Annotated in this window: 52 protein-coding genes and 1 tRNA gene (1 of these 53 only partly in view); 30 read left to right on the top strand and 23 right to left on the bottom strand. The window is 63.1% G+C overall.

What is annotated here, in order from left to right; all coding sequences use genetic code 11:
• Positions 1-107 carry the final stretch of a hypothetical protein gene (locus ACTIGF_RS13400; RefSeq protein ID WP_439637349.1) on the top strand. Its footprint begins 313 nt before the window's first position, so the window shows 107 of its 420 coding nt (coding positions 314-420); the start codon falls outside the window, past its left edge; the stop codon is at positions 105-107.
• Positions 104-679: a periplasmic heavy metal sensor gene (locus ACTIGF_RS13395; RefSeq protein ID WP_439637348.1), complete on the top strand. Its 576-nt coding sequence runs from the start codon at positions 104-106 to the stop codon at positions 677-679. Before ACTIGF_RS13400 ends, ACTIGF_RS13395 begins: the two co-directional genes overlap by 4 nt.
• A 25-nt stretch (positions 680-704) precedes the next feature.
• On the opposite strand, the gene ACTIGF_RS13390 is transcribed toward ACTIGF_RS13395, so the two are convergent.
• The 3 genes from ACTIGF_RS13390 to ACTIGF_RS13380 all read right to left on the bottom strand — a co-directional run bounded on the left by ACTIGF_RS13390 (position 705) and on the right by ACTIGF_RS13380 (position 4,495).
• The gene (locus ACTIGF_RS13390; RefSeq protein ID WP_439637726.1) at positions 705-3,224 is read right to left on the bottom strand and encodes an ATP-binding protein; all 2,520 of its coding nucleotides are present in this window, start codon (positions 3,222-3,224) and stop codon (positions 705-707) included.
• A gap of 76 nt (positions 3,225-3,300) precedes the next feature.
• Positions 3,301-3,873, bottom strand: coding sequence for a response regulator (locus ACTIGF_RS13385; protein WP_439637347.1), 573 nt, complete (start codon positions 3,871-3,873; stop codon positions 3,301-3,303).
• A 73-nt stretch (positions 3,874-3,946) separates the two neighbouring features.
• Positions 3,947-4,495: a hypothetical protein gene (locus ACTIGF_RS13380; protein ID WP_439637346.1), complete on the bottom strand. Its 549-nt coding sequence runs from the start codon at positions 4,493-4,495 to the stop codon at positions 3,947-3,949.
• 149 nt (positions 4,496-4,644) lie between these two features.
• On the opposite strand from ACTIGF_RS13380, the gene ACTIGF_RS13375 reads away from it, so the two are divergent.
• Together ACTIGF_RS13375 and pyrC are read left to right on the top strand one after the other, a co-directional pair.
• Positions 4,645-7,251, top strand: a complete 2,607-nt coding sequence (locus tag ACTIGF_RS13375; RefSeq protein ID WP_439637345.1) for a cation-translocating P-type ATPase — start codon at positions 4,645-4,647, stop codon at positions 7,249-7,251.
• Positions 7,252-7,291: 40 nt separating this feature from the next.
• Positions 7,292-8,335 (top strand): dihydroorotase, encoded by a 1,044-nt coding sequence (pyrC, locus tag ACTIGF_RS13370; protein WP_439637344.1) that lies wholly within the window; start codon positions 7,292-7,294, stop codon positions 8,333-8,335.
• A 3-nt stretch (positions 8,336-8,338) separates the two neighbouring features.
• Here pyrC and ACTIGF_RS13365 read toward each other — a convergent pair whose 3' ends face one another.
• The 3 genes from ACTIGF_RS13365 to ACTIGF_RS13355 form a co-directional block, all read right to left on the bottom strand.
• Positions 8,339-8,893 carry a hypothetical protein gene (locus ACTIGF_RS13365; protein ID WP_439637343.1) on the bottom strand — a complete coding sequence of 185 codons (555 nt, stop codon included), beginning with the start codon at positions 8,891-8,893 and terminating at the stop codon, positions 8,339-8,341.
• A gap of 120 nt (positions 8,894-9,013) precedes the next feature.
• Positions 9,014-10,069: an NAD(P)-dependent alcohol dehydrogenase gene (locus ACTIGF_RS13360; protein ID WP_439637342.1), complete on the bottom strand. Its 1,056-nt coding sequence runs from the start codon at positions 10,067-10,069 to the stop codon at positions 9,014-9,016.
• Between the two features lie 125 nt (positions 10,070-10,194).
• Positions 10,195-11,661: an aldehyde dehydrogenase family protein gene (locus ACTIGF_RS13355; protein ID WP_439637341.1), complete on the bottom strand. Its 1,467-nt coding sequence runs from the start codon at positions 11,659-11,661 to the stop codon at positions 10,195-10,197.
• Between the two features lie 203 nt (positions 11,662-11,864).
• Between ACTIGF_RS13355 and dusA the strand changes: the two genes are divergently transcribed.
• Positions 11,865-12,863, top strand: a complete 999-nt coding sequence (dusA, locus tag ACTIGF_RS13350) for a tRNA dihydrouridine(20/20a) synthase DusA (RefSeq protein ID WP_439637340.1) — start codon at positions 11,865-11,867, stop codon at positions 12,861-12,863.
• A gap of 86 nt (positions 12,864-12,949) precedes the next feature.
• Positions 12,950-13,768: a sulfite exporter TauE/SafE family protein gene (locus ACTIGF_RS13345; RefSeq protein WP_439637339.1), complete on the top strand. Its 819-nt coding sequence runs from the start codon at positions 12,950-12,952 to the stop codon at positions 13,766-13,768.
• Here the strand turns inward: ACTIGF_RS13345 and ACTIGF_RS13340 are convergent, their stop codons facing one another.
• A complete protein-coding gene (locus tag ACTIGF_RS13340) occupies positions 13,769-13,966 on the bottom strand; it encodes a DUF1289 domain-containing protein (RefSeq protein ID WP_439637338.1) in 198 nt (65 codons plus the stop codon).
• A 130-nt stretch (positions 13,967-14,096) separates the two neighbouring features.
• Here ACTIGF_RS13340 and ACTIGF_RS13335 point away from each other — a divergent pair, with 130 nt between their 5' ends.
• The gene (locus ACTIGF_RS13335) at positions 14,097-15,377 is read left to right on the top strand and encodes a NupC/NupG family nucleoside CNT transporter (RefSeq protein WP_439637337.1); all 1,281 of its coding nucleotides are present in this window, start codon (positions 14,097-14,099) and stop codon (positions 15,375-15,377) included.
• A gap of 86 nt (positions 15,378-15,463) precedes the next feature.
• Here ACTIGF_RS13335 and ACTIGF_RS13330 read toward each other — a convergent pair whose 3' ends face one another.
• Positions 15,464-18,514, bottom strand: a complete 3,051-nt coding sequence (locus ACTIGF_RS13330; protein ID WP_439637336.1) for a hypothetical protein — start codon at positions 18,512-18,514, stop codon at positions 15,464-15,466.
• A 122-nt stretch (positions 18,515-18,636) separates the two neighbouring features.
• Positions 18,637-19,359, bottom strand: a complete 723-nt coding sequence (locus ACTIGF_RS13325) for an acyltransferase (protein WP_439637335.1) — start codon at positions 19,357-19,359, stop codon at positions 18,637-18,639.
• A 23-nt stretch (positions 19,360-19,382) separates the two neighbouring features.
• On the opposite strand from ACTIGF_RS13325, the gene ACTIGF_RS13320 reads away from it, so the two are divergent.
• The 4 genes from ACTIGF_RS13320 to ACTIGF_RS13305 all read left to right on the top strand — a co-directional run bounded on the left by ACTIGF_RS13320 (position 19,383) and on the right by ACTIGF_RS13305 (position 23,203).
• The gene (locus ACTIGF_RS13320; protein WP_439637334.1) at positions 19,383-19,655 is read left to right on the top strand and encodes a DUF3253 domain-containing protein; all 273 of its coding nucleotides are present in this window, start codon (positions 19,383-19,385) and stop codon (positions 19,653-19,655) included.
• Positions 19,648-20,244, top strand: coding sequence for a uracil-DNA glycosylase family protein (locus ACTIGF_RS13315; protein WP_439637333.1), 597 nt, complete (start codon positions 19,648-19,650; stop codon positions 20,242-20,244). The genes ACTIGF_RS13320 and ACTIGF_RS13315 overlap by 8 nt, the downstream gene beginning before the upstream one ends.
• 161 nt (positions 20,245-20,405) lie before the next feature.
• The gene (locus tag ACTIGF_RS13310; protein ID WP_439637332.1) at positions 20,406-21,473 is read left to right on the top strand and encodes a Leu/Phe/Val dehydrogenase; all 1,068 of its coding nucleotides are present in this window, start codon (positions 20,406-20,408) and stop codon (positions 21,471-21,473) included.
• 140 nt (positions 21,474-21,613) lie between these two features.
• Positions 21,614-23,203, top strand: a complete 1,590-nt coding sequence (locus ACTIGF_RS13305; protein WP_439637331.1) for an ABC-F family ATP-binding cassette domain-containing protein — start codon at positions 21,614-21,616, stop codon at positions 23,201-23,203.
• Here ACTIGF_RS13305 and ACTIGF_RS13300 read toward each other — a convergent pair.
• From ACTIGF_RS13300 to ACTIGF_RS13290, 3 genes are read right to left on the bottom strand one after another with little or no spacing between them, the layout of a single operon-like run.
• Positions 23,178-24,272, bottom strand: a complete 1,095-nt coding sequence (locus ACTIGF_RS13300) for an ABC transporter ATP-binding protein (RefSeq protein WP_439637330.1) — start codon at positions 24,270-24,272, stop codon at positions 23,178-23,180. The genes ACTIGF_RS13305 and ACTIGF_RS13300 overlap by 26 nt on opposite strands.
• Positions 24,269-25,858 carry an ABC transporter permease gene (locus tag ACTIGF_RS13295; RefSeq protein ID WP_439637329.1) on the bottom strand — a complete coding sequence of 530 codons (1,590 nt, stop codon included), beginning with the start codon at positions 25,856-25,858 and terminating at the stop codon, positions 24,269-24,271. Before ACTIGF_RS13295 ends, ACTIGF_RS13300 begins: the two co-directional genes overlap by 4 nt.
• Positions 25,855-26,904 (bottom strand): extracellular solute-binding protein, encoded by a 1,050-nt coding sequence (locus ACTIGF_RS13290; RefSeq protein ID WP_439637328.1) that lies wholly within the window; start codon positions 26,902-26,904, stop codon positions 25,855-25,857. The genes ACTIGF_RS13295 and ACTIGF_RS13290 overlap by 4 nt, the downstream gene beginning before the upstream one ends.
• 308 nt (positions 26,905-27,212) lie before the next feature.
• Here ACTIGF_RS13290 and ACTIGF_RS13285 point away from each other — a divergent pair, with 308 nt between their 5' ends.
• Both ACTIGF_RS13285 and ACTIGF_RS13280 read left to right on the top strand, forming a co-directional pair.
• Positions 27,213-28,634 carry an MATE family efflux transporter gene (locus tag ACTIGF_RS13285; protein ID WP_439637327.1) on the top strand — a complete coding sequence of 474 codons (1,422 nt, stop codon included), beginning with the start codon at positions 27,213-27,215 and terminating at the stop codon, positions 28,632-28,634.
• The gene (locus ACTIGF_RS13280; protein WP_439637326.1) at positions 28,603-29,277 is read left to right on the top strand and encodes a DUF4386 domain-containing protein; all 675 of its coding nucleotides are present in this window, start codon (positions 28,603-28,605) and stop codon (positions 29,275-29,277) included. Before ACTIGF_RS13285 ends, ACTIGF_RS13280 begins: the two co-directional genes overlap by 32 nt.
• 58 nt (positions 29,278-29,335) lie before the next feature.
• Here ACTIGF_RS13280 and ACTIGF_RS13275 read toward each other — a convergent pair.
• Positions 29,336-29,410: transfer RNA gene (locus ACTIGF_RS13275), tRNA-Val, on the bottom strand.
• A gap of 293 nt (positions 29,411-29,703) precedes the next feature.
• Between ACTIGF_RS13275 and ACTIGF_RS13270 the strand changes: the two genes are divergently transcribed.
• Positions 29,704-29,922, top strand: coding sequence for a phosphoglycolate phosphatase (locus tag ACTIGF_RS13270; protein WP_022701867.1), 219 nt, complete (start codon positions 29,704-29,706; stop codon positions 29,920-29,922).
• Here the strand turns inward: ACTIGF_RS13270 and ACTIGF_RS13265 are convergent.
• Positions 29,919-30,614 carry an HAD hydrolase-like protein gene (locus tag ACTIGF_RS13265; protein WP_439637325.1) on the bottom strand — a complete coding sequence of 232 codons (696 nt, stop codon included), beginning with the start codon at positions 30,612-30,614 and terminating at the stop codon, positions 29,919-29,921. The two genes, ACTIGF_RS13270 and ACTIGF_RS13265, sit on opposite strands and share 4 nt — an antisense overlap.
• Positions 30,615-30,744: 130 nt before the next feature.
• On the opposite strand from ACTIGF_RS13265, the gene glmU reads away from it, so the two are divergent.
• Genes glmU through rpiA form a run of 3 tightly spaced genes read left to right on the top strand, consistent with a single transcriptional unit; the run spans position 30,745 to position 34,285 of the window.
• Positions 30,745-32,103, top strand: coding sequence for a bifunctional UDP-N-acetylglucosamine diphosphorylase/glucosamine-1-phosphate N-acetyltransferase GlmU (gene glmU, locus ACTIGF_RS13260; RefSeq protein WP_439637324.1), 1,359 nt, complete (start codon positions 30,745-30,747; stop codon positions 32,101-32,103).
• A 2-nt stretch (positions 32,104-32,105) separates the two neighbouring features.
• Positions 32,106-33,581, top strand: coding sequence for an NAD-dependent succinate-semialdehyde dehydrogenase (locus ACTIGF_RS13255; RefSeq protein ID WP_439637323.1), 1,476 nt, complete (start codon positions 32,106-32,108; stop codon positions 33,579-33,581).
• Positions 33,578-34,285: a ribose-5-phosphate isomerase RpiA gene (rpiA, locus tag ACTIGF_RS13250; RefSeq protein WP_439637322.1), complete on the top strand. Its 708-nt coding sequence runs from the start codon at positions 33,578-33,580 to the stop codon at positions 34,283-34,285. The genes ACTIGF_RS13255 and rpiA overlap by 4 nt, the downstream gene beginning before the upstream one ends.
• Before the next feature lie 3 nt (positions 34,286-34,288).
• Here the strand turns inward: rpiA and ACTIGF_RS13245 are convergent, their stop codons facing one another.
• Positions 34,289-34,915: a nitroreductase family protein gene (locus tag ACTIGF_RS13245; protein ID WP_439637321.1), complete on the bottom strand. Its 627-nt coding sequence runs from the start codon at positions 34,913-34,915 to the stop codon at positions 34,289-34,291.
• Positions 34,916-35,055: 140 nt separating this feature from the next.
• Here ACTIGF_RS13245 and ACTIGF_RS13240 point away from each other — a divergent pair, with 140 nt between their 5' ends.
• The 8 genes from ACTIGF_RS13240 (at position 35,056) to ACTIGF_RS13205 (ending at position 44,260) form a co-directional block, all read left to right on the top strand.
• Positions 35,056-35,775: a TetR/AcrR family transcriptional regulator gene (locus ACTIGF_RS13240; RefSeq protein ID WP_439637320.1), complete on the top strand. Its 720-nt coding sequence runs from the start codon at positions 35,056-35,058 to the stop codon at positions 35,773-35,775.
• A gap of 99 nt (positions 35,776-35,874) precedes the next feature.
• The gene (locus tag ACTIGF_RS13235) at positions 35,875-37,011 is read left to right on the top strand and encodes an efflux RND transporter periplasmic adaptor subunit (protein ID WP_439637319.1); all 1,137 of its coding nucleotides are present in this window, start codon (positions 35,875-35,877) and stop codon (positions 37,009-37,011) included.
• 4 nt (positions 37,012-37,015) lie between these two features.
• A complete protein-coding gene (locus ACTIGF_RS13230; RefSeq protein WP_439637318.1) occupies positions 37,016-40,120 on the top strand; it encodes an efflux RND transporter permease subunit in 3,105 nt (1,034 codons plus the stop codon).
• Positions 40,117-40,725: an NUDIX domain-containing protein gene (locus ACTIGF_RS13225; protein WP_439637317.1), complete on the top strand. Its 609-nt coding sequence runs from the start codon at positions 40,117-40,119 to the stop codon at positions 40,723-40,725. Before ACTIGF_RS13230 ends, ACTIGF_RS13225 begins: the two co-directional genes overlap by 4 nt.
• Before the next feature lie 34 nt (positions 40,726-40,759).
• Complete coding sequence (gene cysE / locus ACTIGF_RS13220) at positions 40,760-41,587, top strand: serine O-acetyltransferase (RefSeq protein ID WP_273019641.1); 828 nt, start codon at positions 40,760-40,762, stop codon at positions 41,585-41,587.
• 82 nt (positions 41,588-41,669) lie between these two features.
• Positions 41,670-41,897: a DUF3126 family protein gene (locus tag ACTIGF_RS13215; protein WP_022701878.1), complete on the top strand. Its 228-nt coding sequence runs from the start codon at positions 41,670-41,672 to the stop codon at positions 41,895-41,897.
• A gap of 31 nt (positions 41,898-41,928) precedes the next feature.
• Positions 41,929-42,711: an ATP-binding cassette domain-containing protein gene (locus ACTIGF_RS13210; RefSeq protein WP_439637316.1), complete on the top strand. Its 783-nt coding sequence runs from the start codon at positions 41,929-41,931 to the stop codon at positions 42,709-42,711.
• Positions 42,704-44,260 carry an ABC transporter permease/substrate-binding protein gene (locus ACTIGF_RS13205; RefSeq protein ID WP_439637315.1) on the top strand — a complete coding sequence of 519 codons (1,557 nt, stop codon included), beginning with the start codon at positions 42,704-42,706 and terminating at the stop codon, positions 44,258-44,260. The genes ACTIGF_RS13210 and ACTIGF_RS13205 overlap by 8 nt, the downstream gene beginning before the upstream one ends.
• Positions 44,261-44,317: 57 nt before the next feature.
• On the opposite strand, the gene ACTIGF_RS13200 is transcribed toward ACTIGF_RS13205, so the two are convergent.
• A complete protein-coding gene (locus ACTIGF_RS13200; RefSeq protein WP_375549498.1) occupies positions 44,318-45,073 on the bottom strand; it encodes a PhoH family protein in 756 nt (251 codons plus the stop codon).
• A gap of 331 nt (positions 45,074-45,404) precedes the next feature.
• Here ACTIGF_RS13200 and ACTIGF_RS13195 point away from each other — a divergent pair, with 331 nt between their 5' ends.
• Positions 45,405-45,932: a gamma carbonic anhydrase family protein gene (locus ACTIGF_RS13195; protein ID WP_439637314.1), complete on the top strand. Its 528-nt coding sequence runs from the start codon at positions 45,405-45,407 to the stop codon at positions 45,930-45,932.
• Between the two features lie 64 nt (positions 45,933-45,996).
• Here the strand turns inward: ACTIGF_RS13195 and ACTIGF_RS13190 are convergent, their stop codons facing one another.
• From ACTIGF_RS13190 to ACTIGF_RS13175, 4 genes are all read right to left on the bottom strand, one after another.
• Positions 45,997-47,328 (bottom strand): OmpP1/FadL family transporter, encoded by a 1,332-nt coding sequence (locus tag ACTIGF_RS13190; RefSeq protein WP_439637313.1) that lies wholly within the window; start codon positions 47,326-47,328, stop codon positions 45,997-45,999.
• Between the two features lie 159 nt (positions 47,329-47,487).
• The gene (locus ACTIGF_RS13185) at positions 47,488-48,012 is read right to left on the bottom strand and encodes a DUF4339 domain-containing protein (RefSeq protein WP_430431848.1); all 525 of its coding nucleotides are present in this window, start codon (positions 48,010-48,012) and stop codon (positions 47,488-47,490) included.
• A 138-nt stretch (positions 48,013-48,150) separates the two neighbouring features.
• Positions 48,151-48,765, bottom strand: coding sequence for a PilZ domain-containing protein (locus ACTIGF_RS13180; RefSeq protein ID WP_439637312.1), 615 nt, complete (start codon positions 48,763-48,765; stop codon positions 48,151-48,153).
• Between the two features lie 55 nt (positions 48,766-48,820).
• The gene (locus ACTIGF_RS13175) at positions 48,821-49,381 is read right to left on the bottom strand and encodes a PAS domain-containing protein (RefSeq protein ID WP_439637311.1); all 561 of its coding nucleotides are present in this window, start codon (positions 49,379-49,381) and stop codon (positions 48,821-48,823) included.
• A gap of 196 nt (positions 49,382-49,577) precedes the next feature.
• Between ACTIGF_RS13175 and ACTIGF_RS13170 the strand changes: the two genes are divergently transcribed.
• Both ACTIGF_RS13170 and ACTIGF_RS13165 read left to right on the top strand, forming a co-directional pair.
• A complete protein-coding gene (locus tag ACTIGF_RS13170; protein ID WP_439637310.1) occupies positions 49,578-50,480 on the top strand; it encodes a hypothetical protein in 903 nt (300 codons plus the stop codon).
• 271 nt (positions 50,481-50,751) lie between these two features.
• A complete protein-coding gene (locus tag ACTIGF_RS13165) occupies positions 50,752-51,270 on the top strand; it encodes a hypothetical protein (RefSeq protein ID WP_439637309.1) in 519 nt (172 codons plus the stop codon).
• Between the two features lie 74 nt (positions 51,271-51,344).
• Here the strand turns inward: ACTIGF_RS13165 and hfaD are convergent, their stop codons facing one another.
• Genes hfaD through hfaA form a run of 3 tightly spaced genes read right to left on the bottom strand, consistent with a single transcriptional unit; the run spans position 51,345 to position 53,944 of the window.
• Entirely contained in the window at positions 51,345-52,583 is a 1,239-nt protein-coding gene (gene hfaD, locus ACTIGF_RS13160) for a holdfast anchor protein HfaD (RefSeq protein WP_439637308.1), read from the bottom strand.
• Positions 52,498-53,487: a holdfast anchoring protein HfaB gene (gene hfaB / locus ACTIGF_RS13155; RefSeq protein ID WP_439637307.1), complete on the bottom strand. Its 990-nt coding sequence runs from the start codon at positions 53,485-53,487 to the stop codon at positions 52,498-52,500. The genes hfaD and hfaB overlap by 86 nt, the downstream gene beginning before the upstream one ends.
• Positions 53,477-53,944 carry a holdfast anchoring protein HfaA gene (gene hfaA, locus ACTIGF_RS13150; protein ID WP_439637306.1) on the bottom strand — a complete coding sequence of 156 codons (468 nt, stop codon included), beginning with the start codon at positions 53,942-53,944 and terminating at the stop codon, positions 53,477-53,479. The genes hfaB and hfaA overlap by 11 nt, the downstream gene beginning before the upstream one ends.
• Before the next feature lie 84 nt (positions 53,945-54,028).
• On the opposite strand from hfaA, the gene ACTIGF_RS13145 reads away from it, so the two are divergent.
• Positions 54,029-54,742: a rhomboid family intramembrane serine protease gene (locus ACTIGF_RS13145; protein ID WP_439637305.1), complete on the top strand. Its 714-nt coding sequence runs from the start codon at positions 54,029-54,031 to the stop codon at positions 54,740-54,742.
• 84 nt (positions 54,743-54,826) lie between these two features.
• Positions 54,827-55,258 carry a CBS domain-containing protein gene (locus tag ACTIGF_RS13140; protein WP_439637304.1) on the top strand — a complete coding sequence of 144 codons (432 nt, stop codon included), beginning with the start codon at positions 54,827-54,829 and terminating at the stop codon, positions 55,256-55,258.
• Positions 55,259-55,725 lie beyond the last annotated feature (467 nt).

Raw genomic sequence — 55,725 nt, 5'->3', positions numbered from 1 at the left:
GCTGGATCGGGTCTCAGATGAACGCTCAACCCGCTGACGATGTGATTTACGCCAACGCTTTCTCTGTGCTGTCAGAGACGCAAACCCTGTTTGAGGACGCCTCATGAGCCGGATCAATATCTGGATCGCTTTGCTGCTGGTCTCTGTTCTCCTGAACGGCGTCCTGATCGGAGCGGGCGCGCATCGCTGGCTGAGCGATGACGGCGCCGGACGCGCCTCCATCCGGGCGGACGCCTCTGATGCGGCGAGCGTGCGCGGTTTTGAACCACGCAGCTTCTTCCGCGCGCTTCCCGAAGACTATCGCAGACCTGTGTTTGAACAGATGGAGGAGTCCCGCGAGGAGGTGTTCGCCCTGATGCGGGATCTGGGCGAGAAGCGCCGCGCCGTGCGCGCGGTGCTGACCGCCGAGCCGTTTGACCCGGACGCCGCCCAGCAGGCGCTGCGCGAGGCGCGAGAGGCGCGCGCCCGGCTTGAGCAACGCACAGAAGCCCTGATCCTGGACGCGGCGGCCACCCTGCCTGCGGACATTCGCCGTGCGGCGTTCGAGCGGGCTCTGACCCGGCGCGGAGACCGCGATCATGACCGGCGTCATCATGGCCGTCATGAGGATGATCGGGACGACAGGGAGCGGCGCGGGCCCGACGGGCCGCCGCCAGGCGGCAGGCCGGATCGCGATTAAGCTGCGGCTTCAGTCCTGCAGGCGCTCAGGCTTCTGCGGTGACTGTCGCATCAGCGACCGGCGCGCCTTGATCTACAGGATGCGCGGGCAGGGTGAAGGAGACCGTGGTGCCTTCCCCCAGCTTGGAATCGATGCGCAGGGCGCCGCCATGCAATTCGATCAGGGATTTCGACAAGGCCAGTCCCAGACCCGAGCCCTGATGCTTTTTGGAGTGCTGGCTCTCGATCTGCTCGAACGGACGGCCCACGCGTAACAGATCGTCTTCAGCGATGCCGATGCCGGTATCTGACACTTGCATCACCACGCCGTCCGCCGCCTGAAAGCCGCGCAGCTTCACCTTGCCGCCTTCAGGGGTGAATTTCACGGCATTGGACATCAGGTTGAGAAGGACCTGTTTGAGGGCGCGCGGATCAGCGGAGATCTCCGGCAGCTCATCGCCTTCGACGGTCAACTGAATGGATTTTTCTTCAGCGCGGGCGCGCATGATGCGGACGCATTGCTCGATGACGTCTGAAGGCAGAAGCGGTTCGGGCTGGAGCTGCATCTTGCCCGCTTCGATCTTGGACATGTCCAGAATGTCGTTGATCAGCGACAGCAGATGCTGCCCCGAGCTCAGAATGTCGCCCACATAATCCTGATAGCGTTCATGGCCCAGCGGACCGAACATCTCTCCGGCCATGATCTCGGAAAAGCCGTTAATGGCGTTGAGCGGCGTGCGCAGCTCATGGCTCATATTGGCCAGGAATTCGGACTTGGAGCGGTTCGCTTCCTCGGCCCGGATTTTCTCCTGCTCGTAATTGGCGGCCAGCTCCTGCACGCGCTCCTGGGAGCGACGCAGGTTCTCGACCGTGCGGCGCATTTCCCGGTCATTTTCCTTCAATGCGCTTTGCTGTTCCTTGAGCGCGGTGATGTCGGCGCCGACGCTGACCAGACCGCCATCGGCGGTGCGCCGCTCGGCATAGTGGATCCAGCGGCGGTCCTTCAGTTCAAGATCATAATCGTTTTCGCCATCATCAGAGGCGTGCGCCATTTTGATGGCGGGCGCGGCGGCGGCTTCGACCTGTTCATAACTGGCGCCGATGCGCAGATCGGATTCAGAAAACCCGAAAAAGTCGCGAAATTTCCGGTTCCAGAGCACCAGGCGTCCGCGTGCATCCCACAGCACGAAGCTCTCGCTCATGGATTCCAGAGCGGCGCGCAGGCGCGATTCTGCGGCCGCCACACGCGCTTGCGCGCCCTTGCGCTCGGTGATGTCGATGGCGACGCCGATGATCCGACGGGTCTGCGGCAGCAGACGTCCGCGCAATTGCAGCCAGACAGGCAAACCCGCGGCCCGCACTTCCAGGTCAACATCTTGCGCATTGGCGGCGCCGCGCAGCGCAGCGCGCACTTTGGGACGATCTTCCTTGCCCAACAGCAATAGAAGTTCGGGGCCAGACATGGACTCGCCCCGCGCGCGACCGATCAGCTGGGCGAAGGAATCCGTCAGCACGACTTCATCCGTATCGAGATCCCAATCCCAGACGCCGCAGCGTGCGCCCTCGATGGCGAGGTGAAGCCGGCCCTCGGAATCGGTCAGTTTCGCCTGCGTGTCGCCCAGCCGGCCCATCTGATTGCGCAGCACGATCGACAGGGCGATCGCTGTGCCCAGCGGCGCCAGGAACAAAAGAAGGTGGAACAGCAAGGTGCTGTTCCAGGCGCTGCGGTTGATGCCGTCCGGCCCCAGGCTCAGCGCCTGCAGCGGTGCGCCGGTGATGGCGGCGGCGCCCAGAATGCGGGCCTCGTCACCCAGTTGTGCGCCGCGCATGGCGCCGCCATTGCGCGCCATGGCCGAGACGGTGGCGGGATCGAGACCCAGCCGTTCTGCGGCGAACGGGGCGCCGTTGAACGGCGTCGCCGGGTTCAGCGCCAGCAGCCGGCCTTCGGCGTCCGTCAGCATCGCCACATCATCGCGGTTCCAGCGCGGCAGCAATTCCTGCGGCGTCAGACTGGCGACCAGAGCCCCCACCGATCCGTCAGACAGCGGCGCGGGAGCCGTGAGTACGAGCGGCGGAGTCTGCCCCGGTCTCGCTGCAAGCCCTGTGGACGCCTGCAAAGCGGCGTTCGCTGCTTCGCGCAACATGTCCGGGTCCGCAGCGCCGGCGGCGATCAGGCGTCCGTCCGGCGTGAGCAGGGCGGCGGCGTCCACCCAGGCCGCCTCGATCAGATTGTCGAGCCCTGCCTGGGCGCCGACATCAAGACTGGCCGGGCTCATCACTTCAAGCTGGGACGCGGCCATGGCCAGCGCGCCGCGCACTTCTGACAAGCGTCCTGAGACACGTTCGGCGATGAAGGCGGCGGTGCGCGCCTGAGAGGCCTCAGCCTCGGCCCGCGCAGCGGTCCACTCCTGGTGCAGCTTGACCAGGATGACGCATCCGAACACCAGGGAGAAGGCGATGACGGCCAGCGTGGTAGGCCATAACGAGCCCTTCGCTTCAGCATCAGCCGAAGCGGTGGAGCGGTCGCGTTCAGCGCCGCGCGCGGACTGTTGGCCGACACGAATCATCCCTAGCAAAGTAAGGTGTTCCGCGGGCGTTCGTCCAGCGCCGTAAATGACAGGTTAAGAGGGGCTGTCGGGCCGGTCAGGCCATCAGCTGGTCAATTGCGCTCTGATCGTTTTCATCTTCGGTTTCAGAGACATCAACGCCTTCATCGCCCTCAGGGTTTTCAGCGGCCACCGACCGGCGCTCGGGACCGTTATAATCCTCGTGCTTGCGGCGGCGGTCGGGGCCCAGATAGTTGGCTGTTTTCACAAACGGGCGAGGGTTGTTCACCACCGCCACGATCTTTTCCCACATCTGCCGGGCAGTGACGGGCTTTGCGCAGATCTCGGTGACGCCGGCGTCGCGCGCCGCCATGATGCGCGAGCGCTCGGTATGCGCGGTCAACAGGATGATCGGCACGAAGGGGTTTTTCATATCAGCGCCGCGACGGACCATCTGGATGAACTCCAGCCCATCCAGAAGCGGCATCTGATAGTCCACGATGATCAGGTCGATGGGCTCATGACGCGCAATCTCGAAGGCTTCAACGGCGTCGCGCGATTCATGGGTACGGGAAATGCCGAAACCAAGCAGCATCGAACGGACAATGCTGATCATGTGAGCATTGTCGTCGATGATCAGGGTGTTCACATTGCCCATGCGGGGCGTCATGGCCGCAGCTCCATTGGTTCAGCGCGTCTGTCTGAATCCTGTTCAGCCTAGGGCGTATGCTGTTGCTGTGTGGTTAATCCACTGACAAGTCACCTGGCTGGCTTGATTCTGGGCGAGCGTTCACGGCCCGGATCAGTTCTGCTGCAGTTTTAGCGAGCGTGATGGTCTGGCTGGAGGCGTCCGGATCATCCTGAGCCGAGCGCACAAGGCGTTCGGCAAGAGCAAATAGACTGGGCGCATGCACGATCAAGCGCGCCTGATGTTCGATCCGGCCCGGATCGCGGTCATATTCAGCGCCGGGCACGCGCCAGCCGCCCCAGTTCTGGGCGTCCGTCACCACTACGGGATAGCTGCCGGGCTGGGGATGGTGCGCGCATTCTTCGACCGATTGCCATTTATTGCGCGCGCGCATCAGCCGCCAATTGCCGACCTGGGAATCCTCGACCGCTTCTGCGCTCAGTTCATCGGTTGTGAAATCACGACCAAGCCCGCAATCATAAAGCACTTTTACGGGTTCTTCGACATCTCGCACCCAATGGGGTTTGACCTTTTCGATCACCGCCCATGTGCCAACCGGTTTGACGTAAACCCGCTGGTGTTTGTGAAACTCAGCTTTCGCCATGTCATTCTCCCTATGGGGTGAAGATGGCATGCCGGTCTCAAAACCGGGTTAAACTCCTTGGTTAATCGTCCTTGCCGCACCTGCGACTGCGACAATTGGAGCAAAAGCGGCCAGTGGCGTGGGCGCTGGCGAAATGAAACACTGGCGCCATGACCTGGCTTCAGACGGACCCTTCGCACTGCAGTTCAGAGTCGCCCGACGAGGTCGTGCGCCACTTTGGCGGCCATTCCTTACAAGGGTTGGAGGAGGCGGAAGCCCGCGAGCGTTTCACTGAAGGCGGCGGCAATGTCATCGACGTTCAGGAACGGTTTTCGCCGTTAAGAGCATTGCTGCATCAACTCATTGATCCTTTGGTGATCCTGCTGGCGATTGCGTCGGGCTTGGCCGCGCTCCTGGGCGAGGTTCTGGATGCTGTGATGATCAGCATCGTGGTGGCGCTGAATGTAGGCTTGAGTTTCTTTCAGGAATGGCGCGCCGAGCGCGCCCTGGCCGCCATAGCCGGACTGATGACGCCGCATAGCACTGTGATCCGGTCAGGGCGCCGCCAGCATATCAGTGCGCTGGAGCTGGTTCCCGGCGATCTGGTCGAGATCCGGCGCGGCGACCGGACGCCCGCAGATCTGAAACTGGTCACGGCGGAAACCCTGTTGATGGACGAGTCGCCCCTGACCGGCGAATCCCGGGGTGTGCGCAAGGCGCCGGGCGCGGACCCGGAGGGCGCGCCGGTGCATGATCGCGCCTCGATGGCGTTTGCGGGGGCTTTGGTGCTGGATGGGTATGCGACCGGTCTGGTGGTCGCAACGGGGGTGCGCACCGAGTTTGGCCGTATCGCGGCGCTGGCGGGCTCTGTGCAACGCCTGGCCACCCCGCTGCAGCGCAGGCTGGGGCGGTTGAGCGCGATGCTGGGCGGGGTGGCGATCCTGGCGGCGCTCGGCATCATGCTGATCGGGGTCGCGACCGGGCGTCCGCTGCTGGAGATGGTGTTCACCGGCGTGTCGCTGGCGGTGGCGGCGGTGCCTGAGGGCCTGCCGGCGGTTGTGGCGCTGACCCTGGCGTTGGGCGTGCGCGCCATGGCGCGGCGCAACGCCGTGGTCCGGCGGTTGAGAGCGGCGGAGACGCTGGGGTCTGCGACGGTGATTTGCACGGACAAGACCGGCACGCTGACCACGGGCGAGATGACGGTTGTGGAGACGCTCACCGCTCAAGGCCGGTGGGAGGTCGGGGCCGGCGCGCCTGATGCGCTGGCGCATGAGACGCTTTATTCCGCCGGGGTCTGCAACAATGCCGAGCTGTGTCCGGACGGCGCGGTGCAGGGCGAGCCGACAGAGCGCGCCTTGATGCTCGCCGCGCTCGAGCACACGTCTCTGAATGGCGATGGTGCGCCGGATCGTCTGGCGGAGCACCCTTTTAGCGCTGAGCGCAAACGCATGCTGGTGCAGGTGCGCGATGGCGACGCCGCGATGATCCATGTGAAGGGCGCGCCTGATTTCGTGCTGCCGCTGTGCGCGCATTTGGCGACGCAAACCGGCGTCGCCAAAATGGATGAGGCGGCGCGACGCGACTGGACCGAACGGGCGGAGGCCATGGGGCGCCGCGGCCTGCGGGTGCTCGCTATTGCGCGCAAACCCCATGGCGAGGCTGATCTGGTCGAGCATGATCTGACCTTTCAGGGGCTGGTGGGATTGATGGATCCGCCCCGGCCGCGCGCGCGCGCCGCCCTGGACGCCGCCCGCAGCGCCGGGCTTCAGGTGATCATGATCACAGGCGATGCGGCGGGTACGGCGGAAGCCATCGCCCAGGCGGTGGGATTCGCCCCCGGCCGGGTGCTCAGCGGCGCCGAGATCGACGCGCTTGATGACGCAGGCCTCGATCAGGCGCTGAAAACCGCGAATGTGCTCAGCCGCACCACGCCCGAACACAAACTCCGGGTGGTGCGTCATCTTCAGGGCGCCGGTGAGGTCGTGGCCATGACCGGCGATGGCGTGAATGACGCGCCCGCGCTCAAACAGGCGGATATCGGCGTCGCCATGGGGATCCGCGGCTCGGACGCGGCGAAGGCGGCGGCGGATCTGGTGCTGCTGGACGATGATTTCAGCACCATTGTGGATGCAGTGCGCGAAGGGCGGCGGCAGGAAGCGGCGATCCGCAACTTCACCTGTTTCCTGCTGGCCACAAATCTGGGCGAAGTCCTGGCGGTGGGACTGAACATTGCATCCGACGCGCCGCTGATCCTGACGCCCTTGCAACTCTTGTGGGTCAATCTTCTGACAGACGGTCCGATCGCTCTGGTCCTGGGCGCGGAACGCGCGGCGCCGGATTTGATGTCGCGCCCGCCGCGTCGCCCCGGGGCGCCGATGTTGGACAAGACCGCGCTGGGCGGGATCGCGGCGTTCGGAGCGGGTTCAGCGGCGACGACGCTGGCGGCGTTCCAGGCTTCTCTGCCGCTGGGAAGCGAGGCCGCGAACGCGGCGGCTTTCAGCGCGGTGGTGATCCTCAGCGCCTGCATCGTGTTCAGCTTTCGCTCCCAAACCCTGCCGCTGACGCGGTTGGGATGGCGCGGCAATGTCTGGCTGCCGGTCGCAGCGCTTGCGGCGGTTCTGATCCAGCTGGCCCTGGTGTTCGCGCCGCCCTTGCAGGCCTTGATGGGGCTGGCGCCGCCCAGCGTGCTCTCCTGGCAGATTATCGCTGGCGCGGCGCTTGTTCTGCTTCTCGTTCCCGAGACGATCAAATATCTCCTGCAGGCGCGCCGGCGCTGATGATTGCGCTTTTCGCGGCGGCGGCCTAAATCCGTGGTCCATGACCCAGAGCACGCTGACCCTTCGAAAGCCCGACGACTGGCATGTGCATTTGCGCGACGGCGCGATGCTGGACCTGGTCGCCAATTTCACCGCACGGCAGTTCGCCCGCGCGATCGTGATGCCGAACCTGACCCCGCCGGTGACGACGGTGGATCAGGCGCGCAGCTATCGCGACCGGATCAATGCGGCGGTTCCGCTCGAGCGCGGTTTCACCCCGCTGATGACGGCGTATCTGACCGACACGATTGAAGCGGACGAGATCGAGCGCGGCTTCAAGGAGGGCGTCTTCACAGCCGCCAAGCTCTACCCGCAGAACGCCACGACCAATTCCGCCCATGGCGTCAGCGATATCGCCAATATCCGACCGGTGCTCGAGCGGATGGAAAAGCTCGGCATGCCGCTATTGGTGCATGGCGAGGTGGTCAGCCCCGACATCGATATCTTTGACCGCGAAGCGGTGTTCCTGGAGACCGTACTGGGACCGCTAATCAAGGAGATGCCCGGCCTGCGCGTGGTGCTCGAGCACATCACCACCGAGCAGTCGGTCGACTTTGTGAGGGCAGGCGGGGACAACATCGCCGCCACCATCACCGCGCACCATTTGCGTATTGACCGCAATGACATGCTGGTGGGCGGCATGCGCCCGCACGCCTATTGCCTGCCGGTGGCCAAGCGTCGCCTGCACAAGCTCGCCCTGCGAAAGGCGGCGGTGTCAGGCGATCCGAAATTCTTCCTCGGCACCGACACCGCGCCGCATGAGCGCCACGCCAAGGAAAGCGCCTGCGGCTGTGCGGGGATTTTCAGCGCGCCGGTGGCGATTGAAAGCTATACGCAGACCTTTGAAGAAGAGGGCGCGCTCGACAAGCTGGAAGGCTTCGCCAGCGCGTTTGGCCCGGCCTTCTACCGTCTGCCGCTCAATGAGGGGACGATCACGCTAGAACGCCAGCCCACCGAAATCCCCGCGACGATTGACGCGGGCGACATCAAGGTCGTCCCGTTCCACGCAGGGGAAGTGATGAACTGGCGTCTGGTCGCGGGCTAGCGTCTAGCCCGGCCCGCCCGGGCCGCGGCCTCCGCCGCCCGGGCCGCCGCGTCCGCCTCGACCGCCGCTGGGGCGGCCCTGGCCTTGCTGGCCCAAGCTGACCTGCCGGATCAGCTCTTCCCGGCTCACCTGGCCGTCAGCGTTTCGATCATGGCGAACCAACTCGCTGATCCAGACGGCGGTGAATTCGTCCAGCGTGCTGACAGAATCGCCATCGGGGTCAAACGCGATGCGCCCTGGCACGCCATAGGCCATACCCAGATGCCGTTGGGAAAATCCGGTGATTTCAATGCCTGACAGAACGCCGTTCGCATCCTGATCTGAGGCTACGAACACCCGCTCTGCGCCGTCTTGCACTTCGCTAGACGTCACCACCGCGTCATGATCCATATCAAAGCTCGCCAGGACGAGGCCCGCCGGGGTCACGATGCCGCCTGAGCGGGACGGGTTGACGCCGGGGCCGGCGTCGCGGCCGCCCTGGCCGCGATCACGGGGCGGGCTGGCGCAGGCGCCGACCGCCAGCGCGGTGGCCAGAATAACAGTTGTTGCGAGTCTCATAGGGGGGCTCCATTGGGGGGACGGAAGCCCGTGATACGGGTGTGCAATTGCAAATCCGTCGCAAGAAAAACGCCGCCCCGATAAAATCGGAGCGGCGCGTTTCAGGACTGATCAGTGGAGCTAGGCGGCGGGCGCGTCGACGCTGCTCATGTCGATCACGAAGCGATAGCGCACATCGGCCTTTTCCATGCGGTCAAAGGCGGTGTTGATCTCGTCCATCTTGATCATCTCGCACTCGGGCAGGATGTTCATCCGGCCGCAGAAATCGAGCATTTCCTGGGTTTCCGCGATGCCGCCGATCAGGGATGCGGCGATGCGGCGACGGCCCATCAGCATGGGGGGCGTGGCGAACTCCTCCATCGGGCCGACCTGGCCGACGAGCGTCAGCGTGCCGTCCACGTCCAGAAGCGGGATGTAGGGGTTCACATCATGTTTGACCGGAACGGTGTCGATGATCAGGTCCAGCGAGCCGCGGGCGGCCTTCATGGCGGCCTTGTCGGTGGAGATCAGCACGGTGTCCGCGCCCAGCTCCAGCGCGTCTTTCTCCTTGCTCGGCGAGCGGCTGAGCACCGTTACGTGCGCGCCCATGGCGACGGCCAGCTTGATGGCCATATGGCCGAGCCCGCCCATGCCGACGACGCCGACCCGGCTGCCCGGACCCACATTCCAGGTGCGCAGCGGGGAATAAGTGGTGATGCCGGCGCACAAAAGCGGCGCCGCTCGCGACAGGTCGAGCCCGTCCGGCATCGCCAGCACGAACTCTTCACGCACCACGATATGCTTGGAATAGCCGCCGTGGGTGGGCTCGCCGGTGATCCGGTCTTTTGAATCATAGGTGGCGGTCATGCCGTTGCGGCAGAACTGTTCTTCGCCATGGCCGCACTGATCGCACTCCTGGCAGCTGTCGACCATGCAGCCCACGGCCACATCGTCTCCGACCTCATAGTGCTCGACATCGGGGCCGACGGCGATGACCTTGCCGACGATCTCGTGGCCGGGAACGACCGGGTAATCCACCTTGCCCCAGTCTCCACGGGCGGTGTGAAGGTCAGAATGGCAGACGCCGCAATAGGTGATCTCGATGGCGACATCATTGCCGCGCAGCTCACGGCGTTCGAAATCATAGGGCGCGAGCGGCTTGTCGGCGGAATAAGCGGCGTATCCGGTGGTTTTCACGGATGTCTCCTGAGACTGGCTTCACGATATCGTGATTCAGATGTAGGGCAGAACGCTTATATCGCAAGCGATATAAAGTAACTCCCGCCCGGCATGGGGTCTGCCCAGGGGCTGCCGGTTCAGTCTCAGAAGGGCAGGGGGCGCTCTGCATGCTGCACCGTGATCCAGTGGTCGGTGGTGAACTCCTCTATCGCCCATTCGCCATTGAAGCGGCCGAGCCCTGAGTTCTTCTCGCCTCCGAACGGCGCATTGGCGTCATCATTGACCGAATGGTCGTTGATATGGGTCATGCCCGTATCCATACGGCGGGCGAACGCCGTGGCGCGTTCGGTGTTGGCGGAATGAACGGCGCCGGACAAGCCATATTCGGTGGCGTTGGCAAGTTCCAGCGCATGGTCTTCATCGCGCGCCTTGAGGATGCCGGCGATGGGGCCGAAGATTTCGTTATACGCCAGCTCCATCTCCATGGTGACGTCCGCAAACACATGCGGCGGCACGAGCTGACCCTTGATGTCGCCTTCGACCAACGGCCGGGCGCCGTCCTTTTTCGCCTGGGCGATCTTGTCTTTCAGGCCGTCCAGCTGGCTTTCATTGATGATCGGGCCGACCGCTGTGTCAGGGTCTGACGGATCGCCGTATTTCAGGCCCCGGACCCGCTCTGCGAATGTCTCGACAAACGCGTCATACAGGCTTTCATCGACGATGATGCGGTTCACTGCGATGCAGATCTGGCCCTGGTGCAGGAATTTGCCCGCCACGGCCGAGTTCACGGCGCGGTCGAGATCAGCATCATCAAGCACGACAAAGGCGTTGTTGCCGCCCAGCTCCAGCTCCAGACGTTTCAGGTCATCGCTGGCGGCGACCTTGCTCGCGATGCCCTTGCCGACCGGGGTTGAGCCCGTGAAGGAAATCAGCTTCGGGATGGAATGCTCGACAAATGCGTCGCCGATGTCAGAGCCCTTGCCGATCACCACATTCAAAAGGCCTTTGGGCAGCCCGGCCTCTTCAAAGATTTTGGCCAGCAAGAGCCCGCCGGAGACCGGCGTGTCGGAGGCGGGTTTCAGAACCACGGCGTTGCCAAGCGCCAGCGCCGGCGCGACGGAGCGTTGCGCCAGGTGCAGCGGGAAATTCCACGGTGAGATCACGCCGACCACGCCCAGGGGCTTGCGATAGACGCGGCTTTCCTTGCCGGGAATATTGGAGGCCAGAATGCGGCCTTCCACGCGCAGCGGGAAACTCGCCGCTTCCTCGGTGATGTTGCGGGCGTTGGACCATTCCGCCTCGGCCTTGATCCTGGTGGAGCCGCTTTCCTTGATCAGCCAGTCGACGATTTCCTCGTGCCGGTCTTCAAAGATCGACACGGCCTTGCGCAAAACGGCGGTTCGTTCGGCAGGCGCTTTCCCGGCCCAGTCCTGCTGCGCCTCTCGCGCAGCGTCATAAGCGGCGTTCAGATCGTCTTCGCTGGCGGCGTCGATCTTTGTCAGCACATCGCCCGTGTACGGGTCCGTGTTCTCCATGATCTGGCCTGCGCCGCCTGTGCGCCACTCTCCAGCGATGAATTGACGGTTCAGATCGGTATAAGCGTCGGTCATGGGAAATCCTTGCAACGGGGGAGGGCGCGCTTCGCAAGGCGTCGTCTGGTGCGGCTTGGGAGCACTTGCGAAAAGAGCGCTTCGTCAGGGGTGTCAGCAAGTAACGCCTGGATGGCTTGGGAGTTTCATGCGAGCTGAGGTTTTCTGCCTCGCGTGTGGCCCTGATTTGCGATTTTGCCCGTCTCGCCTTACATCCCCCGGCCATGACAGACAGCGCAGCTCTTCTCGACCGCCGGTTCACGGTGGCGCCCATGATGGACTGGACGGACCGGCACTGCCGCGCCTTCCATCGCATCCTCACGCGCCGGGCGGTGCTCTATACCGAGATGGCGGTGGATCAGGCGCTGATCCATGGCGATGTGCCGCGCCTGATCGGCTTTGACGCCTCCGAGCATCCGGTCGCCATCCAGCTGGGCGGGTCTGATCCGGAAATTCTGGCGCGCGCGTCCAAGATCGCCGAGGGCTTTGGCTATCTCGAGATCAACCTCAATGTGGGTTGCCCGTCTGACCGGGTTCAGTCGGGCAAGTTCGGCGCCTGCCTGATGCGCGAGCCCGAACTGGTGCGAGATTGCCTGACCGCCATGCGCGAGGCCGTCTCTGTGCCCGTCAGCGTCAAGCATCGCCTCGGCGTGGATGATCAGGATCCCGAGAAGACCCTCTTTGGCTTTGTCGAGACGGTGCGCGAAAGCGGCGTGAAGACCTTTGTGGTCCATGCGCGCAAGGCCTGGCTGAAAGGGCTGAGCCCGAAGGAAAACCGCGACGTGCCGCCGCTCGATTATGATCTGGTGCGCCGGATGAAGGCCGAGCATCCCGATCTCGAAGTGCTGCTCAATGGCGGGCTGGAGAGCCTTGATCATGGCATGGCCGAGATCCACGGCACGGACGGGATCATGTTGGGGCGCGCCGCCTACCACACGCCCTGGACGCTGGCTGAAGTGGATACCCGCGTCTATGGCGCGGCGTCCGATCCATGCGCCACGCCCTTTGACGCGGTCGCGGCCTATCGCCCCTATGTGGAGGCTCAGCTTGAGCGCGGCGTGAAACTTCACGCCATCACCCGGCACATGCTGGGCCTGTTCGCAGGGCGTCCCGGCGCGCGCAAATGGCGCCAGGTGTTGTCTGAGCGCGCCAACCGGCCCGGCGCCGGGTGGGAGGTGCTGGAAGACGCGCTGGCTGCGGTGCGTCCGGCGGCGGCGGAATAAAACCCTTTCCAGCCTTTATGTTGCGGCGCGCCATGAAAGCGCGCAAAAGTGCGGCCCTCTTTCAGTTTGCTTGAAAGGCTGCCCGCATGGACGCCTCGCTCATCCCCTTCATCCTCGCCCTTCTGGCTGTCGGCGCCTTCGCCGGGCTGATTGCGGGCCTATTCGGCATTGGCGGCGGCATCATCATGGTGCCTGCGCTCTATTACGTGCTGAACGGGTTGGGGTATGACGCGCACGCCATGCACGCCGCGGTCGGCACCTCGTTGATGGTGATCGTGGCGACGTCTCTGCGCTCTGTCGCCGCCCACGCCCAGAAGGGGGCGGTGGATTTCTCTGTGCTCAAGACCTGGACGCCCTTCATCGTTATTGGCGCGCTGCTGGGCTCCGCTGTCGCGGACCTCGCTCCGGGGCGGGCGCTGACGGGGCTTTTCGGCGCAGTGGCGCTTCTGCTGTCGGCGCAATTCTTCTTCGGACGCCCGGACTGGAAGCTGGCCGACGATCTGCCGGGCCAGCCGATGAAGACGGTGCTCGGCATGACCATCGGGATTCTCTCGTCCCTGATGGGCATTGGCGGCGGCGTGTTCGGCGTCACGCTGATGACCCTGCACGGCAAGACCATTCACACGGCTGTCGCCACGGCGGCCGGCTTCGGCGTCGCCATCGGTCTTCCGGGGGCTATCGGTTTCATGATTGCAGGGCTGGATGAGCCGGGCCGGGCGCCGTTCTCGGTGGGGTATGTGAACATGGCCGCGTTCGTGACGCTCGCCGCCTCGGCCGTGTTCCTGGCGCCGGTGGGCGCCAATCTGGCGCACAGCCTGAACCCCAAACGGCTCAAGCAATTCTTCGCCGTGGGGCTTCTGGTCATGTCTTTGAACATGCTGCGTGAAGCGATCTTTGTGGGCTAGCTAGCGACCGGCCTGCCGCGAGTTTCGATACGCCGCTTCGCGCGCTTTGAGCTCGGCCTTCACAGACAAGCGCTCCTCATGGCTCATCAGGGTCCAGCGGCCCAGCTCATCCATGGTGCGAAAACAGCCCACGCAGATCGCCTGGTTCGGATCGACCACGCAGACGCGTTTACAGGGGCTCCAGATCGGGTCAGTCATGGGGCGCAAACTGGCGCGTTAAGGCTTCTGCTGCAAGCGCACTAGTGTTTCTTTAAGAAAACGGTATTTTGGCGAACCTGTGACAAACGCCCGGCGCGGCGTGAGCCGTCATTAGGGGATATCATCCGATATGATTGAAGATCTGGGTCTGCAGATGCGCAGCCTCATCGGCGTGTTCGTGTTTCTGGCGATCGCCTGGGTGTTGGGGCCGCGCAAGACGCCGCCTGTGGTGCTGATCATTGGCGGAGTGGCGGTGCAGTTCGCGATCGCCATATTGCTGTTCAGCTTTGCGCCGACGCGCGCTTTCCTGTCCTCGCTGACGACCGTTGTGGAGGTGCTGCAAGCGGCCACCACCCAAGGCACCAGCTTTGTGTTCGGTTATCTGGGCGGCGGTGAGAACCCCTATATGATCCGCGAGGGGATGGAGGGACTGACCTTCACCTTCGCCTTCCAGGCCCTGCCCATGGTGATCGTGCTGTCCGCGATCTCGGCGGTGTTGTGGCGCTGGCGCATTCTGGAATTCGCCGTGCGCGGCTTCGCCAGCCTGTTCCGCCGCATCCTCAACCTGTCCGGCGCGGCGTCGCTGGGCGCGGCTGCGAACATTTTCCTCGGGATGACGGAAAGCCCGGTGCTGATCCGTCCGCGCCTGCCGGCGATCTCGCGCTCTGACCTGTTCCTGATCATGACGGTGGGCTTTTCCACCGTCGCAGGCTCGGTGATGGCGATCTATGTCAGCCAGCTGAACGCCGTGCTTGATGACGCCGCCGGCCATATCCTGACCGCCTCGCTGATTTCCGTGCCCGCCGCCGCCGTGCTGGCGCGTCTGATGCACCCGCAGGACGAAACCGCCGAGCAGGCCGAGAAAGAACGCATCCCGGTCCAGCTCTATCACTCCACTATGGACGCCCTGACCACGGGCGTGTCTGACGGCGTGAAGCTGTTTGTGAACATTATCGCCATGCTGTTGGTGTTCACCGCCATTGTGGCGCTGGTGAACTTCATGCTGGGCGGCCTGCCGGACTTCATGGGCGAGCCGATCACCGTTCAGCGCGTTCTGGGCTTCATCTTCTCGCCGCTGGTCTGGATCGCCGGACTGCCGTGGAGCGAAGCGCAGGCGGGCGGCACCGTGATGGGCTTCAAGACGGCCCTCAACGAGATCTTCGCCTATGACGCGCTGGCTGCGAACGCCGACGTGCTCAGCCCGCGCTCGCGCCTGATCATGACCTATGCGGCGTGCGGCTTTGCGAACTTCTCTTCGGTGGGTATTCTGGTGGGCGGCCTGATCGCCGTGGCCCCGAGCCGCCGCGAGGACATTCTCCAGCTCGCTCCGCGCGCGCTGATCTCCGGCACCCTCGCCACGCTGATGACCGGCGCCGTCATCGGCGCCCTGCCGATGAGCCTCTTCAACTAGGCTGTTACGCACGCAGACACGAAAACGGCCCCGGAAACCCGGGGCCGTTTTTTGTTTGGAGTAGGGCTTGGGCCTCTGATTGGGGCTTACTGGTTGTCGAAGCCGAAATCGGTAAGGCCGCCGGTTCTGGACACGGCGAATCGACGCATCTGGACGGCGTTATCGAACTGGGCACGCTCGGCGATGATACGAAAGCGTGCATTAGCCCGTACGAAGTCCCCGCAATCTCTAAGATCAGCGGCGGTTATGATATACTCGTTCCCGTTGCTCCTCTCGGGCCTATAGGTCAGAGAGCAGTCGGTATATCCACCAGCATAGCCTTCGGCGGTGGCGTTTTCCAAGGCCACATCAATTTTCTCAGGTTGTCCCGTCACACCAACTATGCGGAAGACATTCTGCGTTCCGGCATTGTGTCCGCCGGTCCACTCAAAGGGGCCGAATTCAACACGAGCACGGTCATTGGCCATATCAAGAGGTCTACGCGTTGAAGCAGGATCATGATCAAAAGAGAAATCGGTTATGTCGCCGTCGGCGCCCAATGCAAAGCGTCGCATCATGAGACCTGAGGGAATTTGCTCAGCTTCAGCCACCACTCGAAATGATATGTCCGCCCTTCCAAAGGCGCCGCACGCTATCAGATCGGCGCTGCTTATAATGTAGTCATTGACGCCAGCGTTTGCTGCACGGATGGGCAAAGAGCAATCAGTGAAGTCTCCCTGATATCCATCCTGCAAAGCGTTATTGAGCGCCAGCTCGATCGAGCGCGGCTGGCCAGACAGGCCTGTAATTCGGAAGAGACTTTGGGTGGGCGCGTTGGCGTCTCCTGTCCATTCGAAAGGCCCCAGGACTACCTCCGCCAAACCGTCGGAGAGGCTTGTTGGTGCTCTGAGAGATACAGGAATCTGATCAAAAGCGAGATCGGAGACTGCGCCGCCCTGTGTGCGTACATATCGCCTCATGGTGGCGGCCGGCGTACCGTCAATCTTACTGACCCGAAAGCTGAGGTCAGCGCGTCCGAACTCTCCGCAAGCAGTAAGGTCTTCCTGTGTGATCAGGTACTGGTTGTAGTTCATAGAGCTTAAATTGAGAGGCAAAGTGCAATCTGTGTACTCGCCCGCAAATCCGGGTTCGGACGCGTTCTCGATTGCGACCTGAATGGATTCTGGCAAAACGCCGCGTAGACCGGCCAATCTGAAAAAGTGCTGACGGATCTGCGGGCTGGATTCTGTCCACTCAAAGGGGCCGAACTCCGCCGTGAAATTGGTATCCCGGTTGTTCAGCTGCATCCTGTCCACGCTCATGTCGGTAAGCATGCCAGACGGACTTATTCGAAAGCGTCTCAAGAGCAGCTCCTCATTGAGGTCCGCTGCGGCTGGCGTAATCTCAAATCGCAAGTCAGCGGTCTGGAAACCCCCGCAGTCCAGCAGGTCGGCGGCTGTAATCAGGTACTCGGAACCCGAGTGCCTTGCAGGGCGAATAGTGAGTTCGCAAACCTCAAAAGAGTCATAGAATTCGGAGGTCATCGCATTATTGATGGCGATGCGAATGGAGCGAGGCGGGCCGGAAGGAACACCGGTAAGCCTGAAGACCTCCTGGTCACCCGCTTGGGCGCTATTGACCCAATCAAAGGGGCCAAAAACACGGGAGTCACCGGAGTTGATCTGTATTGTATTCGGGCTAGAAAATGTAGAATGGTAGTAAGCTGTATAGTTATTGGCCCTGTCCCGAAGAACCAGTTCGACGCGATATCGTCCTGCCCTTGCATCGGGGGGAATGGGAATCACAATTTCACCTGAGGCCTGCATTTTGCCAAGTATGTTTATAGGTGAAGCTGAATACTGATTTTCGACATCAGAAGTGTCTTCATGGCGGATCGTCAGCCGGATATCTTCTAGCCCTGAGCCGCCCTCATCACTCAAATCGTATCGCACTGTCACCGGTACGATCTCGTTACTCAAATTCACCTGTTCCGGGGAAACAGTGAGGCGGTTAACTCTCGGAGGGAAGCTGTCGGAATTGGGGTTTGTAATAGTGACTGAAGCTGGAGAGACGATGCCTCGTTCATAATTGTGGGAAATATTTCTCGCCTTATCATTTGCAAAAAATTCAATGTCATAAACACCAGATCTAAAGTCATTTGGCAATTCGAGAGCTAATCGTCCTTTTGTAGATTGAACTCCTTCAAAATCATGAATTAGTATAGGAAAGGCCGAAATGGTGTCGCCCCGTCGAAATAGTCGGATAACCATTGAATTCAGACCCGAAGGGCCAACATCCTCGAGGTCATATTCGAAAACCAGCTGGTCATTCGACCCTGTCATGGTCAGATTTTCGGTATTCACAGTGACGTAATTCACGATCGGGGCGTCGCGGTCCTCATTGCTGTTCAAAATGGTTACCTGTGAAGGCGTTGAAGGCGCGAGATCATTGAAGTAGGCGTAATTTCCTAATCGGTCTCTGAGTTGGAGATAGGGTTGGTAATCACCCTCCCAAATGTGTTCCGGGATTTCAAAGCTGATCTCTCCTTCAGCATGCCTTTCATAATTGAACTGGATTGGGCCGCTATAAATTGTCGGCTCGAAGGCGCGCCAGCCAACTGGACGCAAGCTTATCGACAACACTTCAAGTCCGATGCCTGCATCTGAGACGTCATACTGGGCCGTGATGCGCCTCTCCCCGGCATCCATATCGACAGTCTCTGGAGAGAGCGTCAGGGAATTGAGGACGGGGGGTGTTGTGTCTACAGCGGTTGGGCTGAAAACGGACTGCTGACGATTAAGACGGTCGGTGTGAGAGGGACTGATGGCCGAACTTGCCGCATTCCAAGTGTCAGCAATACTCCACAGCTCGTCTGCGATAAGGGTGCAGTCCTGATCATGGCTGGCTTCACACTGTTCAAATCTGCGCTCGAAATCGTGTCGTATGTCGATGTAGCGATCAGTGGTTAAGCCATGTTCCACAGCCAGTGAGTCAGTTTCGTTGGGCGCGCGTAGAACATGAGCGGCCACAGTATCAAAATGACTCAGAGCGCGCTGTGCAGACAAATCAGCATCTGTTGCAAGCTGTGCGTTGGCTGCAACGGACCAGAAGCTTGCTAGTAAAGCGTATGGCAATGATGCCAGTTTGAACCCGCTCATGTTTCCCCTCAAAGTGAATAGTGATTGTATTTTCTCTCTTGTAAGGGGAAGATGGGAAAAGTCTATCGTGTTTATATGATCTTAATCATTGACATGTGAGGGCCTGCAAAACAGGTGCGCTCCTAATCCCCCCGCCTTGGAAAGAACTTGCTCCTGAGCCAGCCCAGCGTGGAATTGCCGGAAAGCTGCTCGCGATAGGCGGCTTTCATGAAGCGGTCGAGGCCGTCGGCGTCACCCAGCATCTCCATGCGCGTCTTGAACGGGCCGTCGGGGTCGAGCGTCTTGAGGGGTTTGGCGGGCGCGCCGGCGACCACGGTGTTGGCGGGCACGTCCCTGGTGACCACAGAGCGCGCTCCGATGACGGCGTTGTCGCCGATGGTCACGCCCTTGCCTACGAACGCGCCGTCGCCGATCCAGACATTCCGACCGATGATCACCGGGGCGCTGGGCGGTCGCGGGGTGATGCGGTCGTACAGCCCATGCCAGTCGCTGTCGGTGATGGTGACGGAATTGGCCAGCAAGGCGCCGTCGCCGATCTCGATTTTCTGGGCGGCCAGGATGCGGATATTGCCGGCGAAGAAACAGCAATCTCCGATCCTGATTTCACCGGGTGCATCCTGGGGCGACCAGACGGTGAAGCTGACGGGCTGGTCGCTGCGGCTGACGATATGGATGGCCCGGCCGGCATGGACGTTGGGGCCGAAGACTTCCACATTCCACGGGCGCACCACCTTGGCGTGGGTCCCCAGGCTCTCGAAATGCGGCTCCAGAAAGCGCCGGACCCACCAGTTTTCATACTGCTCCCAAAGATCGTGCATCCAGTAAGGGCGGTGGTCATGACGCATGGTTTTGGAGTATCCAGCAAAGAATGAGCGAAGACGTTATCGAAACCGCGATTCTGTCCCTGGTCGAGGCGCGAGGGCCGGAAAAGAGCATCTGCCCGTCCGAGGCGGCCCGCGAAGTCTTTCCCGAAGACTTCCAGAAACGCATGCGCCATGTGCGCAATGCGGCGATCCATCTGGCCCGTCAGGGCAAGGTGGTGATCCTGCGCAAGGGCAAACCGGTCGATCCTGAAAACTTCAAGGGCGTCTACCGTCTGGCCAAGGCGCCCGACGCGCCGGCGCCTGAAAGCGATGGCTGAGGATTTCGACCAGCTGAAGGCGCAGATTCGCGCCTGCCGGGTCTGCCAGCCCCACCTTGATCATCCTGTGCGCCCTGTGGTGCGCGGAGAGGCGAGCGCGGTCATCCGCATCATCGGACAGGCGCCGGGCACGCGGGTTCAGCTGAGCGGCATGCCCTTCACCGATCCCAGCGGTGATCGTTTGAGGGATTGGATGGGGGTGAGCGAGGCCGAGTTCTATGACGAACGCGCCATCGCCATCACGCCCATGGGCTTCTGTTTTCCCGGCCTGGACGCCAAGGGCGGCGACAAGCCGCCGCGCCGTGAATGTCCGCCGCTCTGGCAGGATCGGGCGAGCATGGCGTTACCCCATGTGAAGCTGACCTTGCTGGTCGGCGCGCATGCCCAGCGCTGGCATCTGGGCTCGGGCGCGGCGAAAACCCTGACTGAAACTGTAAAGCAGTGGCGACTGCACTTGCCAGATTATGTTGCGCTGCCGCATCCCAGCTGGAGAAACACCGGGTGGTTGAAACGTAACCCATGGTTTGAGAACGAGGTTTTGCCTGAGCTAAAAGCTCGCGTCCGCAAAATGCTGAACAGCATAAATTGACCGTACATTTACCCAAGTAAAACGGGTACTTGCACTGGGTTGTCTCAAAGAGTATCGAGGCGGCGCACACGCTGGCCAAAGGCTGTTTGCGACCGCCGACGAAGCGGCGCCGCCCCGCCAGCGGATTTTATTCGTATCGCGACAGGAAGGACTCCCCGCTCATGAGCCTGTTCGAGCACAAAGCGTTTGATAATCACGAGAAAGTTCTGTTCGCCACTGATCCGGCGACCGGGCTGAAGGCTATCCTGGCGGTGCACTCCACCGCACGCGGCCCGGCCGTGGGCGGTTGCCGCATGTGGTCTTATCCGTCCTCTGCCGAGGCGGTGACCGACGTGCTGCGCCTGTCACAAGGCATGAGCTACAAGAACATCATGGCGGACCTGCCCATTGGCGGCGGCAAATCCGTGATCATGCGCCCTGAAGGAGATTTCGACCGCCAGGCGCTGTTTGAAGCCTTCGGCCGTGCGCTGGAAAGCCTCAATGGCCAGTACATCTCCGCTGAAGATGTGGGCGTGTCGCCGGACGACATGGTCGCGGCGCGCCGCACCACCCGCCATGTTGTGGGCCTGCCTGACGGCACGGGCGATCCGTCGCCTGTCACCGCCAAGGGCGTGTTCATGGGCATTCAGGCCGCCGCGGCTCGCGGTCTGGGCTCTGAAGACCTCAATGGCGTGAAGATCGCCGTGCAAGGCGCGACCGGCCATGTGGGCGCGTATCTGTGCCGTCATCTGGCCGAAGCCGGCGCCGAACTGCATCTCGCCGACATCCGCGCCGCCGAACTGCATGCACTCGCCAAGGAGTTGGGCGCGACCGTGGTTGAAGACCCCAACGCCATCTATGACGTGGATGCGGACATCTTCACCCCGTGTGCTCTGGGCGCGATCATCAACCCTGAGACCATTGACCGCCTGAAGGTCAAAGTGGTCGCCGGCGCCGCCAACAATCAGCTGGAAACCCGCGACATGGGCGCCGAGCTGCAAAAGCGCGGCATCTTCTACGCCCCCGATTACGTCATCAACGCCGGCGGCATCATCAATGTGATGGGTGAGCTGGACGCGCGCTTTGACGCCAAATGGGTTGAAGGCAAGCTGGTCACCCTGAAAGCCACGCTGGGCGAAATCATGGACACCGCTTCGCGTGAAGCGCGTCCGGCGAACATTGTCGCTGACGAACTGGCGCGCCAGCGTCTCGCGGACGCCGCCGAGCAGAAAGCGCTCGCGGCCGAATAAGCGCGCTCTCTGTCCTGAAAGACACTTGAATTGTGAAGCGGCGGCCTGTACTCAGGCCGCCGTTTTTGCATTGAAGGACTTGAGGCCCATGAAGCTCCAGACCCGTTCCGCCCCTCGCGCAACCTTGTCTGGAGTCCGTCATGTCCGCCTTGTTATCTGCAAACTCACTTACGCTTCGCACCCCTGATCATCACGTCCTGCTAGAGGACTTCACCCTCAGTTTCGGCTGTGAGGTCACCGGCGTGGTCGGCCCGAACGGGGCTGGGAAATCCACCTTGCTCAAGACGCTTGCCGGCGCGCTGACCCCTGCAGGCGGTCAGGTGCTTGCTCATGGCCGGGTCGGCTGGCTTGAACAGTCAGGTCCGGACGCCGACGGTGATCTGGCGACAGGCCTTGGCGTCACCGAAGACCTGGCCCGTCTGTCCCGCATTCTGGCGGGCGAGGGGGATGAGGCGGATTTCGCCCAAGCCGACTGGGCGCTGGAAGCGCGTGTGGCGGCGGCTCTGGACACAGTGGGGCTTGGCGGCAAGCCGCTCGACGCGCCGCTCTCATCGCTCTCAGGCGGCCAACGCGCGCGACTGGCTTTGGCGCGGGCGATGCTGGACGCGCCGGACATTCTGATGATGGACGAACCCACCAACAATCTCGACGCTGACGGCCGGGACGCGGTGGGGCGGATGATGGCGGACTGGTCGGGCGGGATGGTGATCGTCAGCCATGATCGCGCGCTCTTGGAGCGTGTGGACAGGATCATAGCCCTTGAAGGGCCGGGCTGGTCGGTGTTTGGCGGCGGCTGGTCGGCTTATGTCGCTCATCGCGATGCGGCGCGCGCGCGGGCGGAGGCCGAATATGATCGCGCTGAAGCGGACGCGCGTCAGATCAAACGCGCCGCCATGGAGGCGCAGGCGCGACTGGAGCGCCGCGCGCGATCGGGGAAAAGCCAGCGCGCCGACGGCAGCAACGCCAAGGTCTTGCTCGACGCCATGAAAGCGCGCAGCGAAAGCACGGCGGCGCGGCTGGCCGGCGTGCGGGACAAACGGGTTTCGGACGCCGAGGCGAAGCTGGAGGCGGTCCGCGACCAGCGTCACCGCAGCCCGAAACTCAATATCCGGGCTCAGGGCGCGGACAGTCCGTCGGGGCGCACGGTTCTGGCGTTTGACGCTGTGAGCTTCAGCTATGGCGAGACACAGGTGATCAACCAGCTCAGCTTTGCGCTGACCGGCGGTCTACGCTTGGCGCTGTCGGGTCCCAACGGGGCGGGCAAGACGACGGTGTTGAAACTGGCGCAGGGGCTGTTGACGCCGCGCTCTGGCGAGATCCGGCGGACGACGGGGCGGATCGCCCGGCTCGACCAGACGGTGAGTGATCTCGATCCGTGCCTGAGCGTGGTCGAGGCGCTATGCGCCCGTGACCCAAACCTATCGGTCAACGCGGCCTACGCCGCGCTGGCGCAGTTTGATTTGCGTAATTCTGAAGCTGACAAACCCGTATCGGTTCTGAGCGGCGGGGAAAGGCTGCGCGCTGGCCTGGCGGGTGTTCTGGGCGGTGAACCGCCCGAGCTGATCTTGCTCGATGAGCCCACCAATCATCTCGATATCGAGGCTGTTGAGGCGTTGGAAGACGCGCTGAACGGCTTTGGCGGCGCGATTCTGGCGGTCAGCCATGACCAGGCGTTTCTGGACGCGATCAATCTTGATCAGACGCTCAGTCTTGATCAGGCTCGGCTTTGACCGGATGGGCGAAGGCGGGCTCGACGCTGAGCCGCACGGCGTCGCCGACCCGGTGGTTTTCCTTCAGGCTGGCGCGGGCCTCCAGCATCTGACCGGTTTCAAGCCGACAGATCAGGCGCGCATAGCCTGAACTGACCCGGCGCTGGGTGATCATCGCCAGGGCGCCGTCAGCATCCGCCCGGCCAAGTTTCACCCCTTCCGGTCGGACCAGCAGCAGGGCTGTGTCGCCGTCAGTGAACTCTTGCGCGGGATAGGCGCCCAACACCGTATGCGCGGCGCCGTCATGTATGTCCGCTTCAAACACGCCCACATCGCCCAAGAGTCGCGCCGCGGTCAGCGAGTTGGGCTTCATGTACAGCGTGTCCGGCGCGCCGGTCTGGATGATCCGGCCTTCATTCATCAGGGCGATGGAATCAGCCAGCTCCAGCGCTTCTTCCGCGTCATGGGTGACGATCAGGGTCGCCGCTTCCGACTGGCGCAGCACATCGGCTGTGGCGCCGCGCAGTTCAGAGCGCAGACGGCGGTCGAGCCCAGAGAACGGCTCGTCCAGCAACATCACATCGGGCTTGATCGCCAGCGCGCGCGCCAGCGCCACGCGCTGCTGCTCGCCGCCCGACAGCTCATGGGGATAGGCTTTGGCGCGATGAGCCAGCTCCACCGCTTCAAGGCGGGTGAGGGCGATCTGGCGGCGCTCGGCCTTCGAGCCCTCGCGCAGACCGAACGCCACATTGTCGAGCGCGGTCAGATGCGGAAACAGGGCATAATCCTGAAACACCACGCCGCAGCGCCGGTCTTCAGGCGGTTTGTGAAGGCCGGGCGCGCTCCACAAATGGTTTTCAAACCGGATTTCACCGGAATCCAGCGGCTCCAGACCGGCGATGGCGCGCAACAGCGTTGATTTGCCGGAGCCTGACGGTCCCAACAGCGCCGTCACCCGCCCGCAGGTCAAGGTCAACTCCACCCCGTCCACGGCGGGCCGGCCCGGGGCGAACCGCACCAGGGCGCCGGAGACTTCCAGCAGGCGATCATCAAGTTTGACGGGGGTCATGTCAGGCGGGCTCACAGTCATCGGGCGGCTTCCTGCCGGGTGATGCGGCGGGCGATCCAGATCATGGGCGGCAAGGCGATCAAAGTGATCAATAGCGCAGGCAGGGCCGCTTCGCCCAGCCGTTCGTCAGAGGCGTAATTGTTCGCGATCACCGCCAGCGTGTCATAATTGAACGGACGCAGGATCATGGTGGCGGGCAATTCCTTGAGCACCTCCACGAACACCAGAAGCGCTGCAAGGAGCGATCCGGACATCACCAGCGGGCGATGCACGCGCCAGGCCGTCTCGCCCGGCCCCGCGCCCAAAGTGCGTGCGGCCATGTCCAGCGTCGGAGTAACCCGTTGCAAGGCGCTTTCAGACGGCCCGATCGCGGCGGCGGCGAAGCGCGATTGGTAGGCGAAGACCAGGGCGATCACCCCGCCAGAGACAAGGATCGGAAATTGCGCGCCGGTCATCGCTGTCCACGCGCCGTCGAGACCCGATTGCAGCCCGCCCAGAAGCACCAGCACGCCCAGCGCCGCGACGGATCCGGGTACGGCGTAGCCCAGGCCCGCCAGACGCGCCGCAGCGACGGCGGCGGGCTTGCGGCTGCGCAAGGCGTAAGCGCACGCCAGCCCAAGCACCGCAGCCGCCAGTCCGGAGATGAGGGCGAGGGTCAGCGAATGGGTCGCCGCCTGGATCAGGTCGCGCGCGACCGGCGCGTGCAAGGCGCGATAGCCCAGACGCGCCAGGGGAATGATCAGGCCAATGAGGACCGGGCTCAGGCAAGCCAGTATGGCCAGTGCGGCCCGCGCCGGGTCGAGATCCATCCGCCGGGGCGGACGGCGTCGGCCCGAGGCGCTGGTCTGGCGGGCGCGCTGGCGCTGGCTGCGCTCAAGCGCGAACAGGACAAAGGCGATCATCACCAGAATTAGCGCCAGACGCGCGGCGTCGGCGATGGCGCCTTCGCCCGCCCAGGCGCGGATCAGGCCCACTGACAATGTCGGCGCGCCCAGATGGACGACAGCGCCATAGTCAGCGAGGCTTTCCATCACCACCAGCGCCAGTCCGGCGGCGATGGCGGGGCGAGCCATGGGAATGGCGGCGCGTACAAACGCCTCGCGCGGCTTGGCGCCCAGCGTGCGGGCGGCTTCATAGGCGTCGGCGGACTGACCCGCGAAGGCCTCGCGCGCCAGAAGATAGACATAAGGGTAGAGTGCGAAGCCGAAGATCAGCCCGGCGCCAACGGGACCGCGCACCGTGGGCAGCCAGTCTGCCGGGCCGCCCGGCTGGGTCAGGTCATACCAGGCATAGGCCGACGCATAGGCGGGGGCGGCCAGCGGCAGAGCCAAAAGCCATTCAAACACCGAGCGCGCAAAGAACCGGTAACGCGCCACCAGCCAGGCCAGCGGCACGCCGATCAGGCCGGCGCTGAGCGCGGCCACGCTGGTGACCAGCGCTGTATGGCCCAGATAGGCGGGCAGGCGGGTGCGCGCGATATGCGCCATGTAATCGGTCCAGGGCCCGAAAACGCCAAGCGCCGCAACCGCCAGAAGCGGTGCGGCGCAGATCAGAGCGGCGACAAGGGCGGGCCTGACCGGATTGAACTGGGCGCGGCGTGCGATCACGGCCAGCCGACGCGATCGAAAATGCGTTGGGCTTCGCCAGCGTTCTCGCCCAGCGCGTCCACATTCACATCATCTGACGTGTAAGACCCGAAGGCGTCCAGAACGTCGTTGTCATAGGCGATCCCGGCGATCACCGGATACTCGTTGGTCAGCTCGGCGAACGCGCGCTGGGAGTCTTCAGACAGCAGGAATTCGAGAAACGCGATCGCGTTTTCACGATGCGGCGCATTGGCGGCCAGACCAGCGCCGGACACGTTCACATGGGCGCCGCCCTCGCCAAGATCAGCGAAGATGACGCCGATCTGGTCCGCGATCTCCTGATCGCCCGGATTTTCAGAGCGCATGAAGCGCGCCAGATAGTAATGGTTGATGATGGCCACATCGCATTCGCGCGCGGCGACGGCGCGGATCTGGTCGGTGTCGCCGCCCTGGGGCGGACGCGCCATATTGCTGACCACGCCTTCAGCCCAGGCTTCAGCGGCCTCTGCGCCTTGCTGGGCGACCATGGAGGCGAGAAGCGACTGGTTATAGACATTGTTGGACGAGCGCACGCAGACCCGGCCCGCCCATTCAGGCGCGGTCAGATCGCTGAAATTCGTGATCAGGGACGGATCCACACGATCTTTCGCATAGGCGATGACCCGAACGCGTTTGGCGAAGCCGAACCAGTCGCCATCGGGCTGGCGCAGATTGGAAGGCACCGCTTGCAAGGTGTCTGCAAGTTCGGGGGCGGGCTGGAACAGACCCGCTTCATCGGCGCGCCAGAGTCGGCCTGCATCGACCGTGATCACCACGTCAGCCTGAGAGCGGTCGCCATCGGCGCGCACGCGCTCGATCAGCAAATCTCCTGGCGCTTCAATGACGTTGACCGCAATGCCGGTCTGCTCCGTGAAGGCGGCGTACACCTGGTCGTCCGACGCATAATGGCGGGCCGTGTAGATGTTGACGACATCGCTGTCAGACGATCCTGACGGGCTGCAGGCGCCGAGCGCCGCCAGGCTGACCAGTCCGGCGAAAAGGCTTGAGCAGGCTGCGGCGAGTTTCATGGCGTGTCCTTGGTGCTGCGATCAGGCGATATAGCCGCCTGTCAGGTCCGGGGAAGCCTTTCACTGCCATTTCTGAGAACGTCTCGCAAGTGCGGCTGCCAGCCGCAGCCTCGATTTGTTTCTCATTGACGCGGTGCGGGCTGAGTTTTAATCCACGCGTCGGCTGCAGACGCCCGCTGTCCGAGCGACACGTTCCTGTGTCGGGTGAAGATCTGCTTTCTGTCGATACGCACCGCTTTCTTTCGCCGTCTCGCGAAATGGCAATTCGGACCCCATTGATCTGTGAGACTGCTTGAGGAGTAGGACTTGTGTCGACTCAACGACCCCATAGCGTGTTTCTGACGGGCGCCATCCCGTCCCTGTATCTCAATACCGCCGGTCCGATCATCGTCCTGATGATGATGAGCGGCTTTCTGAACGTCACCGACGCCTGGTTCCTGGGCGTATATGCCGGTGAACAGGCCCTGGCGGCGGTCACCGTCAGCTTCCCCCTTTTCATGTTGCTTAGCGCTCTGGGCATGCTCGTGGCGTCAGGCATGTCCAGCCTGCTCGCGCGTGCGCTCGGACGTGGCGATCAGAGCGAGGCGGAAAGCATCTTCGCCTCGACGCATGCCCTGTCGCTGAGCATCGCCGGAGGGCTGATCGTTCTTTTCTTACTGGCCGGCGGTCCTGTTCTGACCCGGCTGTCACTGGGGGACGCCGCGCTCGCCGCCGAAGCCGCGCGCTATATTGGCGTTCTTGTCTGGGGCGCGCCGGTCGCGCTGATCCTGTCGGTTCAGGCCGATGGTTTGCGCAATGAAGGGCATGCGGGCTTCATGGCGCTGGCCGGGCTAGGGGTGACGCTTGCGAACATCGCGTTCAATGCGGTTTTGATCATCGGCTTTGATATGGGCGCAGCGGGCGCCGCCATTGGCACCGTGATGGCCCAGGCTTGCTCTATGGCCGTTATTCTGGTCTGGCGGATGCGTCATGCCGGATTGATGTCGCCGCCTGTCAGCGCCTGGCTCAAAACACGTCGGGACTGGGTGCAGATTCTGGTTCTGGGGGCGCCGTCCGCCCTGGGCTTGTTCGGGGTTGCGCTCGGCTCCTTGACGGTTTTGAGCGTGCTGCAACTGAGCGACGTCGAAGACTATCAGGCCAGTGTCGCCGCCTATGGCGTAGCGACACGTGTGGTGACCTTCGCCATTCTGCCGGTGATCGGGCTTTCGCAGGCCGTGCAGACCATCACCGGCATTAATCACGGCGCAGGACAGACACGCCGTGTGCGCGACTCGCTCCGCTTCGCGCTACTCGCAGCGCTTTGTTATGGCGCTCTGGTTGAAGCGAGCGTTCAGGTGTTCGCGGACCAGATCGGAGGCTGGTTTGTGAGCGGGGACGGGCTGGCGCCTCAGATCGCCTTCATCCTGCGTCGCCTGATGGCGTTGTTCGTGCTGATCGCGCCGCTTTCCTTGCTCAGCTTGTATTTCCAGGCGCAAGGCGATGCCCTGAGGGCGGCGGTCCTGGGCCTGGCCAAGCCGTATGCCCTGTTCATTCCGCTTGTGGTCGTCCTGGGTCTCGCATTTGGACCGAACGCAATCTGGTGGGCGTCTCCTATCGCGGATCTTGGAGTGCTGGCGCTGTCGGTGTTCATGCTCGCGACAGCAGGCTCCCCGATGGAGGCGCGATCCTCTACGCTCAGCGCTGATGCAGGAGGATCTGATGACGTCAGGGACACATCCGGCGAACCCTGAGTTCGCCTTCCGCCCGACCGCGCGCTTTGCGGGCGCCCTCTATCTCGCCATCATTGTGCTGGGACTGGTCAGCGAGGTTGTCCTGCGCGGACCGGTTCTGGCGGGCGGACTGGACGGGCTGAGCGTCGCCTCGGCGCTGCCGCTCAGGCAAAGTCTGGCGGCGGACACGCTGATGGTGATGGCCGATCTGGGGGTGGCGGTGCTGCTCTACCGGTTGTTGAAGCCCTATGGGAAAAGCCTGGCGCTTGCGGCTCTCTTGTTTCGCTCAGCCCAGGCCATGGTCATCAGCGCCAATCTGCTCTTCCAGGTGCGCGCCGTGCAGTTGCTCGAGGCAGGCGCGTCCGCACCCGAGGTGATCGGCGTGCTGGGCGTTCAGGCGATCGGGTATGATCTCGGGCTCGCCTTTTTCGGGGTGAATTGTCTTCTGACGGCGCTTTTGCTGATCCGGGCCCGTGCGCTGCCGGTCTGGCTGTCAGGACTGATCGGCGTGTCTGGGCTCGTCTATCTGACCGGAACCGGGCTGCGTCTTCTGGCGCCTGAGGCCTATGACGGCTTCGCCTTGGCCTATCTGGTTCCGGTTGCGGGGGAGAGTCTGTTTGCGCTTTATCTGCTGATTGCAGGCGGGCGCTGGGTCAGGCCCTGAGCCGAAAAGCAAAAACCCCGGCTCGGTTGAGCCGGGGTTCGCGCCTCTTCAGGCATATTGGTGGGCGATACAAGGATCGAACTTGTGACCCCTTCGGTGTGAACGAAGTGCTCTACCGCTGAGCTAATCGCCCTCAAGAGGCGCGGGTTTTATGCCGGGGACTCAATAGGGTCAAGCGGGCGGGCGCAGGAAACGCAGACTTGATGCAGAACGGGCGCAGTCGGGCTTCTGCTAAGTGACAGAAATTCCTCGGTTGCATAATTTTTTTTCGAAAAAATGGCCCGTCATACTTTCGTCAAGAAGAAATATCACTTATAGACCCGCGTCTCGCTGCAAGGCTGTCTCGGTCTGCAGCTAACAAATCCAAATGATAATGAACCCTACGCACGCGAGCTGCTGCGCGTGTTTGAAGGAGGTTTCTCCCCCATGGCCACCAACGACTTCTGCACCCGTGAAGGTGCGCTCCGCCTCAAAGAACGTATCGAAGCATACTGGAAAGAGCGCGGCTACGATGTGAACATCGAACTGACCGAGGCTGGCTTCATGCCGGCCATGCGTTCGGCGCGCACCGATGTGCGTTCCAACATGGTCAACGGCATGCCGCGTCCGGCGAACGACCGTTCCTCCGAGCGCCGCAGCGCCTAAGCGCCTTTACGTGTGACGATCAGCTCGGCCAACAGGTCAGGCAACACGCCATATGTGTCAAAAAGCCGGTCCGCACCCAGGGTGCGGGCCGGCTTTTCGCTATAACCGCCTTCGAAAATCACGGACCCCGCGCCCGCCGCTTTCGCCGCCAGCGCATCAGGTTCTGAATCCCCCACCAGAACGCACGCATGGTCGATGGGCTCTCCGCCCACGGCGACGATCAGATGTGAGGCGTCAGGCTTCTTCGCCGGCGCGTCTTCCGGTCCGATCACCCGTTCGAATCGGCTCCGCATGTTCAAAGCGTCCAGCAAGGGAATCGCGAGCTGAGTGGGCTTGTTGGTGCAGACCGACAAACGCGCCCCGGCCGCCGTCAGCGAATCAAGCACCGCCTCGACCCCCTCAAACGGGCGTGAGTGCCGGGCGATGTCGGCTCGATAGGCGTCCATGAAAACGTCGAGCCGGTCTTCCACCAGGTCTTCATGGGGCTCGGCGCGTCCCTCGCGGACGAAGGCGCGGCGGATGAGCGCCCGGGCGCCGCGTCCGACCATGGCGCGGACGGCCTCGACCGGCACCGGGTCAAAGCCCAGTGGAACGACGCTTTCATTGAGCGCTCGCACCAGATCGGGCGCCGTGTCCACCAGCGTGCCGTCAAGGTCAAAGGCGATCCGGGCGCCGTTCAAAGAGGTGTGCATGGGCTCTCACATTGGGTTTCAGATGCATCAGCGAATGTGACGCGTCTGTGCGGTCGCGTCTTGCAGCTTGATAGGCTATAGCGCTCAGGCGTGAAAAGCGCTGCAGATTCCTCACTACGGAGCCCGGCTCATGTCCTCTCGCCCCCGCGCCGCAATCATCCTCGCCGCCGGTCATGGCAAGCGTATGAAATCGGCGATGGCCAAGCCGCTCCACGCCATTGCCGGCCGCTCCATGCTCGACTGGTCGCTGGCGCTGGCGGACGCGGTGAAGGCGGACCGGAAAGTGGTGGTCTGGGGCGCGCATGCGCCGGAGGTGAAAACCCAGGCCGAAGCGGCGGGCGCAGAGACCGCTATGCAGGACCCGCCCCAGGGCACGGGGCATGCTGTCCAGCAGGCGCAAGACGCGCTGTCCGGCTTTGAGGGCGATGTGATCGTGCTCTACGCCGACACCCCGCTGATCCAGCCCGAAACCGTTGAGCGCGTGTTTGACGCGCTTGGAGAGGGTGCGGCGGTGTCGGTTCTGGGGTTCGAGCCGGAAACGCCGGGCGGCTATGGCCGTCTGATCGAGAACGCCAAGGGCGGGCTTGAGGCGATTGTCGAGGCCAAGGACGCCAGCGCAGACGAGCTGAAGGTGCGCCTGTGCAATTCCGGCGTTCTGGCCATGCCCGCCGAACTCATGTTTGAGCTGTTGGGCGAAGTGACCAATGAGAACGCCAGCGGCGAATATTACCTTACAGATCTTGTGGGGCTGGCGCGCGGACGCGGCCTGCCCGCAAAAGCGGTGAAGGCGGATGCGGACGAAGTGCTGGGCGTGAACTCGCGCGTGGATCTCGCCGACGCTGAAGCCGCGTTTCAGGCGCGCGCCCGACACAGCGCGATGGTGGAGGGGGTGACCCTGATCGCGCCCGAGACCGTCTTCTTCAGCCATGACACACGGATTGAAAACGATGTGGTGATCGAACCCCATGTGGTGTTCGGGCCGGGCGTGGTCGTGAAATCCGGCGCCCGCATTCGCGCCTATTCCCACCTGGAAGGCGCTGAAGTCCATGGCGGCTGCGAAGTCGGCCCCTACGCCCGCCTGCGTCCGGGCGCGATGCTGAAAACCGGCGCCAAGGTCGGTAATTTCGTTGAAGTGAAAAAAGCGGTGCTGGGGGAGGGCGCAAAAGCGAACCACCTCTCCTATATCGGGGATGCGACAGTCGGCGCGAAAGCCAATATCGGCGCGGGCACGATCACGTGTAATTATGACGGCTTCCTCAAGCATCAGACGGTGATCGGGACCGGCGCGTTTATCGGCTCCAACTCGTCACTGGTGGCGCCCGTCACCATTGGCGACGGCGCCATGACCGGATCGGGCAGCGTGATCACCGATAGCGTGCCCGAAGATGCGCTGGCGGTGTCACGCGCCAAGCAGATGAACAAAGAGGGCTGGGCGGCGCGCTTCAGACGCGCCATGTCCGCCAAAAAAGACAAGATCAAGAAGGGATAGCCATGACCGAGCTTCTAGACCGCCTCAAGGACAAGGCTCTGTTCAAGACCCAGTCCTTCATTAACGGCGCCTGGGTCGAGGGCAAGCCCTGGATCGAGGTGACCAGCCCGTCAAATCGGGCCGTGCTGGCGCAAATGTCCGATGTAGGCGCCAAGGGCGCTGAAGACGCCATCGACGCCGCCGCCGAAGCCTTCAAGACCTGGAAGAACACGTCGGTGTTTGAGCGGGCGGCGCTGGTGAAGAAATGGCACGACCTGATCATCGAGCACGCTGACGATCTGGGCCAGCTGATCACGGCTGAGATGGGCAAACCCTTCCCCGAAGCGCGCGGCGAAGTGGTGTATGGCGCAGGGTTTGTGGATTGGTCGGCTGAAGAGGCCAAGCGGTCCCATGGCGAGACCATCCAGACGCCGTTCCCCGGTTCACGCGGCTGGACGATCCATCAACCCATCGGCGTCGTCGCCTGCATCACGCCGTGGAATTTCCCCTCCGCCATGATCACCCGCAAATGCGCCCCGGCGCTGGCGGCGGGCTGCACGGTGGTGGTCAAACCCGCGCCGGAAACGCCGCTGTCTGCGCTGGCGCTGGCGGAGCTGGCGAAACGCGCAGGGATTCCGGACGGCGTCTTTAACGTGATCACCGGCGACGCCCCTGCCATCGGCGATGTCTTCACCCAGTCCGACACGGTGCGCATGGTCGGCTTCACCGGCTCCACCCCGGTGGGCAAGCTGCTGATGAAGCAAGCGTCGAGCACCGTGAAGCGCGTGGCGCTGGAGCTGGGCGGCAACGCGCCTTTCCTGATCATGGATGATGCGGACATCGAAAAAGCGGCGGACGGCGTCATCGCGTCAAAATTCCGCGCGTCTGGCCAGACCTGCGTGTCGGCGAACCGGATCATCGCTCACGCCCCTATCGCGGATAAATTGATCGCGGCGCTGAAAGAGCGCATCTCGGCTATCAAGGTGGGCGACGGGCTAACCGAAGGCGTCACCGTCGGCCCGCTGATCCATGACGAGGCGGTGGCCCGCGTGGACAAGCTGGTTGAGAACGCGCGCGAGCGCGGCGCCGTCATCCATACAGGCGGCAAGTCGCTGGCGGATGAGCTGGGCGGGTCTTTCTATGCGCCGACCCTGATTGAGGGCGGCACGGATTTCGAGCTGGAGCTGGCGTGTTTTGAGATCTTCGGTCCGGTCTGCGCAGTGTATCGCGTGGAGACCGAGGACGAGATGATCGAGTTGGCCAATTCAACGCCCTACGGCCTCGCCGCCTATCTCTACACACGCGATGTGGGCCGGGTGCATCGCATCTCCGAAGCGCTTGATTTCGGCATGATCGGGGTGAACGCCCCGATGGTCGGCTCGCCCGCCACACCGTTCGGCGGCGTCAAGGAATCCGGCATCGGCCGCGAGGGCGGCAAATGGGGCGTTGAAGAATTCACCGAGCTGAAATTCGTGCTGCTGTCAGGAGTGGATCAATGAGCGCGGTCGAAGACAAAACCCGGGCCGCCGAAGCCGCGCTTGAATTCATCGAGGACGGCATGACGCTGGGCCTTGGCTCCGGCTCGACCGCAGACATCTTTGTGCGATTGCTGGGCGCGGCGCTGGAAAGCGGCTCGCTGAACAATATTAAAGGCGTGCCCACGTCTGAAAACACCGCACGGGTCGCGCGTGAGGCCGGCGTGCCGCTGATCGAAGTGGACCAGGCCGACAAGATCGACGTCACAGTGGACGGCGCCGACGAGGTGGATGGACGCTTCCGGCTGATCAAGGGCGGCGGCGGATGCTTGCTGCGCGAAAAGATTATCGCTCACGCCTCGGACCTGATGGTGGTCGTGGTGGATGAAACCAAGCTGGTGGAGACTCTGGGCGCGTTCGCCCTGCCGGTGGAGGTGGATCCGTTCGGGTTCACCATCACCGCCAAGAAAGTCTATGACGCGCTGACGGCGGCCGGCGTGGTGCGTCCGGACGTGAAACTGCGTTGCCGCGGTGATGGCAATGACCCGTTCGTCACAGATGGCGGCCATTACATTCTCGATTGCGCCTGCAAGGCGCTGGCGGATCCCGAACAGGTCGCGGCGCGCCTGAACGCCATTCCCGGCGTGGTCGAGCACGGCCTGTTCATCAACCTCGCTCGCGCCGTCATCGTCGGTGAGGATGACGGCGCGCGGGTGCTGGAGCTTTAGGGCTCACCCTTCCCAGCGACTGACGCGTGGGGCTTTGCGAGGGCGCTCGACAGCGTCGACCTGGGGCGTGCCGACATAGATGAAACCCGCCACGCGTTCACCGGGCTGCAGGCCGAGCGCGGCTTTCATGGGTTTGTCGTAGGCGTACCATTCGCTCAGCCATTGCGCGCCGAAGCCCATGGCGCCCGCGGCGATCAGCAGGTTCTGACATGCCGCGCCCGCGGACAGGATCTGCTCCCATTCGGGAATTTTGTGAGTCTCGTCCGTGTCTGACACCACGGCGATGACCACAGGCGCGCGTTCAAAGCGCGTGCGCTCTAGCTCCAGTCTTTCGGCTGGCGCATCCGGTTCGATCTCGCGAAAGCGCGCTTCGAGTTTCTTGCTGAATATGGTTCGCGCTTCGCCTTCAAACACGATGAACCGCCAGGGGAAAAGCTTGCCGTGATCAGGCGTGCGCGCGCCGATCCGGATCAGCGTCTCGATCTGGTCTGCGCTGGGGCCGGGCTCGCCCATATCCTTGGCGAGGGTCGAGCGTCGTCGCGCCAGACGGGTCAGCATCTCCGCGTTCGGAGCGGGGGCGGTCAGGCTGTCGCCGGGATTGGGGAAGTCGGGGGAGGGGAAAGACGCCATTATCTGCCTTCGGATCGTAAGTGAATTTTGACCGTATACGTGAAACGCCGCTATACGTTGTAGCCTAGCACGTCCGGATCAAGTCGGCGCCTGCCCGCTGCAGGCTTGGACCGGTCGGGCGAACGATGAAAGTTGGGGATTTGACAATCAACGCCGTTAGTGAAGACGCGCTCAGCCCGGCGGAACGCCGCCGCCGCAAAGTGCGCGATGCGATCATCCATGCCGCCGAAACGATCTTTACCGAAGAGGGAGAGGCGGGGCTGTCCATGCGCCGCATCGCAGAGCGCATCGATTACTCGCCGGCGGCGCTCTACAAGTATTTCGATTCCAAGGAAGCCCTGTTCCGCGAGATCCGTGAAAGCTTTTTCGAGCGTCTGCATGACCGGATGAAAGCGGTGAGCGAAGTGGTGGATGACGGCCCCATGCTGGGGACCGCCTGCATCCGCGCCTATGTTGAGACAGGGCTCGAACAGCCCGGTCATTACAAGCTGGCCTTTTCGTCCTTTCCCGATATCGACGACCATCCCGAAGAAACATTCGCCTACGCCGCGGCGGAGTTTCTTGATCAGATGATCAAGCAGGGCATGGATCAGGGCTGGTTCCGTGCGGTGGATCTCAAGCTGGCGGCGAAATCGGTCTGGGCGTCAGCTCATGGTCTGACCCAGCTGGCGGTGGCGATCCCGCAGTTTCCATGCTCATTGCCCGTCTTCAGTGATGAAGAGCGTGCGCCAGATGAACTGACCGATGACTATGTTCGGGCCGAGCTGGACCGTTTGATCCGTTTTCACGGTGACATGATCCTACGCGGCCTTGGGACGACCCGGCTTGTGGACCGCCTCGACGCCGGGGAATGCTTTTAGAAAAAAAGTTTGCGAAAACCGCGCAAGTGAACGTCGTTCGCTTTTCAAACGCTGTTCGACGACCTATATGCTTCATGGCATAGTACAGGAATAACGGTGATGACGCGCGTGAAATCGGGTTCCGGCAAGGGTTTCGCGCTGACCGTCGCCGCCATTGCGGTGTTTGTCGTTGTCGCCGTGATCGGTGTCAGCGCTTTGCGCGGCGCCGGCGCCAGTTCAGAGGATGAGGGGCGGCAGGTTGAAACAATTCCTGTCGCCGCCACGCCTGTTCATTATGAAGACCAGACCCGGATCAAGGCCTATTTTCCCGGCCTGATCACAGCGCGACGCCAAAGCGCGCTGGGTTTTCCCGCTGGCGGACAAATCGCCGAAATTCTTGTTGATGTGGGTGATAGCGTCGAGATGGGGCAGCCGTTGGCGCGACTTGATACGCGCGCCTTGAATGCTCAGCTGCAGGCGGCCCGCGCGGACATCCGCGTGGCCCAGGCGCAATCAGATCTGGCTGACGTGACGCTGAGCCGCCAGCAAAGCCTGGTCGAGCGAGGCCATGTGTCCGGCCAGTCCCTGGATGAAGCGCAAGCGTCCTATGACGCCGCTCTGGCGCGCATTCAATCGGCGCAGGCGGTTCGCGATACCCTGGACGTTCAGATCGAGCTGGCGACTCTGACTGCGCCGTTTGCAGGCGTCATTACGGACCGCAGGTTTGATGAAGGCGCTTCGGTCGGCGCAGGCGCGCCTGTTCTGACCCTTGTGGAGAGCGCTGCGCTGGAGCTGCGCGTCGGTTTGCCGTTTGAAGATGCGTCCCGATTGAGCGTGGGCGAGGCTTATGAAGTTGAACTCAATTCAGGTGAGCGCCTGTCTGTGACCCTGCGGGCGATCACCCAGGTGATCGAGACGCGAGAACGCACGGTCAGCGCCGTCTTTGACGTTCCGGTCAGCGCACCCGTCTCAAGCGGGAGCGTCGCGCGCCTGATGCTGGATCATACGCTGTCCGAGCGGGGGTTCTGGGCGTCCGCCGGGGCTCTGACAGAAGGCCGCCGCGGGATGTGGTCCATCTATGCGCTCGCGCCCTCGGGTGATCATTTCGTCCTCGAGCCGCTTCCGGTGGAAGTCCTCCATTCGGAGGGAGACCAGGTCTATCTGCGCGGCGCGGTTGAAGACGGCCAGCACGTTCTGACCACTGGCGTACACAGGGTTGCTCCGGGCCAGCCCGTTCGGCCCGTGAGCGAGAGCTGAGCTGATGGCCACCTTGTTCTTCCGGCTGCCGCGGCTGACCTTGTTGGCGATTTTCCTCACCCTTGCGGCGGGACTGGCGGCGCTGGGGGTGATGGGGCGCCAGGAAGACCCCTCTCTGACCGAACGCTTCGGCGTGGTGGTCGCGAGCTTTCCCGGCGCAGACGCCGAGCGCATGGAAGCGTTGATCGTTGAACCGATCGAAGCGGCGCTGATGGAGCTTGTGGAGCTGGATGAAGTGGACTCCACCATCCGCTCCAATATCGCGCTCATCAATGTGGATGTGCGAGAAGACCTCAGCCCCGCCATGGTGGAGCAGGCCTGGACGAAAGTCCGTGACCAGGTCTCCGCCGTCGAAGCCAGCCTGCCTGACGGCGTCCTGCCCCTTCGGGTGGAGCGCCAGTATATGGGGGCTGCGACGCTGGTGGTGTCCCTGAGCTGGCCTGAAGGCTCGGAAGCCGGGCTTGGCGTCCTGTCGCGCCTGGCGGAAGATTTGGCGGACCGCATTCGCAGCGTGCCCGGCACTGATGAAACCGATATTTTTGGCGCTCCCGAAGAAGAAGTGCGCGTCACGCTGGATCCTGAAGCGGCGGCGGCGCTGGGCGTCACGGCCGCCGATATCGCCGGCGTTTTGGCGCGATCGGATTCAAAAGCGCCGGCAGGCCGCATGGCGGGACCGGCGCTGGATGTGAATGTGGATGTGGCCGGCGCGTTCGAGACGCTCGACCGGGTGCGAGACGTACCTGTGGCGCAAGGCGCGCAGGGCTTTTTGCGCCTGTCCGACATCGCCAATGTGGAACGCACCCTGCGCACCCCCAACGCCAGTGAAAGCTATCTCAACGGACGGCGAACGATCCTCGTCGCGGGGTATCTTGAGCCGGAGCTTCAGGTCGACGCCTGGGATGCGCGCGCCCAAGCGGTTGTGACGGAGTTCGCCGCCGCCAATCCCGGCGTCGAGGTCGAGATCCTGATGGCCCAGTCCGAATATGTGGTGGACCGGTTATCCGGGCTGGCGCGCAATCTGGGCTTCTCGGCTCTGATCGTGTTCGTCGTGTTGTTCTTCATGATGGGCTGGCGCAGCGCCTTCATCGTCGGATCCGCCCTGCCGCTCACCGTGCTGCTGGTGATGGTGCTGATCAATTTCTACGGCGAGCCCTTGCACCAGATGTCGGTGACGGGCCTCGTTGTCGCACTGGGGTTGTTGATCGATAACGCCATTGTTGTGGTGGATGATTATCGCTTGCTCCGCGCCCGCGGGCTTGAGCGATTGGAGGCGGTGGACAAGGCGGTCAAGACGCTGTTCGGGCCGCTGCTGGCGTCGACGCTGACGACGATTTTCGCTTTCGGTCCCATCGCCCTGATGCCGGGGACGGCGGGCGAGTTCATCTCCATGATCGGCATTTCGGTGATTTTCGCCGTGGCCGCGAGCTTCATTCTGGCCTTCACGGTCATTCTGGCCATGGCCGCCTGGTTTGACGATGGCCGCGCCGGAGAAGAGAACGCGCCCTTCTGGCGCGACGGCCTGCGCGCCCGCCCGCTGTCCAAAGCGTATCGCGGCGTTCTGAACGCGGTGATCGCGCAGCCCTGGCTCGGCGTGGCTTTGGGGCTGGTCTTTCCCATCGCCGGGTTCGCCGCCGCCAGCACGTTGCCGGGACAGTTCTTTCCGCCGACCGAGCGTGACATGTTCCAGGTGCGGCTGGTCCTGCCGCCCGCCAGTTCGATCGACCTCACCCGGGACCGGGTGATGGAGGCGACCGATCTCATCCTGTCTTATGACGGGGTGGAGGATGTGGTCTGGGTGCTCGGCGAAGCCAGCCCCCGTGTTTACTACAACATGTTCGGATCCGAGGAGGGGCGGCCGAACTTCGCCCAGGGCTTTGTCCGCGCGACCGACGCCCGGACCTCGCGCCGCGTGGTGCAGACGCTTCAGGCTCAGGTGCGCGAGCAGTTTCCCAATGACCAATTTCTCGCCTTGCCGTTTGAGCAAGGACCGCCCGCGCCAGCGCCCATCGTCATTGGCGTCATCGGTCCGGATCTGGCGGTGCTCGATCAGCTGGGAGATGACATCCGGCGCATTCTGGGCTCGACGCCGGGCGTGACCTACACCCAGGCGGAGCTGGCGCTGGGCGAGCCCATTGTGCGCCTGAATGTCGATGAAGCGGCCGCCAGCCTGTTCGGCGTTCGGCTCGGGGATCTGGCGGACCGCGTCCGGGCCGATATTGACGGCGTGGTCGGGGGATCGGTGCTGGAGGGCGTGGAAGAATTGCCTGTCCGGGTCATCGCGCCGCAAGACCGGCGCGCCTCAGCGGCGTTGATCTCCGCTGTTCCAGTGCCGACCGCAGACGGGTCCGGCCGTGCGACTCCTGTGGGCGCGTTCGGCGATGTGTCTCTTGAGCCGGAGACCTCTGTGATCACGCGGACGGATGGCGAGCGCGTCAATGAGATCTACGGCTATCTGTCCCCGTATGTGCTGCCCGCGTCCACGCTCGCGGATTTCCAGGCGCGCTATGAGGCGCAAGGTCAGCCCTTGCCGCCGGGATACCGGCTTGTTCTGGGCGGGGAAGCGGAAAACCAGGGCGAGGCGATGGCCAATCTGATGTCCACCGCCATTCCGTTGCTGATCCTGATGGTCGCCGCCGTGGTGCTGGCGTTCAACTCCTTCCGCTATGCGGGGGTGATCTTTTGCGTCGGTTTCCTGTCTGTGGGGCTCGCCATGTTCGGCGTGTGGATGTTCGGCACGCCGCTGGGCTTTAACGCCATTGTCGGGTCTTTGGGGCTGGTGGGACTGGCGATCAACGGCTCCATCGTGGTGCTCTCGGCTTTGAAGGCCAACGCCAAGGCCCGCCAGGGAGATGCTGACGCCGTGCGGGAGACGGTGGTGGACGCCACCCGGCATATCATCGCAACGACGCTGACCACGATCGGCGGGTTCGCGCCCTTGCTGATCCAGGGCGACGCCTTCTGGCTGCCGTTCGCGGCGGCCGTCGCGGGCGGCGTCGCGGGGTCCGCGCTTTTGGCGTTGATCTTCGCGCCGGCGGCGTTCGTGCTGCTGTCCCGGTTTGAACCTGATGCCGAACCCGACACCGAGATACTGTTGGAGCCCGCGTCATGACAGAGCGCAAGCGTGGGCCCTGGACGATCCTCAAAGAACGTCTTGGCTATCAGAATCCCTGGATGCGGGTCCGAGAGTTTGATGTGCTGCGTCCCGATGGCGCGCCAGGGCTTTATGGCGTTGTCGAGCCCAGCAACGCCGCCATCGGCGTGCTGCCTGTCTTTGAGAATGGCGATACGGTGTTGGTGGGCCAGTACCGCTTCGCGCTTGACGCCTATTCGTGGGAATTGCCCGAGGGCGGCGGGGCCGAGGGGACGCCGCCGCTTGACGCGGCGAAGCGTGAGCTGGCGGAAGAAACCGGTCTCAGCGCGTCGCACTGGTGCGAGCTGATTGAGTTTGATGTGTCAAATTCGATCACAAATGAGCGCGCCCACAGCTTTATCGCCTGGGGGCTTGAAGCGGGCGCGCCGGACCGTGAAGGCAGCGAGGCGGACATGCAGATGCGGCGTCTGCCCTTGCGCGAAGCGTTGTCCATGGCCACTTCTGGCGCTATTCGGGACGGGTTCACCCTGATCATGCTGATGACTGCGGTTGAAAAGGCCCGTCTTGGCGCTCTTGACCCTGACCTCTCCCGGTCCATCCTGTCCGGGCTTGATGAAGCCTGAGACGCCAGCCTTGCGACCCTCACAGGAGCCGCCCATGACCATAGCGCAAACCCAGACTTTCGCGGAGACGCCTCTGGCTGGCTCTGTCTGGAACCGGCTGCGCCTGGAAGCCGCTTCGGCTGCGGCGGAAGAGCCGATGCTGGCGAGTTTCCTGAACGCGGCGATCCTGCGTCATGACGGCCTGACCGAAGCGCTGGCGCACCGGGTTGCAGCCAAGATGAGCGATTCCCAGCTCGACGCCCTGCAGGTCCATGATGTGGCCAAGGCGGCGCTGGAAGCCGAGCACGACCTGGTCGAGCAGGCGGCCGCCGACATGCTGGCGGTGGATGAGCGCGATCCGGCTTGCCGGTCGCTGCTGCAGCCTTTCTTGTACTTCAAGGGGTTCCATTCGCTGCTCTGCTACCGCATCGCACACCGTCTCTGGCGGGAAGGGCGGGATACGCTGGCGTTTCATATGCAAAGCCGGATGTCTGAACGCTTTGGCGTCGATGTGCACCCCGCCGCCCAGCTTGGCCGGGGCATCATGATCGACCACGCCACCTCTGTGGTGATCGGGGAGACGGCGGTGGTGGGCGATAACGTCTCGATCCTGCACGAAGTGACCCTGGGCGGTACGGGCGCGGATAGCGGCGACCGTCACCCCAAGATCGGCAATGGCGTCCTGATCGGCGCCGGCGCCAAGGTGCTCGGCAATATCGCCGTCGGCGCGGAAGCGCGGATTGCAGCCGGCTCGGTCGTCTTGTCGGACGTGCCGTCGCGCTGCACCGTGGCGGGCGTCCCCGCCAAGCCCGTGGGCGGGCGATGCGCAGAGCCGTCGCGCACCATGGACCAGACCTTCCCCGCCAACGGCGACGACAGTTAGTCCTGCGCCCTTTGTGTTGCCCTGAGCGGGGAGAACGCTAGGGTGCGCCAGACTCATCGATCAATGAACAAGAGGTAGTGCCGTGTCCGCGCCCGTTTTTACCGCTGCTGAAGCGAAAAAAGTCGAAACCTTTCTGCGCAGCAAGCTGAACCCGAAACTGGCGGTCCGCCTGCGCCAGCGCGCGGACGAATGCGCGGAAATCTACATCGAATCCGAATTGCTCGGCGTCGTGTCCAAGAATGTCGAAGAGGGCGAAACCTCTTACTCGTTCGAGATCGTCATCCTCGACATCGACCTTGAAGGTATCTGATCAGTCGCTCTGACTGGCGATATCACCTCCCGTGATCCTGAGCGTCGACCAGCTTGAAAAGACCTATCGCGGCGGCGTGAAAGCCGTCCGCGATGTCAGCTTCGACGTGGATGCGGGAGAGCTGGTGGCCCTGGTCGGCGAATCCGGCTGCGGCAAGACCACGACGCTCAAATGCATCAATCGCCTGCTGGAGCCGAGCGCCGGTCGGGTCTTCGTTGAAGACGAGGATGCGGCCGGACTTGATCCAGTGAGCTTGCGGCGCCGGATCGGCTGGGTGATGCAGGGCGACGGCCTGTTTCCCCATATGAGCGTGGGCGACAATGTCGCCGTCACGCTCAGGCTGCTCGACTGGGCGCCTGAACAGATCTCACACAGAGTGGACGACGTGCTGGAGCTGGTTCGGCTGGACCCGGCGCAGTTCCGCGATCGGCGTCCTGGCACGCTGTCGGGCGGTCAACGCCAGCGAGTCGGCGTCGCGCGCGCTTTGGCGGCGGGCTCCAACCTCGTCTTGATGGACGAACCCTTCGGCGCTCTGGACCCTATCACGCGTGACGCCTTGCGCCGTGACTTCATCGACCTGCAGCGGCGGATGGAATTTGCAGCGGTCATGGTGACCCATGACATGGCCGAAGCGCTGTTGATGGCGGACAGGATCGCGGTCATGCATGACGGCGAAATCGTCCAGTCCGGCACGCCGCGGGCGCTGCTGAACGCGCCCGGCCACGCTATTGTCAGGACCATGCTGGAAAGCCCGCTTCATGAAGCGGACGCCGTACAGGCCCTGAAGTCTGCGGCGGAGCGCGATGATGTTTGAGACTCTGCCCGACCTGATTGACAATCTGCCTGCCTATCTGGGCGGCCATATGCGCCTGTCGGTCGCTGCGATCCTGACGGCGCTGATCGTGTCCTTGCCGCTGGGAATCGTCGCCGCGCGCAATCCCGTCATCGCCCGTCCGGCGCTGGGCGTGGCGAGCGTGCTTCAAACCATTCCCGCGCTCGCCTTGCTGGCGCTGATGGTGCCTGTGCTGGGCGGAATGATCGGGTTCCTGCCCGCTTTCATAGCACTGACGCTGTATGGCGTGCTGCCGATCTTGCGCAACACCATTGTCGGGCTTCAGGGCGTGGACGTCACAGTGCGCGAAGCGGCGCGGGGCGTCGGAATGTCGCCGGCGCAAAGCCTGATGCAGGTCGAACTGCCGCTGGCGGCGCCCGCCATCATTGCGGGAATACGCACCGCGACGGTCTGGGTTGTGGGCGCGGCGACCTTGGCGACGCCGGTAGGGGCGACCAGCCTGGGTAATTACATCTTCTCCGGCCTGCAGACGCGCACCTGGGCGGCGGTCATTTTCGGCTGTCTGTGCTCGGCGGGGTTGGCCTTGCTGCTGGACCAGCTGATCGCGGCCATCGAACGCGCGCTGAAATCGGGTGAGCGTCGCGGCGCCATCGGGGCGGCGCTCGCGACGGTGCTGATTCCGGCTTTGGTCCTCGGCGCCGCCAGCGTCATCAATACCCGCCCCGGAGATGGAGCGGACGCAGAGATGGCGCGCGCTGAAAGCGGGCTCAGCGACCAGCCTGTGGTGGTGGGCGCGAAAAGCTTCACCGAGCAATACATCCTCGCCGAAGTCATCGAATCCCGGCTCCGCGCGGCGGGCGCCCAGACGGAACGCCGTGACAATCTGGGATCCACAGTGGTGTTTGACGCGCTGCGCTCGGGCGAGATCGACGTCTATGTGGACTATACCGGCACGCTCTGGGCCAACGCCATGGGCGAGGATGCGCCGATTGGCCGGCATCTGATGAACGCAGCGGTGACAAGCTGGCTGTATGACAACGCGGGGATCGTCTCGCTGGGGCGGCTCGGTTTTGAGAACGCCTATGGATTCGCTGTCACCCGCACGTTTGCAGACGCGAATGAACTTGAAACGATCTCAGATCTGGCCCGCCTGACATCGCTATCGATCGGGGCCGACCCCGAATTTTTCGCGCGCCCTGAATGGGAGCGCACCCGTAACCTGTACGGGCTGGCGGAGGGCGTCGAGCAGCGCAGCATGGATTCCACCTTCATGTATGACGCGGTTCAAAGCGGGGCGGTCGACGTGATCACCGCCTATACCTCTGACGGACGCGTGCTGGCGTATGACCTGGTCGTGCTTGAGGATCCGCTTGGCGCGTTGCCGCCTTATGACGCTGTGATCCTGCTATCAGCAGACGCGGCGCAAAGACCGGCCGTCGCCCGCGCACTGGCTCCGCTTTTGGGCGCGATCGATGCGGATCTGATGCGGCAGGCCAATGCCGTTGTGGAAGTCGAGCGCCGGTCTGTGAGCGAGGCCGCGCAGCTGATCCTTGACGCTGTTGAGCCCTGAACGCGAAACGGCCCCGCGCCGGAGCGCGAGGCCGTTCATTGGGTTCCGGGTTTGCTCTTACAGAACGGTCAGCATGCTGGCGACCAGCGGGTGACGGACAATGTCTTCCTGCTGGAGCCGGATGATGCCGATATTATCAACCTCTTCGAGCTTGTCGGCGATGGTGGCGAGCCCTGACATCTCGGGCAAAAGATCGGTTTGCGCCGGGTCGCCGGTGACCACCATGGTGGAGTTCCATCCAAGGCGGGTCAGCAGCATTTTCAGCTGCGCGTAGGTGCAGTTCTGCGCCTCGTCGACCACCACGAAGGCGTTGTTGAGGGTGCGGCCGCGCATATAGCCGATCGGGGCGATCTCGATCAGGCCTTCCGCCATCAGCGCTTTCAGGCGTTTGGGGCTCAGCCGGTCCGCCAGCGCGTCATAAAGCGGACGCAGATAGGGCGCGAGTTTCTCTTCCATGGCGCCGGGCAGGAAGCCGATCGATTCGCCTGCTTCCACAGCAGGACGCGACAGGACGATGCGGCCCACTTCGCCGTTTTCCAGCGCTTCCACGCCCTTGGCGACGGCGAGATAGGTCTTGCCCGTCCCCGCCGGGCCAAGCGCCATCACCAGATTGTGGGAATCAATGGATTCCATGAGCTCGGCCTGGTTTTTCGAGCGCGGCTTGACGTTCTTGGTATAGCTCTGGTCGCGCATGGGCTCCTTGTCATCAGGGGACCAGCTGGTGCCTGGGAAGAGCGAGCGAACTTTCTCTTCCTCATAGGCGTCAGCATTGAATTGTCCGGCTTGGCGGCGTTTGGTGGCTCGTCTGCCCATGTCAGGCCCTCCAGAAGACAAGAAAAAACCCCTCACGCGGCAGCGGAGGGGTCATCAAAGCGGTGGAGATGGAGGTTGAGGACACAGACGATTCCGACGCGCTCGGCGGCGGGGTCATCTGAGCTTGCGGTGGCGCGTACGCCATGGCGACCTCCTTCACACATCCGGCGCCTTGCGGCGCGTGCGAAGCGAATCGAAACCTTGATCTCGAATCGCATGCACAGTGTGATGTTGGACGCCTAACGAAGTATGAGTCCATAGGTCTCATCGCCGACATAAATATGTTTTCAGACCGTAATATATTGCGGCGCAACACCTGGGGAGGCCCTAAATGGCCCTGTACAGCCTGGACGATGTAAGCCCGGAAATCAGCGATGACGGCGCCTGGGTCGCCCCCGATGCGGCGTTGATCGGCCGTGTAAAACTCTTACCCCGTGCGTCAGTCTGGTTCGGCGCCGTGCTGCGCGGCGACAATGAGCTGATCACCATCGGCGAGGAGTCCAATGTGCAGGACGGTTCGGTCATGCACACCGATATGGGCTTCCCGCTGACCCTGGGTAAAGGCGTCACCGTGGGCCACAAGGCCATGCTGCATGGCTGTACGGTGGGCGATTACTCGCTGATCGGCATCGGCGCGACGATTCTCAACGGCGCCAAGATTGGCAAGAATTGCATTATCGGCGCTCATGCCCTGATCACCGAAGGCAAGGAAATCCCGGACGGCTCGGTCGTGATGGGCGCGCCGGGCAAGGTGGTGAAAGAAATCGGGGAAGGGGTGGCTGAAATGCTCAAAGCCAGCGCCGATCATTACGCCGATAACGCGGCGCGCTACGCCAAAGGGCTGAAATCCGTCGGATAGCCGGAATCAAAACGGCGCCGCAGGTCATCCCGCGGCGCCGTTTTCAAGATTGATTGGCTTGACCCTAGCGGCGCCAGGTCAGGGACAGGCCGACAATATCGGCGACATTGTCATACTCGCCGATCACGCGATCACCCGTGGACCCCACATGATTGATCGGGGCGTCGTCAAACATCAGATGTTGATAGCCGGCGTCGAGCTGCAGGGCGTCCGTCAGCTGATAGGAGGCGCCGAGCGCCACAATGGTGCGATCTGAATCGGGCACGCGCGTGGTGCGGTGCTCGGATTCGGTCGGGCTTTCGTCATAGGCCAGGCCCGCACGCAGGGTCAGACGGGTATTATAGCGATACTCGCCGCCGACGGCGTAGCGCGCCACGCCGTCATAGCCCAGGGTTTCGCCGGCTGCCGGTTGGGCGGGGTTGTCAAACTCCACCACCAGACGCTCGAAATCCCAGAAGGTGTAGGCCACGGACGCGTTCACAGAGAGCTGGTCATTGACCTGGTGCGCCACGCTGACCGCCAGTTCCGCCGGCAGGTTCAGCTCAGCCGAGCCTGGCGTGTCGGTGAAGGCGGGTTGGAAGAGGGCGGCGTTCGCCGGCGCGCCGAAATCGGCTTCGCCTTCCAGATTGTGATCCACTTTGGAGCGGTAGGAGACGCCGATGCGGGTGGACTCGGTCAGGTCATAGAGCGCGCCGACATTCCAGCCGAACGCCCAGTCATCGCCGGTGACCCGCAAATAGCCTTCCGGACGCCCCGGAAGAAAACCGGTCGCCGTACATTGCGCTGCGCTCAGCTGGCCGAGGCAGACCGCGCTGAAGTCGATATGGTTGGCCAGCGTCGCTTCGGAGTATTGCGCGGATACGCCAAACCCCAGCGACAGACGGTCTGTGACCTGAACGCCGAGGGAGGGGTTGATCTCAGCGACTTTCAGCGCGCTTTTCACGCTTTGAAAGCGGGTGACGGAATCCTGATTGTATTCGGTCGCCAGACCGAAGGGGGCGGTGACGCCCAGACCCAGCACGACCCGGTCATTGAGGCGGCGGGAGAGATAGAAATTGGGGATGACGGCGTCGTTGAACAGATCATTCTCTTCGGTGCCGCCCAGCGGACGCCCCAGCACATCCACAGATCCGGCGTTGGTGAAATCACCCTGACCGATAATGGCGTGCGCGCCGACCTGAACCTGCAAGCCGTCCAGACGCGCGAGGCCTGCGGGGTTTGACCAGATTGTGGAGGGATCGTCAGCCAGCGCCGCATAGCCGGCGTCCGCCATGCCCAGGTCCCGAACCGAATACTCAGACAGCTTGAAGCCGCCTGCGAGGGCCGGGGAAGCGGCGGTGAGGGCGAGGCCGGCGGCCAGCCCCAGGCGTGTGACGAATTGGGGAGTGCGAAGCATGAATAATCCTGTGTAATGCTTGTCTGTGTGCGAGCTTCTCAGAGCCCTTTGCGACACAGATGTGCATTCGCAGCATTCATGACAACGTATAAAAACAGACCCGTGACAGCGATGTGATGTCTCAGGCGCAGCCTTGCAGCAATTGCAGCAATGACAGGATTAGTCCCGGCGACCCCAGAGATCGCGGATGCGTTGATCGGCGTTACGGCCCAGATTGAACCAGGCGCTGCGATCGCGTGACGCGTCCACCACGAGCAGTTTGTCATCGCGCGCCAGGAGATGGCTCAGCTCATTGCGCAAATGCGCTGCGCTTGCGGCGCCGCGCAGCAACCAGACGCCAGGGGTGATCGCTTCCACATCCCCGAAATCTTTGAGCGCGGCTTCAAACCCGCCGCGGCTGTCAGAGTTGAGATCGGCGACGATGACGAAATTTGACGTGCGGGCGTCACTGGGCGCGGGGCGTCGTTCGCCCGGCGCGCGTCGGGCTTCATCCAGCCAGGCTTTGAGCTGCGGCACGTCGCGGGCATCACGAAACTCGCCATCGCGTTGTTCTGATACGGTGGAATGCGCCGCCACGCGGCCTTCGCCAACGAAGGCGCGCATTTGCGCTCCGGTGTAAGGCCCGTAAACACGGCCTTCCACTTTCACAAACCAGGACATGGCGATTCCGTCGTCGCGCGGCATCAATAATTCTCCCGGCCAAAAGGCCCTATTGCCTGAGGCGTCACCCTCTATCAGGCAAGAAACGGGCCGTTCCCCTCGGTATATGGTGTCTCAGGATGACGCTGTCATGCGTCATCTGTGAAAAACCATCCGGAGCCCTCAACTCCGGTCGGCAGGAGGATCGAACGCTACTGCGAAGCCATTGTCCAGCCATCGTGCGACATGACCTTGCATATCGCCCACTCGGACAGCCTCTCCCAGGCGTGGGCGTTCAAGGCAGGCGAAGGCGGCGCCGCTGATGGAGACGTCGATCACATCCGCCTGGATCACCACGCCGTCACGCAAGCGAATCTTCGCCCGGCCGCGGCCAGGTTTGCGGGGGGCGGTGCGGTCTTCGTCCAGCCCCAAGCGTTGCATATTGAAACGCCAGGTGATGGCGTCGGCCAGCCGGTCACGCTTGCGCTGGGAGCCTTGCAGCCGGACGATGAAGCCGGAACGCCCTGCGCGCAGAACTTCGCCCTCAAGCCGCCCCAGCCCGTCAAACAGCAAGACGACGCGTTCGCCCTTTTCAGGCGGGGTTTTGCTGGAGATGCGGGCGCCGCCCGGAGACACGTCGACAAGCGTGCAGGTGAATTCCCCTGCGCTGGGCGACAGACCACGTCCGTTCAGGGACAGGCGCACACGTCGATGACGGCGGCGCTCTTCAGCGCCGCGCGCGGCAATCTTGATTTTCCGGCGGTCCAGCCGGGCGCTCAAATCAACCGGTCGCGTCATATCACCCTCGACTCACACATGAGGCTAGGGCGGGCACACTTAATATTTCGCTAGTTTAGCTGTCGTTCGCCACGCGCAGGCCTACCGCTTCAAAACTGGGTGCGGTGAAGGCGGAAAAATGCGGATCCGGGCATTGCGCCGGATGCAGGGCTTGCAGGCGATGTCTTACAATGGGGCGGCTATTGGCGGGACGCGGGGTCAAAGGCTGATAGAGGCCCAGCACGCGATCGAGCCATCCTTCGGGGCCCTTCAGCGGCAATAATGCGATCTCGACCGAGGTTTGCTCGCTATCAAGACTGACAGCTTCAGTCACAAGACTGGCGGGCGCCGGGGTCGACAGCGCGCCTTCGAGCAAGGCCGAGACATGCGCCCGGTCATGGCCCTGCCAGAGCGACAGGAAGTTCTGATCGCGGAATTCGCGCTGATGCATCCGGCATAGACCGGTTCCCGCCAGGCGGAACACATGGTGGCCCTGATCCATTCGGCGCAACAAGAACAGGTTCGCCAGCAACGATCCCAGATCTTCCGGAGCGATATCAGCGCGTTGCGGCGCAGATTCGCCGCATCGGCGGGCTTCCCAATAGGCCAGCAATGTCTTTGTGTTGGGGTGCTTCACGCGCCGTCCCTCTTCTTTGGTCTTCCCGGCGTCCCTCTTCCGAACCTTGAAAAGGCGCGGCGCCGAACTTGGCGAGACAGTTTGCAAGGGGCTTGCCAAACCCCTGAGACAGGCGGTTTTTCCATGTTGATAAGCGCGGCGCCTGTATTCGGCCTCGGTCTTGCAGGTCGAGGGGGGAATGAGAACGGAGACCGCCATGCGCGTTTCAACACGATACGCTTCCGCACTGGCCGCCCTGGCGGCGGGCCTTCTGGCGTCCGCGGCGATGACTGCGCCGGCGCTGGCTGTGACCCTGACCGGCTCTGGCGCCGGCGACCCGTGCTGCGCCCCGCCGCCTCCGCCGCCTCCATGTTGCACGCATCCGGGCGGCCCGGTGATCGGCGCGCCCAGCATCAATATCGGCGCACCCAGCGTTCATGTGGGCGGAACCACCGTCAATGTGGGCGGAGTGACCGTAAACAACTCCGTCAACGTGAATGTCAGCGCCACAGCCAGTGCTGGGGCGACGGCGACGTCGTCTGCAGGGGCCGGCGCGACCATCTATTACGGCGGCGGTGGATATTATGGCCGCGGCACCGCGCCGGCGGCGAGCATGGTTTCAGGCCTGCGCCTGGCCGGTGAAAGCGAATACGAGAGCTATGAAGAAGAGCGCTCGCGCTGGGTCGAGGAATGGCGGCTGGTCCGCGCCTATTGCATGGACGACAGCGGCAATCCGCATCCCGCGTCGCGTCCGGACCCAGATGAGCGCGTGACGCCCGACTTTGACGGCGAGATATTCCGCTGCGTCGCGGGCACCGCGCTTCAGGCGACTTTGGGATGGCGCGAGGATGGCGAAGACCGTTTCGACGGCGTCTCCATCCAGTGTCAGAAAGGCGAGGCCTTGCGCTACGGCAGAGGCGGCGAGCTGTTCTGCGCGCCGCAAGAGCATCGTCGCAATTGTAATGAGCGCTCGCTTCTGCGCCTGCATGGTCCGGGCGTGAAGCTGATCCGGTATCGCTATGAAGAGCATTACACCGAGACTGTCGAGCGCCGCAGCGAACGCTATGAGCGCAGCTCGATGACCCTGATGCTAGATGGCGGCGTCGGCGGCTATCACTAAGTCTCCGGTCTTTGTGACAGACAAACCCCGAAGGTTCAGCCTTCGGGGTTTTTTGTGCCTGCGACGCGGAATTGGCTGTGATCAGAATCCGCTCTGGAAGTTCAGTTTGACCTGGGCGAGGGCGGTCGTCCGATTGCACGGGCTTTTTGGCGTAAAATGCATCATGGGACTGACGCACAATGAGTCATCTGGCTGGGTATATTTCAGTTTCTGAGCAATTGAGCATTTGATACGCTTGAGTGACCAACTTTCACATGAGGGGGCTATTGAAATGAAAGTGATCGCCAGCGTTCTCGTACTGACCGTTTTGAGCACCGCCGCATCGGCGCAAGAGTGGGGGCACTGGTCCGCGGATGAGGGCCGGAACCCGATCACTGACGTTTACACCGCGACCTTGTCTATCACCCAGGAGGGTGAAACTCCGGCGTCTTTTGAATGGATGTGCGCAGTCACGCCTGTTGAAGACAGCGGTGACAGCCGGGTCGATTTTGGCCTGGTGATCGGTGAGGGGCTTCCCCAGCGTCCGCAGCAGAACCAGACGCCGATTCACTACCGGGTGGATTCAGGTGAAGCCCGGACAGTCTACGCCAGTCAGAGTCTCAATGGCCGCTATCTTCTGGTGGGGCCGGATCGCGCTGCGCAGATGTTCCATGAAATGACGGCTGCAAACGAGCAGATCGTCTTCACAATCAACCATCTCGATTACTACACGCTGCCTGTGCACAGCCTGGGCGAGGCGGCTGCACGGTTCGCCCCACGCTGTCCGACAATTGCTCCAGAGCCATACTGAAGACCCAAGGCGCAAGAAAATGGCCGCCTCTAACGTGAGGCGGCCAGTCAGTTGGGTGGGTATTTTTGTTTGGCTTAGTTGCTGCGGGTCTGTGTCGCGAAAGTCGCCGCATTGCCCACGGCGGTCGCAGAGCTTGTGACCGTGCGCACCTGGCCGTTGTGCACCGTGACGGCGCTGGCGGTGACGGCGCCGGAATTGATCTGGTTGATCTCGCCGGTCACGCCCACCGGGCAGCTGGCGCAAACATAGGCCGATTGCGCGTTGCCGATGGCGGTGGCGTTCAGAACAGAGCCCAGGCCTGCGCCCGAACCGCCATCATATCCGCCCACCATGGACACATTGGCGATCACATCGCCGGAATTGGTTTGCTGAACGCCGGTATAGGTGTTCGCGCCGATGGTGGAGGTCAGGACCGAGTTGCCTACGGCGTTGGCGGAGCCTGTCGCATAACCATTGGCGAATTCGCCCGCCAGAATGACGGTGTCAGACCGCACATCCCCGGAATTGGACTGAACGCCGCCCACCTGGCTGTCGCCATAATCGTTCTGGAAGGTTGCGGTGTTGCCCGCCGCTTGCGACGCCGCCGTGACGCCATAATCCGCATTGCCGATCTCGGCATGGGCGGTCGACGTCGTTGACCCCGACTGGGACTGATCCAGCGTCAGCACCGAATCCTCATCCTCGGCGGTGGAGAGCAGGCTATTGCCCGCTGCGACCGCGCCGACGACGCTGGTTTCGATCTCGGCGCCTGCGGCTTCCACGCGCGCTTCGGCGCTTGAGTCCGACGCGCTTGCCTGGCGAATCGACAGGGTCTGACCGCCTTCCGCACTGGTCTGGATCGCATTGACGGCGCTCGAGGCGGTTTGCACGGTGTGAGCGGCATAGTCAGAGATGCGCAGGCGTGACAGCGCGCTGACCTGTCCGGCTTGGGCGGTTTGCTCAAGATCCATCGCCAGGGCGCCATCCTCGACACCCGCCGTCAGGGCGTTGCCCTGAGCGGTGGCGGTGCTGATGACGCTGGCCCACACCCCGTTCGCGCTCAGAAGCGAGCTGGCGCTGACTGAGCCGTCGAGGTTTTGCACGCCAGAGATTTCGCTATCGCCAGAGAGCGCGCCCGTACCGGAATTGCCCTGAGCCACAGCCGTGGAGATCATGTCCCGCACGCCGTCCGCACTCTGATTGTCTTCACTTGAGACAGGGCCGGTCTGGTCCTGATCGAGCTCGACCTTATTGATAGGTTCCGCGAAGCTGGCTGCGGATATCAGAGTCGCGGCGCTGGTGCCCGCGATTAACACTCGTGCGAGCCTGGACATAAGGAGCCTCCGTGGGGGCGTAAGCGGTGTTCAGCTGAACGCCGCCGGTAATGTTGGACGGGCCGATCGGGTCGTTGAAGGAGCAGACCTGCTCTGGCGCGACCTGGTAAAGCTGGGAGGAAATCTCCAGCACGGCGCGCTCGACGACCGAACGCACGGCGAGCTGGATCGGCTCGAGCGAGCGACCGCCGGCCGAGGCGTCCAGCACCACATCGCCAAAGAAGGCGAAGACGCCGGCGGACAATTCGCGGCCGATGATCTGTTTCTGGTAGGAGACGACGTCGACCACTTCCAGCGTCCGCGAATCGATGAGGCGCAGGTCGAGGCCCACATTCATCACATACATGCGGCGCGAGAAGACGCCCGACGGGCTGGAATCCACGCTGTCGCCCGCCAGAATATCCTGCCCGTTCGAGCGGATATTGGCGTTCAGCTCGGTGATGCCGCCCACAAGATAATAGTCAGAGCCGGGAATCGAGCCGGCGTAGATCTGGCGATAGCCGTCCTGCTCGGCGGCGTCGCCGATCAGTTGATTGTTGGCGTAGCGCAGTTCGAGCTCGGCGACCGACGTGTCAAAACGCTCCACAAGCCGGGCGCCCGCTTTCGCAAAGGCGCTGATCGCCATCAGGGACGCGCCCTGGGTGACGCGGGTGCCGCCTTCAGGGTTCATCTGGCCGGTATAGTCCGCGATCCGCCCCACAGCGACGCGCGGCGCGGCCTGGCCATGCTGGCGCGCATAGCCGGACAAGCAGACCAGCGCATCGGAATAAGGCGTCGGGTTCGGGGTCACCGGCGCGCTGCCGGTGGGCGTGGCGTACAGCCCGTCAGACCCCGGTGTCGAGGTGGCGCAGGCTGTCAGCGACAGGGCCGAGACGGCTACGGCGAGGAGACGCTTAACGATCATTGGCGGACGCTCCTTGCGTGGTCTGGTTTTCGGCGGTCGCGGCTACCGCGCCCGCATTGGCGGTGATGTCGCCGGTATTGGTCTGGCGGTTGTTGACAACCACGGTGTTGTAATTGCCGTTCACCACCACATTGAGCTGGTTGCCGATGGCGCTGGCGCCGGCGGAGGCGAACAGGCCTGACTGGCTTTGCGTGTTGAGGGCTACGCCGGCCGAGCTCTGCGCGAAGGCGCTGGTCTGGGCCGAGACGCCGACGCCGGTCTGGATGACGCCGTTCAGCACGACCCGGTTGCCGCCGCGACGGGCGCCGACATAGGCTTGGTTTTCCGCGCCATAGGCCTGACCATAGGGCCGCGTCCAATCGGACGGATTGGGAGCGGTAGACTGCGCCAGGGCGGCGGAGGCTGCGAAAATCACGGCGCCGGAAGCGCAGAGCCAGACTTTAAGCTGACGGGTCATGCCTTAAGTGTCCTCTTTGAAGACGGTTTGCGTTTCAGGCTGCAATGGCCGTGCCAGACTGATCGCCTGCCAGGGAAATTCGCCATGAGCGCCATGCCTCCGCCGCACTCTTCAGAGGATCCGTCCGGGGCTGACCCGAATCTGGATCCCGCTCCCAGGCCTCGCGAACCGTTCTTCAACGGGTTGCCGGGCGTCGTCCTGGTGCTGGGGGCGGTGATGCTGGGCGTTCAGATCGCCGATTCGATGGCGGCCGGGCAGGGCGGGCTCGCCCATGGTCTGATCTATTGGGCGGGAACATTGCGAACCGGCGCGACCGCAGAGGCCTTTCCCCCGTCGCCGGGATTCGGTCTGAGCCCTTATGTGCTGCACGTCTTTGTCCATTTCGGCTGGGCGCACCTCTTGATCAATCTGGGCGCGCTCGCGGCGTTCGGTGCGGTGTCACGCGCTCCCTTCGGGCCGGGTTTGCGGGGCGATCTGGGATTTCTGGCGTTCTTCTTCGCCTGCGCGATTGGCGGCGCGGTGCTCCATCAGCTCACACATATGAACGCGCCCTCCATGATGGCGGGGTCTTCAACCGCGATCTCGGGATTGCTGGCGGCTGCAGGCTGGGTGAGGGGCGGACGCGCCGGCATGCTGCGACTCGCCGTGCCCTGGCTCTTGATCAATCTGGTGATCGCCGCAGCGGGGCTGGTCTTGCCCATCCCGCTCGCCTGGGCGGGGCATGTGGGCGGGCTTGTGGTCGGTATGGCGGCCTATCCGGTCTTCGTCCGCTATTTGAGGGTCCGCCCGGCCCTGTGAAAATCGCGTACGGTCAAGCACAGCGTTTGAAGGGCGAACGCTCTTCTGATTATACTCTTATGACAAGAAGTCAGGGAGGTCGCCATGACCGCTGCGCGTATACTGGACGACAAGGGGGCGACGGTCTTCACCATCCGCCCGACGCAGAGTTTGCAAGACGCCGCTGCAGCGCTCACCCAATACAAGGTGGGCGCCGTGATCGTGACGGGCGCGGACCAGGAGCCGGTGGGCGTCTTCTCTGAGCGTGATCTCGCCCGCTCCATCGCCCAGTCAGGCGCGTCAGCGCTCCTTGAGCCTGTCAGCTCGGTGATGAGCACGGGGCTGATCACCGCCGGCCCGTCTGACGATATCGACACGCTATTGTCCCTGATGACCGACAAGCGCGTGCGCCATATCATCATCATGCAGGGCGCTGACATGCTGGGCGTGGTCTCGATCGGCGATGTGGTCAAACGCAAGATCGCACAGACCGAAGCGGAGGCCGAGAGCCTCAAGGCCTATATAGAAGGGGCCTGATCAGGCGCGCCGTCTTGTGGGTTTTGGCCTTGGCGCATCATCACGCGGCAGGGGCGGCGCATGAGCTGAAAGGCGGAGTGTCGCCGCGTCTGCACAAAGATGCACAAAAACCGCTCACAAGGGTTGCGCCCATCGGGAGGCGGGGATACACCCCACGACCTCGGCGGCGGGCACACGACCTCGCAGCCGGCCAGTGAAAATCTTCTGAAGATTGATCTTGCCGGCCGCAGCGAACTGGCCCATACTGCTGAGCCTCTCCGAAAGGAAGGAGTTCAAAAACCGGCGAAGCCGCTTCGCTGGAACCGATGCTTTCGTGTCGTTTTCAGCTGGCCTAACCGACTGCGGAACTTCTGAGATTTGGAGTTGACCGGGTAGTTTGGTTCTTATAGAAACCGCGCTCCTTGGTCGGCCCTCGGGTTTGGTGTTTCGGCGCTGCGAAGAGGGGTTGACGGAAGGTTTGGGTTTCA

The sequence above is a fragment of the Oceanicaulis sp. genome (assembly GCF_051859625.1).
Classification (GTDB): Bacteria; Pseudomonadota; Alphaproteobacteria; order Caulobacterales; family Maricaulaceae; genus Oceanicaulis.
This window is presented reverse-complemented; position numbering and strand designations above follow the sequence as displayed.

Bases quoted from the DNA above. Each gene is read 5' to 3' on its own strand.
- ACTIGF_RS13395 (WP_439637348.1), top strand. From the start codon at position 104: ATGAGCCGGATCAATATCTGGATCGCTTTGCTGCTGGTCTCTGTTCTC.
- ACTIGF_RS13390 (WP_439637726.1), bottom strand. From the start codon at position 3,224: ATGATTCGTGTCGGCCAACAGTCCGCGCGCGGCGCTGAACGCGACCGC.
- ACTIGF_RS13385 (WP_439637347.1), bottom strand. From the start codon at position 3,873: ATGACGCCCCGCATGGGCAATGTGAACACCCTGATCATCGACGACAAT.
- ACTIGF_RS13380 (WP_439637346.1), bottom strand. From the start codon at position 4,495: ATGGCGAAAGCTGAGTTTCACAAACACCAGCGGGTTTACGTCAAACCG.
- ACTIGF_RS13375 (WP_439637345.1), top strand. From the start codon at position 4,645: ATGACCTGGCTTCAGACGGACCCTTCGCACTGCAGTTCAGAGTCGCCC.
- pyrC (WP_439637344.1), top strand. From the start codon at position 7,292: ATGACCCAGAGCACGCTGACCCTTCGAAAGCCCGACGACTGGCATGTG.
- ACTIGF_RS13365 (WP_439637343.1), bottom strand. From the start codon at position 8,893: ATGAGACTCGCAACAACTGTTATTCTGGCCACCGCGCTGGCGGTCGGC.
- ACTIGF_RS13355 (WP_439637341.1), bottom strand. From the start codon at position 11,661: ATGACCGACGCTTATACCGATCTGAACCGTCAATTCATCGCTGGAGAG.
- dusA (WP_439637340.1), top strand. From the start codon at position 11,865: ATGACAGACAGCGCAGCTCTTCTCGACCGCCGGTTCACGGTGGCGCCC.
- ACTIGF_RS13345 (WP_439637339.1), top strand. From the start codon at position 12,950: ATGGACGCCTCGCTCATCCCCTTCATCCTCGCCCTTCTGGCTGTCGGC.
- ACTIGF_RS13340 (WP_439637338.1), bottom strand. From the start codon at position 13,966: ATGACTGACCCGATCTGGAGCCCCTGTAAACGCGTCTGCGTGGTCGAT.
- ACTIGF_RS13335 (WP_439637337.1), top strand. From the start codon at position 14,097: ATGATTGAAGATCTGGGTCTGCAGATGCGCAGCCTCATCGGCGTGTTC.
- ACTIGF_RS13330 (WP_439637336.1), bottom strand. From the start codon at position 18,514: ATGAGCGGGTTCAAACTGGCATCATTGCCATACGCTTTACTAGCAAGC.
- ACTIGF_RS13325 (WP_439637335.1), bottom strand. From the start codon at position 19,359: ATGCGTCATGACCACCGCCCTTACTGGATGCACGATCTTTGGGAGCAG.
- ACTIGF_RS13320 (WP_439637334.1), top strand. From the start codon at position 19,383: ATGAGCGAAGACGTTATCGAAACCGCGATTCTGTCCCTGGTCGAGGCG.
- ACTIGF_RS13315 (WP_439637333.1), top strand. From the start codon at position 19,648: ATGGCTGAGGATTTCGACCAGCTGAAGGCGCAGATTCGCGCCTGCCGG.
- ACTIGF_RS13310 (WP_439637332.1), top strand. From the start codon at position 20,406: ATGAGCCTGTTCGAGCACAAAGCGTTTGATAATCACGAGAAAGTTCTG.
- ACTIGF_RS13305 (WP_439637331.1), top strand. From the start codon at position 21,614: ATGTCCGCCTTGTTATCTGCAAACTCACTTACGCTTCGCACCCCTGAT.
- ACTIGF_RS13300 (WP_439637330.1), bottom strand. From the start codon at position 24,272: ATGACTGTGAGCCCGCCTGACATGACCCCCGTCAAACTTGATGATCGC.
- ACTIGF_RS13290 (WP_439637328.1), bottom strand. From the start codon at position 26,904: ATGAAACTCGCCGCAGCCTGCTCAAGCCTTTTCGCCGGACTGGTCAGC.
- ACTIGF_RS13280 (WP_439637326.1), top strand. From the start codon at position 28,603: ATGACGTCAGGGACACATCCGGCGAACCCTGAGTTCGCCTTCCGCCCG.
- ACTIGF_RS13270 (WP_022701867.1), top strand. From the start codon at position 29,704: ATGGCCACCAACGACTTCTGCACCCGTGAAGGTGCGCTCCGCCTCAAA.
- ACTIGF_RS13265 (WP_439637325.1), bottom strand. From the start codon at position 30,614: ATGCACACCTCTTTGAACGGCGCCCGGATCGCCTTTGACCTTGACGGC.
- glmU (WP_439637324.1), top strand. From the start codon at position 30,745: ATGTCCTCTCGCCCCCGCGCCGCAATCATCCTCGCCGCCGGTCATGGC.
- ACTIGF_RS13255 (WP_439637323.1), top strand. From the start codon at position 32,106: ATGACCGAGCTTCTAGACCGCCTCAAGGACAAGGCTCTGTTCAAGACC.
- rpiA (WP_439637322.1), top strand. From the start codon at position 33,578: ATGAGCGCGGTCGAAGACAAAACCCGGGCCGCCGAAGCCGCGCTTGAA.
- ACTIGF_RS13245 (WP_439637321.1), bottom strand. From the start codon at position 34,915: ATGGCGTCTTTCCCCTCCCCCGACTTCCCCAATCCCGGCGACAGCCTG.
- ACTIGF_RS13235 (WP_439637319.1), top strand. From the start codon at position 35,875: ATGACGCGCGTGAAATCGGGTTCCGGCAAGGGTTTCGCGCTGACCGTC.
- ACTIGF_RS13230 (WP_439637318.1), top strand. From the start codon at position 37,016: ATGGCCACCTTGTTCTTCCGGCTGCCGCGGCTGACCTTGTTGGCGATT.
- ACTIGF_RS13225 (WP_439637317.1), top strand. From the start codon at position 40,117: ATGACAGAGCGCAAGCGTGGGCCCTGGACGATCCTCAAAGAACGTCTT.
- cysE (WP_273019641.1), top strand. From the start codon at position 40,760: ATGACCATAGCGCAAACCCAGACTTTCGCGGAGACGCCTCTGGCTGGC.
- ACTIGF_RS13205 (WP_439637315.1), top strand. From the start codon at position 42,704: ATGTTTGAGACTCTGCCCGACCTGATTGACAATCTGCCTGCCTATCTG.
- ACTIGF_RS13200 (WP_375549498.1), bottom strand. From the start codon at position 45,073: ATGGGCAGACGAGCCACCAAACGCCGCCAAGCCGGACAATTCAATGCT.
- ACTIGF_RS13195 (WP_439637314.1), top strand. From the start codon at position 45,405: ATGGCCCTGTACAGCCTGGACGATGTAAGCCCGGAAATCAGCGATGAC.
- ACTIGF_RS13190 (WP_439637313.1), bottom strand. From the start codon at position 47,328: ATGCTTCGCACTCCCCAATTCGTCACACGCCTGGGGCTGGCCGCCGGC.
- ACTIGF_RS13185 (WP_430431848.1), bottom strand. From the start codon at position 48,012: ATGCCGCGCGACGACGGAATCGCCATGTCCTGGTTTGTGAAAGTGGAA.
- ACTIGF_RS13180 (WP_439637312.1), bottom strand. From the start codon at position 48,765: ATGACGCGACCGGTTGATTTGAGCGCCCGGCTGGACCGCCGGAAAATC.
- ACTIGF_RS13170 (WP_439637310.1), top strand. From the start codon at position 49,578: ATGCGCGTTTCAACACGATACGCTTCCGCACTGGCCGCCCTGGCGGCG.
- ACTIGF_RS13165 (WP_439637309.1), top strand. From the start codon at position 50,752: ATGAAAGTGATCGCCAGCGTTCTCGTACTGACCGTTTTGAGCACCGCC.
- hfaD (WP_439637308.1), bottom strand. From the start codon at position 52,583: ATGTCCAGGCTCGCACGAGTGTTAATCGCGGGCACCAGCGCCGCGACT.
- hfaB (WP_439637307.1), bottom strand. From the start codon at position 53,487: ATGATCGTTAAGCGTCTCCTCGCCGTAGCCGTCTCGGCCCTGTCGCTG.
- hfaA (WP_439637306.1), bottom strand. From the start codon at position 53,944: ATGACCCGTCAGCTTAAAGTCTGGCTCTGCGCTTCCGGCGCCGTGATT.
- ACTIGF_RS13145 (WP_439637305.1), top strand. From the start codon at position 54,029: ATGAGCGCCATGCCTCCGCCGCACTCTTCAGAGGATCCGTCCGGGGCT.
- ACTIGF_RS13140 (WP_439637304.1), top strand. From the start codon at position 54,827: ATGACCGCTGCGCGTATACTGGACGACAAGGGGGCGACGGTCTTCACC.